Below are 57,671 nucleotides of genomic sequence, written 5' to 3'. Positions count from 1 at the left end.
TCCCAGCTGGATCTTGATATTTCTTATAAAGGGCATCTGATAAAACCTATATTAATGCATAAGAAGAGCGATATCATGGCAGAAAATGAAGTGATTATTGAACATGCTTCGAATGCTTCTGCTTACAGAGAACAAGATACGTCAATCATACAGTTGAGCTTTGATTATTAAAATTTAGACTTAGGCATGGGGTGTGCGCTGGATCTGTTTTTTGGGTGCTGAGAAATTTCAACTATACATAAACCGAGACTGAGTGAAATTAGGTTCCGCTTTACGTTCTATCTCTTCTGCAACGCCCAAAAATCTCCCATTCTCGCAATTAGTTACATACAAAATGAAAGTTTTTTGTAATCAATGAATGTCTCAATAGGTAAAACTACCATTTTTTACTGAGAATATTCTTCAAAAATAAAAAATCTTTTTCTCCTAATCGTTCTCTTACCTCATCATCTATTTTTCGTAAGGCGCTTTTAGCCGTTTCTTTAAGTAAAACACCTTGTTCGGTAAAAAATATCAATTTATCACGCTCATTTTTCGGCATGGGTTTTAACTCCAGGATTTGCTCCTTAACCAATTGGCTGATAATTTTATGAGCAGCTTGTCTACTTATCCCCAAACGGCGGCCTAATTCCGATATGGATAGATTTTCGCCTCGAAGGGTAGCTAATACACGGGATTGAGCTTCAGTTAGATGCTTATAGGGCGATTTTGCTCTCTCCAGCGCAAGTTTTTCTTCAAGTTCCCACAGTTTTTCTTGGAGTAGACCTTTTAAGTTCGTTAATAGAATATTATTGTCATCTATGGTTGACATTGTTCATGCCTCCAGTCTATATTGTCACCCTAGGTTGACATTATAGACTGGAGTTTAAATATGAGCAAAACAAATTTTCATTCGGGCGCTAATCCAGATAAAAATAACATTCCCTTTGAGTTAGCTGTTCGTTTAGAAGGGTTTATTAATTTAGGTATTCCAAGGCACCAGTTAATGCATGTTATAAATCAGGCATCCGCAAAAGGAAAACCTGGTTCAGAGGAGTGGTCAAGGTCAATTCGTAGCCATGCAGATGAGTTTGCTAAAATGGCAGGAGATTGTGAAGAAGATTGGTTAGAGGCCTCTTTTTGGTATTTTTTAGCGCGTTTTCCACATTATTTTAATGATGAAATGAAAAGTGCTTATGAACGACATAAAGAGTGTTATTTAAAATCGTGTTCCTTTTCACTCTATCCCATGGAGAAAATCGCCGTGGAATTTAAAGGTCAAACGATCGACACCTATTTACATCTACCCAAAGTTAATAATGATTCGCCATTACCCCTGGCAATCATTTGGGGGGGCATCGATATTTGGAAAAGTGATATTCAAATCCATCAAATTGGTAGATTGCTTTTAGAAAAAGGTATTGCAGTGTTAGCCATCGATTCCCCTGGAACAGGTGATTGCTCTATACCTATATCAAGTTCTGCCGAAAATTGGTTCTTTGCTGTACTCCATGAGATTAGGAAAAGACCTAATATGAATTACAATAAAATTGCCTGTTATGGTTTATCATTTGGAGGCTATTGGGCAACTAAGTTGGCCATTCAATTACCTTGGTTAGCAGGATCAATTAATATCGGAGGACCCGTGCATGCCACTTTTGATGCCGAACACCTTAAACAGTTACCTCATTTAACCCGTGATGCCTTAGCGTATTCTTGCAGAATTGAACCAAATGAACAGAGATTTTTAAGCCTCTGTTCCGATTTGTCATTGATTAATCAAGGACTTTTACCTGCTTTATCGAATGCACCTTTACTATTAATAAATGGCGCTAAGGACAATTTGGTAAAAATTACTGAAATTGATTGTGTAAACGCTCACTGTACTAATACAGATACTTTAATTTTTTCTCAAGACAGGCATGCAGCCAGCCAAAATTGGCATTTGCATTCGCAATTTTCGACTGATTGGCTGGAGAAAAAATTAAATGTTTAAAGAAAAGATTATAAATGGCTTCATCGTCTTTTTATTAATATTACCGATGAGTTTTTTGTTTCCTTGGCTCTATCATTGGATTTTTAATTCAATTGCCAGCAACAACAGGGTCTTGGAACACATTTTATCAGTCTCAACTATGGTTTTCTTTATGACTGTACTGCTTCCTTCTGCAATGACACTTAAAAGGATTTTAGAAATAAAAACAAAGAAGGGCAAAATTGGAAGTAATTCGAAATCCACAGGATAGCAAAATTGGGTCATTCTGATCCAACAAGCCCCATCTCAGTCATACACCAAAATGACTTGTAATCGATGCGGGCTTCCAGGTAAATCTCCTGATTTAATCTATTGATGAATATTTTGGGTAAGGCCACGATGCCCAATTCGTTTTTGATATTTTTATTTGAATGAATCAGATGCATTACCTACGGGCCAAATGGGCGACCCTGTAGAAGGGGTTATTTATTTGCAATAGTCATAATATGTGATATATTTCTCACATAAAGTTATAAATACATCACATTATGAACATTCATTTTGAAACCAAAATCAAAGAATATAGAGCGAAGCTTAATTTAACCCAGGAATCATTGGCGCAACGAGTTGGCGTTAGTCGTGAAACGATTAATTATTTAGAAAAGGGTAAATACAACCCATCCTTAAAATTGGCATTTTCTGTAGCACATGCGCTGCAAACGACCATTAATGAGTTATTTTTATTTAAATTTGAGGAGTTGTAATGTTAGCTAATCCAAAATGGTTTAGACGTCGTAAGTACACAGGTTGGGGGTATACCCCAAATACCTGGCAAGGTTGGCTTTATGTGATCGCATGGGTGAGTACCTTATTACTTTGTGCCTTAATAACGCGATGGCTAGGGTTTTCTACCCAGTCGCAACTCATTGCGATAGTGATTTTACTGGCCATAATGATTGCTGATGCGTTAGATATGGCACGGAGAATGCCAAAAGATGAAAGGGAACGTATTCATGAAGCTTATGCTGAACGAAATGCTTGTTGGGTTATGATTGCTGCTCTCTTGATTGGGCTTGTCTATCAATTGGTTGTAGGCTTAATCAATCATAACACTATTGCAATTGATCCCTTCATTCTTATAGCTTTACTAGGTGGCACAATTGCCAAGGCAATCACGAATTGGTACTTGATAGATAAATAAGCCATTGATGCATGTTTGAGAGCATCATAATCCAAAACAAGTCATTTGAATCACAAGTGCCCGTATTAGACGAAGTCGTAATACGGGAATAACTTCAGCAACATCTCAAATTTATATTAAAAATCTAAGAATCAAATTAATTGGTGTAACCTATTAAAATAGAAGCCTTAACTTTCATAATTCCTATCTATAGCTCATAATTGGCTATAACTCAGTTCGTGTTGGATAGATTACATGCAAGCTAAAAAACAGATGCAATGGGCCGTTGTAGGTGCAGGCCCAGCCGGTATAGCTGCAGTAGGCAAATTGCTGGATAATGGTATTGCTCCTGAGAACCTGTTATGGATTGATCCTCATTTTCACGTCGGTGATTTGGGTGGTCTTTGGAAGAACGTGTCCAGTAACACAACAGTTGCACTTTTTACCAACTTTTTGCGCAGCACTAATTCTTTTTCTTATCACGAAGCGCCAAATCAATTTCCAATCAATCATCTACCTTTGGACGAGACTTGCCTATTGAATGAAGTGGTGCAACCTTTGCAATGGATTTCCGATAAGCTTCGTCAACAAGTCGTCAGTGTGGAAGGCCGAGTTAACCGCATGGATCTGGTCGAGCGAGTCTGGAATTTGTCTACTGACACGCACAGCTTTAAAGCGCAAAACGTGATTTTGGCCACTGGCTCTGTTCCGTCCACTCTGAGTTATCCTGGTGTTGACGTCATTCCCTTTGAAACAGCCATAGACAAGGAGCGATTGTCACACATCATCAACAACAACGGCACCTACGCCGTATTCGGCTCTTCTCATTCGGCCATCATCATTGTGCGGCATCTGGTCGAATTGGGAGTTAAAAAAGTCATTAACTTTTACCGCTCCCCCTGTCGCTATGCAATCAATATGGGGGACTGGATTTTGTTTGACAATACTGGCCTAAAAGGTCAAACCGCTGCCTGGGCACGAGAACATATTGATGGCCGCTTGCCAGCCAATTTGCTTCGCTACAATACCCACGAAGATCATATAACCCGCTATCTTCCTGAATGCGACAAAGTCATTTACGCGGTGGGATTTCAACGTCGCAACACACTGATCATCGGTGATTACGAACACGCTGATTATAACCCCCATGTCGGTATCATAGGCCCAGGACTATTCGGTTTTGGCATTGCCTACCCAGAATTGAAAACCGATCCCGCGGGTAATGAAGAGTTACAAGTGGGGTTGTGGAAATTCATGGTCTATCTGAACAGAGTATTGCCTATTTGGTTAAAGTACAGTACTTAAACGGCCCTAGTATTTTCCTTGCTGGAACAATTATACTGAGGCAGGTGAGCCTCGAAGCGGTTAATTTCAGTACATAATAAAAATTGAGTCGTCCGTATCTTTGAATCACTAATTGGCCTATTTTGCAAGTACAGATCAATCCCTGTGATCCACAGTCTCTGAATTATTGGTCATCAAAACTGGTGGACTCGCCGCTCTCGCTCCGTAGTCCACCCTATTGTAGCTCTCTGTTCGTGAAGTGAAAAATGAGCCTAACTATGGGAAAAGATGTGGCTAGTCCAGCTTTTTTTCGGATCAAATCCACTAAATCTGAATTCAATCCAAATACCCACCCGAAGAGTAAAGGGTGACAAGGCACGAACAGAGCCGTAAATGCAACTAATCCAAGCACTTATCAGGCATACATTTTATATGCTAATGTAACAAATACTTCATTAGCAGTAATTGAGCCTTTCCAGGGTGTTGCAAAAGCTGGGGGAGCATCAAAAGTATTGTTATCACTTTTATAATCACCGCCATCAAAGTAGCGATAGCCTACAGCTAAATCAAAGTTGTGTGGCAGGGCAACTTCTATTCCAGCAGAGGCTTGCCAGGCAAAGGATGCATTAGTTTTTTCAAATGCTGTGGCAACAGCTTGATCATCAATTGCTCGAATGGAATAAAAACGACTAATTTTATTATAACTGACGCCAAGCCCAGCACCAATAAAGGGTTGAAGGGTTACATTATTCCCCGCATGCATTACAAAACTGGGAGATACTCCTTGACCGTGAAGGTACATGTTCGCTAAGAAGGTATTAGTCTGTAAGTCAAAATAACGTGTTTTCGTACCATTAAAATTGATTGTGCCTGCTGCGGATGATGTTTGAAATTTAGAATAGGTAAAAGAAGGTCTATAAGTATAATCAACATCGACACTAACTAACGGTGAAAAATTATATCCAAAGGCTAATGAAAAAAGTGCGCTATCACCTAATGTAGAATTATATCCTTGCGGCGACTCATCCCAATAAAGTGGATCGATTTCAAGATGAGAGGTGTTAGAAAAACTTCCACCGCTTCCTACTTTAATATAAGCACTTCCCTTAAAAGGTTCTTCAATTGGACCCATAGTACCTGCAATTGCAATACTACTCGTTAATGCAATAATACCTGTTGCAATTTTTTTTAAAGCCATGACAGAAATATCTCCTTTTATTTCAAATTTATATTTGGTGATCTTTCCGGAACAGTGGTTAACCTCAAGATTTCACCAGATTGAATTCGCCGCTTGAACAAGATGTTTGGGCAATTCTAATTAGAGTGAGACAGTCACAATAGTTGATTTCATGTTTTTGGAAAACGTGAAAGCAGGAATGGAGACTGCAGCGCGAGACAGTATACTCAATTAGCAGTAACTGATCGACGTCGTTTATATACATTTTTGACCTGGAATTATCTGTATGTGAGATGTGACGTGCAATGCCTTGATAATGATACGATGTCTAATTAAAAGAAATGGGTAGGGTGGCTGTTTCAAAGTCAATAAAGTGGCGAGGATATTACCTGGAGTCAATTTCGGTTTTATTACTTGAAGTTAAGATTATACTCCTTCATAGTAGACTTTTTTACTATTTAAGGTATATGAATTTTGGCACGATATTTAATTATTGCAGCAAGTAGCGCCATTGGTCAGTCAGTGGTTGAACTTTTAAAAAAGCAGGGAGCAGAGGTTCTGACTACTGCGCAAAGCAAGGACAAAATCATTCCGGATTTTATACTGGATGCATCTGACTTTGATGCAGTTGATAGAGTATTTGAGCAAGCAGGCCCCCTTGATGGAGTGGTTAATTGCGCGGGCTCTTTATTACTTAAGAGTGCTCACGCGACAAATTTTGAGGAGTTTCAAAGGACAATCAATGCCTCGTTGACCACGTCATTTGCGGTTGTGCGTGCTGCCGGAAAGAGAATGACGAAAGGCGGCACGGTGGTGCTTATTGCCTCGGCAGCAGCCTTAACCGGACTGGCTAATCATGAGGCTATTGCCGCGGCCAAAGCGGGTGTTATTGGCTTAGCGCAATCAGCAGCCGCGAGCTATGCATCGTTTAATTTACGAATCAATGTAGTTGCGCCTGGGATGGTTAAATCGTCTTTGACTGATTCATTACTCAAGAATGAATTGGTTGCTAAAGCATCTACTGCAATGCATGCTTTGGGGCGAATTGGTGAGCCATCTGATGTAGCACAGGCCATCGTGTTTTTTCTTAACCCAGAGAACAGTTGGATAACCGGACAGGTGCTTGCAGTGGATGGAGGCCTAAGCTGTATACGCCCTAAGCTTAAAATTTAAATTTTTTCTTTTAGGACGTGTGATGACGAAATTGTGTTTTCTTTTGGGCGACCAGCTGAGTGAGTCAATTTCCTCACTCTCTGCAATCGACAAACATGGTGATCTGGTTTTTCTTTGCGAAGTGATGGAAGAGGCCACTTATGTGGCACATCATCCTAAAAAAATTGCTTTTTTATTTTCAGCGATGCGTCATTTTGCAAAACGATTAAAAGAGCTTGGCTATCGAGTACGCTACACTAAATACGATGAGGCCTGTAATACTGGTTGCTTTGAGGAGGAACTGTGTCGGGTACTAGATGAAGAAAAAATTTCGGAGGTACATGTAACTCACCCCGGCGAGTGGCGTGTTCTGCAAAAAATGGAAACATTAAAAAAACACGTGTCGATCCCCCTCATCATTCATGAAGATACTCGATTTTTATGTTCTATAGACGAGTTTAACTATTGGGCACAAGATAAAAAGCAATTACGCATGGAGTTCTTTTACCGAATGATGCGTCAAAAGCATCATCTTCTCATGGATAACCGAGGGAAGCCTGTAGGCGGGGCTTGGAACTATGATGAACAAAATCGAAAAAATGCCAATCACATTGAAACATTTCCTAATCGTTTTGTACATCCCGTAGATGAACTGACTTCAGAAGTTTTAAGCTTGGTAGAAAAAGAGTTTTTCAATCATTTTGGCCAATTGCAGCCGTTTAATTTTGCGGTGACTCGGGAGCAGGCTCTTTGTGAAGCCAGCTATTTTATAGAGCATTGTTTAGTGTATTTTGGTGATTACCAAGACGCCATGCGCTCCAATGAGGTTAATTTATATCACTCCAAATTATCTTTTTATCTGAATGCAGGGCTTTTATTGCCTTTAGAGTTATGCCGGATGGCTGAGGACGCTTTTGAGCAGAAACTGGCACCTTTGAATGCTGTCGAAGGATTTATTCGTCAAATTTTAGGATGGCGAGAGTATGTGCGTGGTATCTATTGGCTTTTGATGCCTGCATACAGAGACAGAAACTATTTAAATGCTTCCAGACCTTTGCCTTCACTATTTTGGGGAAAAGAAACGCAGATGTTTTGTATGAAAGAAGTCGTTCGACAGACGCAAGTTGAAGCTTACTCCCATCATATTCAGCGTTTGATGATTACCGGTAATTTTGCGCTCTTGGCAGGCATTAATCCTAAAGAAGTATGTGAGTGGTATTTGGCTGTCTATGCCGATGCCTACGAATGGGTCGAATTGCCAAATACATTAGGGATGGCGCTGTATGCTGATGGTGGCGTTATGGCAAGTAAGCCCTATGCTGCAAGTGGGAAATACATTCAAAAAATGAGCAATTTTTGTAAATCATGTACTTATAATCCCGGAGAACTGTTGGGTGAACAAGCATGTCCATTTAATTCCCTTTACTGGAATTTTATAGGTCAACACCAAGAGTTACTTAAAAATAATCCGCGTCTTCATTATGCTTATCTCAATTGGGATAAAATGGACCAGGAAAAGAAAAAGGCTATTTTCGTTAAAGCAACTGAAGTGTTGACCTCATTAGATGCAGGGCAATTATAAAGTCATGTCTGCAACTTAAATGAAAATAAACCTGAGCAGCGATTATTAATGCATAAAATGTTATTTTGTCTTCGGTCATATAAAAATAACATGTGATTTTCAGCCTGTTCAAAGACATCCTTAAAACTAACTATGCTACAATTATATTGATTCATTCATACGATTGAGGCCCTTTATGCTTGTAGAAATTCTGTCTCGCGTTCAATTTGGTTTTAGTATTGGTTTTCATATTTTGTTTCCCACTTTAAATCTTGGTCTTGCGGTATTTCTTGTGATTATGGAAGCAACCTGGTTGAAAACAAAAAATCCAATTTATCTCGAGATATGCAAGCTTTGGACTAAAATTTTCGCTTTGACTTTTGGAATGGGGGTAGTGTCTGGAATTGTTTTAGCCTATCAAATTGGCACTAATTTTGGACCCTTCATCACTCAGTTTGGCAACGTCCTGGGAGCTTTATTTGCTTACGAAACCTTGACCGCTTTTTTTCTCGAAGCCGGTTTTTTAGGCGTGATGCTCTTTGGTTGGAAAAGAGTTCCACCGACGCTTCATTTTATTGCCACTCTTTTGGTAACTATAGGTACCACCATCTCCGCATTTTGGATCATGTCAGCTAATTCTTGGATGCAAACTCCGAGTGGTTATCAGTTGATTGATGGAAAATATATTGTTGATAGCTGGTGGGCCGTCGTATTTAATCCGAGTTTCATTCCGCGTTTTATTCACATGCTATTAGCCTCTTATGTGACGACTTGTTTTGTCATCATGGCTGTTTCTGGATATTATTTGTTAAGAGAGAAGTTTTACGCGATTGCCCAAAAATGCTTATCGTTTAGTTTATGGGCAGCGTTGATTTTAGTTCCCTTGCAAATAGGTGTTGGTGATGTAGTGGGTGTCAATGTGCATCACTATCAACCTTTAAAAACGGCGGCAATGGAAGGAGTTTGGCAGACCCAAAAAGGGGCGCCCCTTGTATTATTTGCTATTCCATCGCAAGAAAAGCAAAAAAACTTTTATGAAATTGCAGTGCCAAAACTTGCAAGCCTGATTAATACTCATGAATGGGATGGTGAACTTATCGGCTTGAGTTCAGTTAACCCTGTTGATCAACCGCGCATGCTCCCCGTATTTTTTTCATTCCGCATTATGGTAGGTATTGGACTTTTGATGTTATTTACGGCCATAGTAGGGGTTTCTCTGTATTTAAAAGGCACTCTTTTTAAACATCGCTGGTTTCATCGTTGGTGCCTTGCGATGGCGCCATTAGGATTTATTGCCAGTATTGCGGGATGGTTAACTGCTGAAATTGGCCGACAACCTTGGGTGGTCTATAATCTTTTGAAAACAAAGGATGCGGTATCTTCGGTAGGCTATGAAGAGGTGTTGATTTCCTTTACTTTGCTTATTCTCGCTTATGGGGTTGTTTTTGGGTTTTATCTCTATTATTTACTCAAGCTCATTGCTCATGGACCAGAGACATTAACAGAAGATGAAATCGAGCATCATGCATTCCAGTACATGACTGACAATCCTAAGGAGAAAAAATAATGTTGCCCTTTATTTTTGCGGTACTTCTTGGGTTTATTATTTTAATGTATGTTATTCTGGATGGTTTTGATTTAGGCATTGGCATTCTCTTTCCTTTTACTTCCAATGAAAAGGAACGTGATACCATGATGAATTCCATAGCGCCAGTTTGGGATGGCAATGAAACCTGGCTCGTTTTTGGTGGTGCGATGCTTTATGGCGCATTCCCTAAAGTGTATGGAGTTCTATTGCCCATTCTTTATATGCCCATCATGCTGATGTTGATTGCGTTAATATTTCGCGGTGTAAGCTTTGAGTTTCGCTTCAAGGCAAAGAAATCAAAACCCATCTGGAATTGGTCCTTTTCAATCAGCTCGGTTGCTGCAACATTCTTTCAAGGTGTTATTCTAGGAGCGTTTGTGCAGGGTTTTTCTATCGATGAATCGTCAATGACCATTAATAATCCCGATTGGTTAACTCCTTTTAGTCTTTCTACAGGGATTGCTTTGGTCTGTGGATATGCACTTTTAGGGGCGACTTGGATGATTATCAAAAGCTCTGGAAGGCTTCAACGTACAATGATTCATCACGCACGAGGGTTGTTAGTATTAGTCAGTTTATTTTTGATTTTTGTGAGCATTTGGACCCCGTTACATAGTGATGAAATTTTTCATCGTTGGTATAGTTTCCCTAACGTGTTTTTATTAAGTCCGCTACCTTTGCTTGCGGCAGTTGCTGTTTATCAAATTTGGAACAGCTTAAATGCAGCAAGTGAATACAAGCCATTCATTTACAGTATCGTTTTATTTTTGTGTGCTTATATAGGAATAGGGATTAGCGTTTATCCTTATTTAATTCCGCATCAGGTGACTATTTGGGAAGCTGCAGCCCCTGATTCAACGCTGATTTTTATTCTGGTTGGTGTAGTCATTATGCTTCCTATACTTATAGCTTATACGCTTTATGCCTATCATCTATTTCGAGGAAAATCGTCAGGTCACTATCATTAGACATACTCATTTGAGGTGATTGATTAATACAGTACCAATAAATTTAAATGCTCCTGTAATGAGAGCATTTATGATTTAGTTCATTAATTCATTAATGCAATGACCACGTTGAGATATGAAGCAAAGACCAGCCAAAGTAGGTAAGGAGTTAATAACCAGGCAATGGTTTTGTGCGTTTTTTTAGCCTCGATGATTAAGATCAAATTCAAACACGTTAAGCTAACAAGCCAAAGAGCGCTTAGCATAAACCAGTGTAGCCCAAAAAAAAGTGGCGTCCAGACCCAATTCATCAGCATTTGTAATGCGAAGAGAACTGTAATTTTTTTAGAAGACTCTTGATTTTGGTTTGTTAAAATCCAGGCAATGAGTGCAAGAAGCACATATAATAAGGTCCAAACGACCGAAAAAACAAACCCGGGAGGAGTTAAGGACGATTTGTTAAGATGTTCGTACCAGGGATAAATATTCGCCTGAGTGAGTAAACCCAGTAAAAAACCTATGCTTTCAAAAAGCACAATCCAGAATACTAATTTCATTAACTTATGTAAGCGCATAATCATTCCTCCAAATTGGGGTTCGAGTGGAAGCGAAATCAATAAAATTGATGTCTAAATCATTTTGTTCTTGCACACCAGGAGTGCAAGAGGTTTCAATCACCCTAATTCCCTGAGCTATCCGTTTGGGGGCGCACGTCTTGTCAGGGAAACTAAAGCCAAAAATCAAAGTATAAGGACTCATGGGGTATTACTTTTCTTTAATTGACTGTAATATTCCAGGGCCTTAGAACGTGATTCGCTGTGATTAATGATGGGTTTGGGATAATTGATTCTACTATAAATTCCTGCTGCATTAGAGGATTCCCATGGCGCATGAATTATATCATTATTTAATGCAAGGAGCTCAGGGATCCAACGGCGTATATAAACACCATTGGGGTCAAATTTTTGGCTTTGAAGCACTGGATTAAAAATACGAAAATAAGGTGCCGCATCAGCCCCACAACCTGCTACCCATTGCCAACTGGCACTATTATTTGCTAAATCAGCATCAACTAAAGTATCTAAAAACCAATCAGCCCCCAATCGCCAATCAATGAATAAGCCTTTGGTGAGAAAGGAGGCGACTATCATTCTTACTCTATTGTGCATGTATCCGGTGGCCCATAGCTCCCTCATGCCTGCATCGACGATTGGGTAGCCCGTCATTCCTTTCTGCCAGCATTTTAATAATGACTCATCATTATGCCAAGGAAAGGCATCAAACTCTTTTTTAAAGTTATCATAGGGCAAGGAGGGTACATGGTAGAGTAAATAATATGAAAATTCGCGCCAGCCAAGTTCTGATAAAAAGTGTTCCGCTCCTGCTAAATCACAGTGTGGGTTGAGCTTGGCGTATTCAACGGCTCTTAAAATAGTCCATGGACTGATTTCGCCAAAGTGTAAATGCGGGGATAGATGTGACGTGGCTTGCTTTTCGGGAATATCCCTATTTATTTTATAACCATTAAGATGGTGCGTAATGAATTCGTGCAGCCGTCGTTGAGCCCCTTGTTCTCCCGGTGTCCAAAAATCAGGAAATTGTGATGCCCAATCGAGGCGTGGTAGAAGTCTCCACTCGTCAATTTCATCACTCCTTACATCAACGGAACCAATAGTATGATTATGGGAAATTAATTGTTCTGGTTGAGGAGTAAGTGCTTGTCGACAGGTTTTCCAATAAGGAGTAAAGACTTTAAAAAAATCACCGGTTTTATTACTTATGGTCCAGGGCTCATTCAATAAGCTTCCATTAAAACTAAAGACATCAATCCCATGTTCTTGAAATGTTGCTTTGATTTTTTTATCACGCTCAATACTCTTTGGTTCATAGCATCGATTCCAATATATACTGTTAATACCTACAGTGTTGACCAGGTCTGAAATGATCTCTAATGGGGTTCCCTTGCGTAGAATAAGATTTATTCCATGCTGAGTGACCAGAGCATTATTTAACGTTTTAAGGCTGTGATGAAGCCACCAGGCTTGTGCTTCACCAAGGACACTGCTTTTTTCATCTAAAATATAGATTGGAATCACTGTTTCGTTGTTTGTGCAGGCTTCAAAAAATGCAGGATTATCAGCCAATCGTAAATCCTGTCTAAACCAAACTAGTGCGGTACTCATGTCATCCTTATTTACTTTGTTTTGTATAGTGATTTATTCTGTGCGTTGAAGCGAAAAAGCGAGCCCTAGCCTTTAATTCCTCCAATTGGACTTGAGCATGCAAGGTGTTAAGTTGTACTTGGGTGGTCATTTGTTCGCGTTGATTGACTAAAAATAAAGTACTGTCTCCTTGATGAAACTTTTTTGATTCCCCTTGTTGCACCTTTTGCGCCAAACTTAATTCTTTTTTTAATAGGCTGACTTGTCGCCTACTTCTCTTTATGCCAATTAGCATATTGGAAAATTCATTGTTGAGTTGTTCGTACAAAAATCTCTTTTCAACTCGAACTTGGCGTAACTCGCTTTCTGCTTGAATGAGGTTTCCTTTAGCTTGTCTTTGCAACAATGGAAATTTAAACGATACACCAACCATTGCCGCTTGTGGAATCAGTAATGGGTAGCCTCCTGTTCCATTTTGTTTAAAGGTGTAGGCGGTAGCATCTAATTGAGGTAGTAGCTCGTTACGTGCCTGATTTCGTTTGAGCTTCATCATATTGACATAATGGTTAAGCTTTTTAATCGCTGGATGTTCACTGAGTGATGCCTGGGTTCCTGCGATGGTCTTTGAGGTACTGGTCAAGACCGGTAAAGACCGTGCATCAGGAATTAGCGGTTTACCTTTGGAGTCTCGAAAATAAAGAGATAAATTAACACCTGCTTGTTCAAATATCATTTCACCTTGATTGAGTAGTTGTTCTCGTTGAATGATTTGTTGTAAATTTTCACTGATGGCAAGCTTTGCCAAATCCCCTTGATTCGCCTGTTGTTCAATAGCGTGTTGACGTTTTTGCGCTAAGTGCAGGAATTGTTTAAATGTGTTTAATTGAAGGCCAGCTTCAACCCATTGCCAATAGGCTTTAATCGCTTCTTGGTAAATTTTTAATTTAACCGCTTCAGTATCTTGCTTTTTCATGAGCATCAATTGAGCAGAGGACAGTAATCCGGTTCGCTCTTTATCAATTAATCGGTCGCGGAGTAAGGGAAGAGATAATCCGGCTCTATATTCCCCACCGGAGTTTGTTAAATAGTTTTGATAGTAAATTGGCCAGTTGCCTTCCCCATTGCGATAGCCTGCAAAAAGCTTCACGCCATTATAGAGCGTGGGGATGGTTAGTTGTGTATCGCCATAATTATTAATATAACCCCCTGCAGGTTGCGAGCGAGTACTAGCCTCCAATGCAGGGTCAAATTGTCCTTTTGCATTAATCAACGCACCACTGGCTTTTGCTACTTCAAGACGTGCGATTTTTACCTGAGGATAATGAGAGTCGATACTTTGCAGTACCTGCATTAAACTTAATTCTGGTGTTTTTGGAGAGGCATAGGATGCTGAATACCCCAATAGGGCGCTTACTCCGATAGGTATAATGAATAGCCCTCGTAACACGCTTTTCATGAGCTCGCCTTTTGTGCCAAGCTTTCAGGAGGAAAGCCGTTAAACTGACGCCATAGCTCATACCACAAGGGTACCTCTCCTAATTGCACCCAGCCATGTACGCGTACTCCTTGCCTTAAAAATGTCGGATCCGGCCAGGGTTCATCAGGGACAATCACGGCGCGAAATAACCCCATGCCATTATCTGTAGGATCGATAAAGGCTACTTTCCCACCAAAGGTACCTACAGCGATTTGTGGCCAACCCCTAAATTGAATTGCAGGCCATCCTTCAAATTGAAGGCGTGCTTTTTGATTCAAATGAACGAATGGAATGTCATTGCCATCAATCCAAAGCGCTACAGCTCTTGATTCGGTTACAGGTATAATCTCCGCTAATATTTCTCCTTCTTTAACTACTACGCTTTGTTGTCCCGTTAGGCGTTTAAAAATCACTCCTGGAACATGGGCTTTGATCAGTTGGGTTTGCTGTCTGGCAATGCGAACATCGATACTGATTTTATCAATATTGGCTTGGGCTAGTTCGTTTTGGTATTTGGCGTATTCAATTTGAGCTAATTCGTATTGACGTTTTGAGTTGATGCCTTGTTGGTATAAGTTCTTTTGGCGTTCCACATTGGCTTTTCCTGCAATTAATGATTGCTGTGCGGCTTCGATGCGAAGCAAAATGGCCTTTTGTTCCAGCTCCAATCGTTTGAGTAACTCTGGGTCATTGTCGGTAATCTCTACAATCGGGTCGCCCGCTTTAACCCGGACGCCTTCGTCAACGTACCATTTTTTAATTCTGCCATAAATAGGTGAATTAACGGTATGCAGTCGCTCAGTGGGTGAAAAAGCAATGACTTTGCCACTTCCAAGGGCAAATTGTTGCCAAGGGGTAAAGCTCAAAAATACAATTAAAATCAGGAGTACTAAAAAAATAATCTTAGCAATTTTGCGTGGATTGGGTAATTTGCCAATCATCTGATAGGCGTGTAGCTTCATGAGAGCACCAAGCGGTTAGATAGTGGAATAAGATTTGGGTATTGAGTGATTGTAATTAAAAGCGTCTTATTGAGCGTTGCTAAATGGAGAAGCAGTAACTCAATGTCTTTTGTGGACAGTCTATCAAAGATGCGATCAATTATAATAAGCTGCGGTTTTGCAAGTATCGCACGAATCACCATGAGTTGTATGAGCTCGAGCTCAGTGAACACTTGCTCCCAATCATAAATCATGCTTTTTAGACCATTAGGTTGGCTCATGATTTTATCCATCAGCCCGAAAGATTTGAACAGCTCTTTTAATTGCTGTATGGAAAAGGCGGGTTGATTGAGGCGTAGATTGTCATAAATGCTGCCAGAAAACCATTCTATATCTCTAAGTAACAGGGTGTGGTCACGAAGAGAACGCCTGTATTCTTCATTACACAGGGTCTCATTGATATATACTGTGAGGTCAGTACTGTTTTTAAAACCCAAAATAAAATCGGTACATGAATCTTGTTTTTGTGTTTCATTCACGCAAATAACCAAAGGAGTTTCTGGGGTGCTCGATGCTTTTTCTTGATTTTGAGTCACTAGCGTGATGTTTTTTATGGGAAGAATCAGTTCACTTAACTCTGTGTTGATGGATTCAGTTGGGAGATTTAATACCATGTCAATTTTGTGCTCTGAGGCAACTAAGTCGTAATAATTCTCCAAAAGAACACTAAAGCGTTTAAAAGCGTAGATTAACGCGCCAAGCACAATCTCTGCTGCAACCAGCTGACCTAAACTCAATTGGTTATTAATCACGAGATAGCCTCCCAAACCGAGTAAGAGACTACTGGCGATTGCCGAGAGGAGATAAAAACCAATCTGATGTTTAATGAGTTGTTTAAAATGCATATTGCGTGCTTTTAAAAATGAAATTAATCGCTTATCCGTTTGTTGGGTCGCATAGTGATGATAACGATTAAAGCGAAATAAAAAACGATTGGTAAGCAATTCCTCTAGCCACGCGCCTATTTGATGCTTTTCAGTGCATTCTTTTTCAGCGCTTGCTAGTCCTTTACGATAAGGTAAAAATACAATCAAAATAATACTTAATATAATGAATCCATCAAATACGAGAAAGAGTGGATGATAAAAAAGAAGCAAGATTAAGCCAAAAAACAGTTGCAAACTTAAATTCACTCCATAAAGTAAAAGACTTGCTAAAGCCTTGTTTACAGTGACCACTTCGAAAAAACGATTAACAAGCTCTGGCCCATGATGTGAAGAAAAATTATCTAATGATAAATGAGTAAATTGTCGAGTTAGGCTAAGACTTATTTTAACCATTAATTTCTGTTGAATGACTTCGATGATAATACTTTGCCATATATTTAAAGCTCCAAGCGCAATCATTAATACAAGGACCATGATACTTAGAGTTACCACCGGTTGAAGTAATTTACCAAAGGCAATCAGATTAACTAATGTTTGAGCTGCAATAGGAATACTTAAGGTAAGTAGACTCACAATTACGCTTATCATGACTATTGATGCAATGGTGGCTTTATCTAATACCTCAACAATCGAATTCATTTCTTGTTTCATCAGAGTCCTCGAATCCTTTACTTAATGTTTTAATTTATCCATGATAAAAAACTCCAGAGAGTCAATTGCTTTATTCGCCACCTCCTTTTTAATTAACGACACATGGATGTCTTTTAAAGAGGGGAGGAAATAATCATCCAGTTTATCCAGATAATTAGGAATCATACTGCGTTGTATGGCTGTAATTCCCAAGCCTGCTCGAACTGCAGCCATTTTACCCGCGTAACTTGGGCTACTAAATGCCAATCGCCATTTTAAGTGATGTTTATTGAGAGACTCGATAACGTTGCCGCGATAAACGCAAGGAGTAGGGGAAAGAATCAGTGGAATGGTGGATTTTTCATTAAGAATGGGGAGCAATTCTTTTTTCCCCACCCATTCCACGGGTTCATTCCATACATTAACTCCTTCAGTTATTTGCTTTTTTTCAGTGGTTTTTATCAGGATTAAATCAAATTCGTCTTGATGAAATCGCTCAATTAAATTCAGGGTTAAATCACACTCTACATTGAGCATGATTCGGGGGTGAAGTCTTGAAAACTCAACCAAGACCTCGGAAAGCATCATGGAGGCAAAGTCTTCTGGCAAACCAAAACGAAGTTCGCCTTGAAGCTCTGGCGTTTTAAAACGGTCAAGGGATTCTCGATGCAGCTCATAAATTCGTTTAGCATAACCTAAAAAAAGCTCCCCATCTGGGGTTAAGGACAATTCTCGTCCACGAGTAATTAACTGTTTTTCAATCAAATTTTCAAGTTTAGCAATTTGCTGACTTATTGCTGATTGAGTTCGGCCCACTCGCGCGGCTGCTTTAGTGAAGCTTTGAGTTTCCGCCACCGCTAAAAAGCATTGTAAGGTTACTGTATCTAGTGACATTAGAATTCCTAATAGAAAACATAATTATTTTTAATTTCACTTATATCAGCATATCTAATATATTTCCATTGTAGCAAAACAATTTCTAATGGGGAATGATGTGAATACAATAGTCCTGATTTTTTTATTTATGATGTTAGCCTGCCCGATTATAGCGCTTGTCTTTAACTGCTTTTTAATATCCAGACCAATTATAGCAGCGCGCTGTGCGGGATATTGTATCGGAATTGGGTTTTTGATGGGGGTAGGGCTACTTTCTTATTTATCTTTAGCACAAAATCCTACAGTGTACTTATTAATCAGTCTTAATACCCTGAGCCTTTTATTATGCAGTTTAGTGTTACTGGTCAGTTTTGTTGTGCATCGATTTTCACTAAGGTACATGCAGGGAGATAGACTCTACAGACGGTTTTTTCTACTTTTGTCGCTACTGACATTAGCCGCGTTACTCATGGTTCTTGCTGATAATTTATTTTTATTTTGGGGGGCTTGGTCGTTCTCAAATGTATTCCTAGTACTCTTGATGGTGCATAAGAAAGAATGGATAGCCTCCAAAAACTCCGGGCTGTTGGCCTTTTATACGTTTGCATCGGGAAGTGCCTGCTTATTAGTAGCCTTTATTCTTTTAAGTTTAGGTTACTCAATGAACTCTATTGAGGTGTTGACAAAGCTATCCCACCCGGTCCACGGGTCATTACTTACTTTATCTATGGGTCTTATCTTGGTTGCAGCATTAACTCAGTCTGGTATAGTCCCTTTTCATCGTTGGCTTATCAGTTCGTTGAACTCCCCAACCCCAGTCTCTGCTTTAATGCACGCAGGTCTTGTTAACGGTGGAGGAATTCTCCTCGTTAAATTTGCACCACTGATGATGCTTTATCCAGGTTTGCTCACTGTACTGTTTCTAGTCGGTTCTATATCCGCCTTACTGGGTACTGTTTGGAAGTTGATGCAGCATGATATAAAAAAAATGTTAGCTTGCTCTACTATGGCGCAAATGGGTTTTATGATGATGCAATGTGGTGTGGGTTTATTTGCTGCGGCCATCGCTCATCTTTGTTGGCATGGATTATTCAAAGCCTATCTCTTTTTAAGTTCAGGCTCTGCGGTGAAACAAAAAAAATCAATGGTTAATGCTTCGCAAACCACCCCAATGATGCTCATCATCTCTCTTGTTGGTGGCATGGTCGCGATGACTTCCTTTGCTTTTGCCACTAATAAGATGATTTCCTTGTATGAGGCCAGTGCCTTTGTCTTGTTCTTTGCCTTCATAGGTGGATCGCAACTCATGCTCACTTGGGTTCGTAGTCACCAAAGCGCTTTTAGTTTGGTATCAGGGCTAGTACTCGCGTTGTTTTCTGGTTTGATGTATGGCGCAAGCATTCAACTGATTCAGTGGTTGATTCCGAATATATCGATACTACAGGCACCCCAATTATCGTTAATCCATTGGACCGTAATGATTTTATTTGGTGCCTTATGGGCAGTATTTAATCTTGGAATACATCAAAGAATCGGCCAATCAAAACTAGGCTTTTGGCTTTACATGACCTTATTTAATTCAAGCCAGCCTTCCAAAACAACGGTTACTGCTTTACGAAACGATTACAACTACTAAACGTATGAAGGGGTATTTATGACTACTGCAAAAATATTATCGAAACAAGATAGAGATAATAACGCAATTAAAAAATCAGAAATGGTCTATTATCCGGCAAAAAATAAAGACCTTGAACTACAGGCTTTGGTGCACAATGCCGCCAAATGTATCGCGCCAGTCTGGCCGCTTGAAACTTTTATCGCTTGCAATCCATTACAAGGGTTTGAAGCACAATCGTTTGAAGAGGCATTAGCTCAAGGTGCTTTTAGGCGCCAAAGAGCCGAGCGTAACCTGCAACTCGAAGAGGTTAATCTGCAAATGATTAAATGGTGCGGCGGCTTTTTTGATGCAGGACAAGGCAGCATTTATATGCCCAATCGTGAGAAAGGTTTTTATTTTGGATTCTTAAAATTAGCTTATTTTGATAAGCAATTACACCACAATAAAAAACAAGCAAAAGAATTTCTGCAACAATTACCTGAATCGGCAGAAGAGGCACTTAAAATGTGTCTGCAAATACTTCATGTCCCTCAAGGTCAAGAAGAAGCCTTTCTTTCCCAAACACTTCGCTATTTACCGGGCTGGGCAGGGTTTGTTAAATGGAAGACGGATTGGCAGAATTCAAAGAAACCAGAAGAAACGCAAGTCACTCTCACAGATTTTCTGGCAGTGCGCTTGGTGTTAACTTGCATCCTTTGGCCTGATGCGGCGAAGGAAAAAAAAAGCATCGACGATGGCTCTTTGGTTAAAAAAGTGCTGACGAAATTAAAAAGTAATGAGGATTCCTATCGGCAAAAGTTATTAAGTCTGCTTTTGCCAGAGGTAAAGAAAGGAGAAGATCATCTTCCGCGCAGAAATGCTCAGTTGGTTTTTTGTATTGATGTGCGTTCCGAGCCATTTCGCCGTGCTATAGAGTCTTTAGGATCTTATGAAACCTTTGGTTTTGCCGGATTTTTTGGACTTCCTGTGCGTATCGATGAATTTGATACCAATAAAAATAAAGAGTGTTGTCCGGTCTTGTTAAAACCAAAATATGCGATTAAAGAAATGTCGGCTGCTGCAAATAATGACGATTTTGAACGTTATCAGCGAGGAAAGGCATTCATTAATCGTTGTAAAAGCCTTTATACGCAACTCAAGAACAATGTGTCGACCCCTTTTGCCTTAGTGGAGTCTTTAGGGCTTTGGTGTGGTTTGAATATGATTTTAAAATCGTTATCACCGGAATTAAGTCATCATTCAGTATCAGCCATCACGGGTTGGCTGAAACCTGCGATTCCGACCAAAGTAGCTTATGAATTAAGTGAAACGGATGCGGAGCAAGGTTTATCATTACACGAGCAGATTAGTTATGCTGAAACGGTATTGCGCCTTATGGGGCTGACTTCAGGTTTTGCAAAACTCATTATTCTCTGTGGTCATGGAAGTACTACCGAAAACAATCCTTATGCTTCAGCTCTGGATTGCGGCGCCTGCGGTGGGAATCATGGAGGTATAAATGCGCGATTATTGGCGTCCATTCTTAATAAACCTGAAGTTCGACGAGGCCTGGAAGACTGTGGCATGCACATCCCCTTGGATACGGTATTTTACGGAGCACAACATAATACAACTACGGATTCAGTCGAACTTTACACACAAGATGTAGCCAAACCTATCTACCCTGAGCTTATAAGCCAACTGCAAAACGATTTAAAGGAAGCAAGGCTTATAACCAACCAAGAGCGGAGAGTACAATTGCAGAGTTGCTCTTCTCATAAAGACATCACAAGAAGAAGCATGGACTGGTCTGAAACACGACCTGAATGGGGCTTGGCACGCAATGCTGCCTTTATTGTTGCTCCTCGGCACCTAACAAAAAATATCTCTCTTGATGGTCGCTGTTTTTTGCATTCTTATCGGTATGAGCAAGACAGTGAAGGCACATTTCTCGAGACCATTCTGACAGCGCCCATGGTGGTGGCTGAATGGATAAATACCCAATATTTATTTTCTACTTTAGATAATGTTGCCTTTGGAAGTGGAAGCAAAATTACCCACAATGTGGTTGGAACCATTGGCGTGATGCAGGGGAATGGAAGTGATCTCATGCATGGTCTTCCTCTGCAATCGGTCATGAGTTCTGATATGGAACCCTATCATGAGCCACAGCGTTTATTGACCCTTGTTTATGCCCCTAAAGAGATGGTTTCTCAAGTGATTGAAAAACACTCCATCTTAAAAACCTTATTTTTTAACCAATGGGTGCACTTGATAGTTATCGACCCGAAGAATCAAGGAGTTTATCAACTCACCCAATCGGGTGAGTGGATTTTAGTTGAATAATAGTGAGGAGAAAAAAATGAGTGTGATTAAAGTTCAAGAACGAAAAGATATTGGGATTAACCTGCATCCAATGAAAAAAATTGAGATTATTGTTGCTGGAGAACATGAGCACCTGATAACGTCTATGATGGACGAGGCATCAGTGACAGGGTATACATTGATACGAAATGTTTCTGGAAAAGGGCATCATGGTTTTCATGAAGGAAAAATGATGTTTAATGACAAATCCTCATTAGTCATGTTTATCGCCGTTGCACCTGAAGAAGTGATCGTAACCTTGGCTTTAGGCATGAAAACCTTGTTTCAGAACGAGTCTGGGGTGATGTTTGTTTCCGATGTTTCGGTTGCAAGGCTTGATTATTTTCACATTATGAATACTTAATCATGTACTATAAAAATCAACATGTTTTATTAGCATCCAAGCATGAAAAGGAACAAGCAATAGCTGAACCTTTTATGAAAAGGCTGTCGTGCACTTTAAATGTGCACGATTTTGATACCGATCAGTTTGGAACGTTTACGGGAGAGATTGCACGGACTCTGAGTCCCTATGAAACCTGTCTCTTAAAGGCTAAAACAGCGGCAAAACGTTATAACTATAGGCTTGCTGTAGCCTCTGAGGGAAGTTTTGGGCCTCATCCCGCATTTCCGTTTGTACCAAGCGATCATGAGTTGATGGTGTTTATTGATAGAGAGCATGACTGGATTATTGCAGAGCAACTAGTAAGTCAAAAAACAAATTATGCGATGTTAACGGTTAACAAGAATACAGATATTGATGCTTTTCTTAAACAAGTTCATTTTCCGACTCACGCACTCATTGTACAAACAAGTTCTGATAATCGTGTTGTGGCTAAGGGCATTAATAATTTAGAACACTTGACCCACCATCTCGCTCTTGGTTTTAAAAATGAGAAAGAACTTCTTCTAGCAACGGATATGCGAGCTATGATGAATCCTACTCGAATGACAGTGATTGGTGAGTTGGCTGATAAACTAACGCAACGAATTGCTAACCTTTGTGTTCGATGTGAGTGTCCAGGTTTTGGATTCAAGTCAACTAAAGGCACTTTACCTTGCTCGCTTTGTGGTTCCCCAACTTCATTATATGAGGAAGAAGTGTGGGGTTGTATTGCCTGTCAACATCAAGAGTACAAAATGAGAAAAGATGGTTTGTTAAAAGCCGATCCAGCTTATTGTGATTATTGTAACCCTTAATGAGCGCCTTTCCTTAAAGCTCTGCTGTTAAGCGAACTGAACTCTAATTTCTTGTTTAAATACTAATAAATTTGGGGTAGAGGTCGGTGCTCAATTAGTTAAATCTTAAATTAAAACAGAAACACAGCTTATACTGTATCTTAAATAAAAAAGCCTGATAAAGAGGCCTTTTATATTATTCTTCTACACTGATTTCAATTTTTTCTCAGTTGCAGCCTCTCTTTTGGGAATTCTGATTTCAAGAACTCCATGAGCGTACCGTGCAGTGATTTTTGCATCATCCGCAGTTTGAGGAAGACTAAAGCGACGATAAAATTGCCCAAAGGGTACGATTCCAACATCAATAGATGTAAAGACAAAGAATTCCAATCTAATTATTACCTTTAAATAACAGGCTGTATCCACTGTTTTAAAGATCTGAAGTTATGACTTCTGAATTGACATCGATGCAAGCAAATTGGTGCATCGATGTCATTAATATAGCCTGTATCTCTTGTTAATCTAAACGACTTCCTCTCATCAGGATAACGATTTTGATTGGGGATGAGCTGATGATGCGATATAAGCCTTCAGGAATCGATTCAGTCGGATTTAACCTAAAGCCCTTTTCAAGGCAGTATCTTCGCTTGATAAGATTTTCCATAAACGTCAATGCCCCTTGCAAAGGGGCAACACAATTTATTGGTTCTTAGGGTCTTGGAAGTGTATTTCTATTGGTGTAATTATGCTTCCTTAGGGGGAATTGTTGCTTCACTTCATGCATGGTGTCTTCTCTAATATTTAGACACATCCATAGCTTGACGTTGCTTGAGTTGTCAACTCATCTAATCTTGAGGGAAATAGATGAAACATTGAACCCTGAGCAGCCATACAAGATAAGTGATAATTATGTGCTTCACTTACATCAACTATGTTGAAGTATTTTATATAACGCTCTTCGCAATCCACATCTGGAAAAAAAATAGCCGATAATTTATCTTCTAGATGACGAAACTGACAATTTGATTCAGAAGTATCATATTCTTCAGCCGAACTTCCTTTATAAAGTAAGTATAAATATTGTTTGATAACTACATCGCGGATTTCCTTGGGTAGGAATTCATTGTAATCGATAAGTAACTGACCATAACCGCGCAAAAAGGAGAACTTTTCTGAGTCTGCCTCTAATTTATAATTATTTTTTTCAGATTCAAGCATAATGTAGGTTGATTGGAGCAACCCTTCACCAAGTATTCGTTGAATAATATAATTAAATAATGAGGTTTCAGCCTGAGTCAAATTTTTTAGGTCAAGTTTAGGGTTTGATTCTATATTCGCTATAACCTGGAATAAAGGCTTCTGCAAATCAATCAATGAATCTTCATTTTGTGTTTGTGATTTAATGGACCTGCTCGTACTAAATAAATTCTTTAGTTTATTTTTATATTCTGAACTATTTGTATTAAATCCTAGCCTTAATCCTACTTGGATTATTAAGTCCCAAAGAGAATTATGGGTACTCTTGCTAGAGCCCATTTTATTATCGAATAACTTAAACATATACTATCTCCTTAAATACTTTATAATAAATGAAATTATATTTGCACCAAGATAATCCATATAAATCACTAGCTGAATCATCTTTTCATAAAGCTTCTGATCAACTAAAAACTTAAACTCATACTTGAAGATCTCTTTAAATCATCCTCGTTATCCAAGACATTCTCCTTCTCATTTTCCCTTAGCTCAAACATCATTTTTCTATAATTTTTAATTTCCGCGTGCTTTGATTTCTCCAGATTTTGTTTCATTTCCATGTGTTCTGCATCTGGTTTTGTTGGTTGCCATATTACCCCGTTTTCCTTTAATTGATCAGTTGCTATTCGATCCATATTTATTTCTTCTTGAGTTTGATCGATAAGAAATTCTTCACCCCAACGGCCACGAAGATCTTCTAATTGCATTTGCTTCAAACTTTGAAACTCAATACCTGTATGCCCCACGCGTTCTATCCCCAATGGATCCAATGTGGTTTCATTAATTGTTCGAAAGCGTATATTTAGGAACTCTTCTAATTGATGATAATGCATTAATTGTCTAGGTAATGGTGCCTGATTATCGAAAAAATCACCTCGAAGTATTGCAGCAGCATGTCCTAATTCATGGAGGAATGTGACATAGGTTTCAACAAGATAACTTTGAGCCTTCCCGTCTTTATCTACTGTATATCCAAATGGCACACTACCTTCTTGAGCGTAGGCAAGGGTAATATTTCCCAATGCTTCCGGAGATCCTGGTTTCATTTGCTTCTGAAGTTGAACAAAAAATTCATCGACTGATAAATTTGCCCAATCATCAAAATCATTATAACTCCAACCGGTTTGCGCACTTAAATCGGAAATGTTAAAGCCGTCTTTTGGAGTTGGTTCAACTTGAATTGCGTTTCCATGTTTCACTTTAAAATCTACTCCATGTCGTTCGATACCTGTTAGGAGCTCGGCCATTAAGACTTGACCTTGATCATCATGAAACGCTAAAAAAAAGTCTGCATCTAATGTTTCGAATCGTTCATCTTCTGGGGACTGGAGTAATTTGTGCATTTTATCAAATAATTCTAAAGTTTGAGTAACATCCTTATAACCAGTTACTCTCTTCCAGTAGCTTTCTTTTTCAGCATCACTGAATGAAAGATAGCTTTGATACAATTCATATACCTGCTGTTTTGTTTGTTGATAACGAAGAATATCTTGATTGAGTTTTGTAAATAATTGCGCTGACTTTGCAGACTTGGGGTTTTCAATAATGGAGGATCTCAATATATTTACAGTACTGTTAATTTGTGTCCTTTCTTGTTGCATTTTTTTATGGAGGTAAAAAAATTCTTTAGCTTTGTAGTCGGAGCTATTCGGTTTAGTGAATAAACTTGGTGCCATTTCATAAGCACCATTTCGAAGTGATTCAAAAAAACCAAATGTATTGTGAGCTCTTATTTCTTCATGAGTTAACTGCTTTGTGGGTGAATAGGCCTTGGAAATTGAAGAGGCAAGGGGTGATGCTTTTGGTCTGCTTTTAGTCGTTTGTTGCTCACTCGCTACTTTATCTTGCATCATTTCCTGCGGAGGTAGGCTTGCTATATGAGCATCTGAACTATCTGTCTTTTCAAGTTTTGAGGCATTACTTTGGTTTTCACGTCTCTCTTTCATGACACGACTCCTAAAACCATTTTCTGATGTTTTAAATATTAAATTAGTGAAATTAGGGGGAAGTTACAGATGATGATCATATTGCGTTGAAGGTATACGCATTTTGTTTTTAGGCTTAAGGCCTTCAATGAACTATGGAGCTCATCTAGGCTTAGATGGGGTTCAACCGTTTTCTCTAATCTTCTTCTTTTGCGGGCATTGTATCTATGAGAGAAAACACAATATTGCTCTGCATTATCTTATGCAATATCATAATCCTCGAAACAGCAGTTATCATCTTCCACAAATGATTAATATGCTGAATTTAAAGAGTTTTTTATCGGATTAAATAAATTTTTCAAAGGGATAATTAATGAAAAAAAATATATATTTACTGAGTTTAATGGCATCGAGTACTGTTTTTTCTGGAACAATGGGGCCAATTTCTACAGTCGTTAGTCCTAAGGAAAACGTGTATTTGGGGGTTGGGGTTGGCGCAACGTTTAATACCGATAAATTATTGGTAACTAATATCGTTACTCTTCGAAATTCTACAGCGTCATCAACTAATAATCGTGCTCAAGGCAATCTATTTATAGGTGCAGGCCACACATTTGCGAATAATTTATTTTTAGGCGTTGAAGCCAATACTTATTTCCCCCATCGTGTGGTTTACTATAATTATCCAGGCGTTACTTTTACAACCCAACGCTTTGACGTCAATTTTTTAAGTCAGGACTATTTAGGCTTGGATGTACTTCCGGGTTATCGATTTAATCCCAGTTTATTAGTTTATGGCCGAGCTGGTCTTGCTTTTAGAGATACCGCTTTAAATCGTGATGCAACAAATACCGTAAGTCCATACTATCATGCACGTGATCAAGTGGGTGGTCGATTTGGAGCTGGCTTAGCTTATGCGCTGATATCACATCTTTCAGCAGCATTGGACTACAATTATACCTATTACCCGACACTTTCTAGTCTAAATAGTCAATATAATGGACAATATGACATTAAAAGTCATGGAAACTATGTTGGTGTATCTTTAGTTTATACAAGTTAAATTTAGTTAGATAGAGCCTGGTTTACACGTTGAGTCGTCCAGGCCACAATATTAATTTCGGGCTATCTAATGTAGCCCGGATATAATCCGGGAATCCATGAGCGTAGCGAATTCCTTAAATCAAATTTTGACACAATTATTCGATGCACGCTGTTCCAGTGTCTAGAGATTGTTTAATTAGGGCTGTTACTGTTTGCTTTATGTTCAGGAGAAAATCTGTTTTTTAAATCCAATACAACATCCTTAAATGAGGGTTTATTCTCTTTAAATAACCCATGATTCGATTTTATAGCCTGTTTGGACTCATCAAAAATATATTGCCCCAGAAGATTTGTTTTTTTTGCAATTGAACGAATGATGTCATCTCGTTGTTCTGAATTTTCCAGATTATCCAAATGCTTGAATAATTCAGAGGTAATTAACTCGTATTTAATCTGTTGCTGCTTCATCATTGTCGCACTCGCGGAAGTATGTAACATCATCACCATAACCAAATCCCATCGTTTATCCTTTATAGCAATCGAAAGAGGTGAGTTCGCTTGATGAGAGGGGCAGGTAAAATCTACATCATATGCAGTCAGGCGAAGGAGAATATCAGGACTTATGCCTCTTCTGATAAGTAAATGAACTGGAGTTTCGCCTTGAGCATTAGTTCTGCGTAAAAAGTCTTTATTGAGATCTGCAAGGGTAAATAACGAGTCATATTTTAAATTTATGGCTGCAGTAAATACGAGAGATTCTATATCGGCATGAGAGTCGCGCAATAAATCTGGATGCTTTTGAAGCATAGCAAGCACATTAGTATGCTGCATATGAGATGCAATACTGAGTGCGGACATACCAAGATCTGTAACTCGGACCAGTTCTGAATTTTTTACAGATGCAAGATAATCAACTACCTCGATATAGCCATATTGAGCAGCATATATCATTGGTGTATAGCCATCATTATCCGCTCGAAATAAGGATTTTTTATCAAGTTTGGTAATTTTTTTTAAAGTGTCGACATCCCCATTCATCGCCGCAATATGCGCAATGGTGGTGCCACCAGAGCGGTAATCGTTTTTAAGCGTGGCTGTTTTAACCGTTTCCTTTTTGAGTTCATTCGACTGTTTCAATTGATTGAATTGAGATTTGACCTGCTCCAGGTAAGGGTTTTTTCCTGCGGTATAAATCTGTGCTTCAAAAGCAGTTATCTGGTTGTCATGAAAGGCTTTGATAATTTCCTGAACCAACTGTTCAAGTGATATTTTTCTGGCGGGTAAGGTGTTAGGGTCAGTAATGGTCCAACATTGCTCTGCTGGAATATACTTGATACTAATTCGATGCAAGGGACTATATAGACTGAATGATAATTTGGTATATTCCATACCCTGAGTATTTTTTTCACATTGTGTAAAAATAGCGCTTAATTGTGTCAGGTATTTTTTAAGTTTCTTTTCATTACCAATAAATGGATCTGCAAAAACCTCTTGAATCCCTCCTCTGGCGACTAGCTTTTCAGGACGAATTACTTCGGCCAGTCTGACAATATCTGCTTTAGCAATAAATCCATTAAAAAATTCTTTAAAGTTATCGGTAAAATGAGCGATTGTTATAGATGAAAAAAAAGCATCCAAATCCATTATATTTTTTTCAAATGGGGTCAATTTCTCCTTTTTTTTTATTTTTTCACGAATAATAGGAAGCATTTTTGTACTATCGGTTAAGCCATTATAGGTGATTTTCTCGGCATTCAGATTAAGAATTAAATCGATACGACGATCAAATTTGGCCTCTTCCTCACAAATTTCGGCAAAAGCCACCAGACAGATTAATCCTGCGCAAACCCCTTTTTGCGGTACTTTGTACCCAAATTTATTCATTAGGGAAATTAAAGGAACCTGAGTAGAGACCATAACCTTACTCCATGCATCTATATGTTGAGTATAAACTAAATACAGAAGGGGGGCTTTTAGAATAAAGCTTCTGATCGAAGCAGCAGTGTTCGAACGTTTTTATCTATGGGGAACCCAACAATTTCCTCGTATTCTTAATAGTGTTCAAAAAAATTAAGTTCCTTCGGATGTCCCAGTAGTTCCACCCGCCAACAATAATATTATCCGTCTGGTCCTTATTAAATCGCTACCAATAAAGTGAGCATATGATCAGAAGATCGTTCGCGTTATTAAATACCTGATGTGTTTTAAACGATTCAAAATAATAAATATCATGTTGTAGTACAGGATAAGAAACACGTTCAAAGTTTAAGATTCCCTAGTCCTGAAGGACTATCCTCACCTCCTTTTCGAGATGCTTGTCGACCGGAGTGATACAACCGGGTAACACGTGGAAATAAGTTGCATCAAAAGGTGGTTGAGTTTACCCTAAGGCAAACTGAACTGGATGTACTTCAACTCCGTCTTGAATAGGTTTTGACTTTGAACAATGCAGTTTAGCATTACTTGTTTGATGCAGCGGAAAGTAATATAAACCATCCATGGTTGGCAGATGTTGATAGCCAAGAGTATGCCAAAGTGCTTTTCCCAATTTGGGCATAAAAGGATAAAGAAACAGGGAGAAAGCCTGTAACCACCCAAAATAGGATGTTGTCTGCTGCTTCCCAATAATCGTCTCCATATTCCATTGAACGTTCTAAACCCAGAGTTTCTATATGCATTCTATTACTATAAATATCGTATAACTCCTATAGGTAAAAAATATGCCAACTTGTCCAATGTTTGCTCTTCTTGATATCATGGTCTATACATATAATAATACGTCCATTATTTACTATTCGTTTTTTCACTTATTTAGAGGCTTATGATTTATGGGGTATGAAGCTAGAGGTTTGCCAAACAAGCTTCCTGGGTCTCAGAGTGAACACGGATGGCAGCTAAGAGTACATATTGATCCGAAGGCTGTAGATGAAAATAATCCCGATAATAAAATCAGCGTTATTCGACAGTGTGTCTCAGAAGCATTCAAGGATTGTGCGGTTGAAGGGAAAATATTTGTCATCCGTAACGACGAGGATGGATATGATGGTGCAATGAGTCAATCTGGAAAAGATAGAACTCAATTGGGCAAGGAAGTATGTATTTATTTGCCTGATTCTCATCAAAAACAAATAACTAGTGAGGAATACAAACAGAGATTATCAACGCTGTGGCAATTACTTCAAAAGAATGGTGTTCCTTTATTGCACTTGAATGTTCCTGGTGATCAAATGATCACGATAGGTGATACCAAAGTTCCTTCTCCTTTTTCATTTACCTCTCAGAACCCGGATCGACAAGAATGGAAGGACAAACATGGAATATTATTTAAACAATTTAAAGCGCATGGTGAACACCCTATCTTAAATGTCAGTTTTTCTCCCAAGGATCTGAGTTCTGCTGGTATTGTCCTGGAAAGCTCATTCGAACAAAGCAGCGCTTTTCTTAAAGAGCATCAAACAACAGCTCATAAGACAATAGAACACGAATTGGAATCAATTAACAGTCAGGATAGTTATCTAGCGTTTTTAAATGACGATACCAAGACTAAAGAGGTATTTAAATCTCTTATTAATGACTGTCAGGGAATGCGCAGCGATGAGATCGCTAAAAAACTACAAGGCAATGAGTTTTATCAGCGCTTTTTAGATTATCCCCAAAAGACTAATAGTAATTTTGATCAAAGTGAGATTATTGACGAACTGTATTATAAAATGAAAACCAAGCAATTAACTGAAGCTGATGTTGATTTGATGGTTGATAATTTAAGGAAGCAATATGCCTCTGCAGTTGAAGACATCGTTAACGATTTTAAAGAACATAATATAACTGTTGGTGAGTATGATATTGAGGAATTAGTCAATAAAAATCCCAAAGCCATGCAAATAGTTTTTCGGCAGCAAGCGCTGATAAACCAGGAACGCGATCAAAACTCCAGCTTTTTAAATGATGAGCCTAATACTAAAGAACTCGATCAATTAGTGAAGTCTGTTGATGCCTTAATCAAAGAACTTGATGCTCTCTCGGTTAAAACCAGTGATAAGCGTCTCATAGCAAAATCTCAAGAATTTGGTATGTCGCTGCAGGCCGTCCGAAATCAAATGGCATTAGATCAATTGGCACAAAATGAGCCTAACACAGATGAAGATCGTAAGACTGCACTGAAAGGTTATGCTGACGATATTGGAAATGCAGTAAAACAGCATGCTGATAATTTAATCAAGGCCCCCTCGGTGTCAAATTTTTTCCTATCTGTTTTAAATGCCTGTATCAGGGTAATCAACACGATCACTCCTTTAAATATTTCTGAATACGCTTATAAAGATAATGAGAAGGTTCCTTTAACTCTAAAAGAACGATTACAAGATCTAAAAGAAGATATCAAATTAAAGGATAAAGGGCCGAGCCAGGAACAGGAATACGAAGAAGAACAAGAACAAGAAACGGCCCCTACGCCACTTATTTCAAATCCATAATTGAGCGAATGACTTGAGCCGGATTTCCGCCGACAAGGGTATTGGGGGGAACATTCCTGGTGACTACTGAACCAGCAGCGACAACCGAGTTTTCACCTACAGTAACACCACCAACAATAATTGCACCAGTGGCTATCCAGACGTTTCTCTCAATCACGATGGGCTTTCCGATTGTGGTTGTCCTGCGTTTAGATGGTTCAAGAGCATGGCTGGCTGTGATGATGCTAACGTTGGGTCCAATCATCACATCATCCGCTATATGGAGCCCACCAAGATCATAGAACGTGCAGTTCTGGTTTATGAAGACATTTTGTCCGATGTGAATTTCATCGCCACCAGCGGTATAAAATGGGGGTATCAGTAAAAAACTTTCGTCTACTTGTTTACCTATAAGTTCACTAAACAATGCGCGAATTTCATTGGAATCATTAAATGTTAAGCAATTTAGCCTGGCAGTGATGGTCATCGCTTTCTTGGTGTTTGCCAACATGGCAGCTGATTCTGAAGTCTTGCTGTGGATTATTTTGATATTTTTTGTCATTCGACATTCGGAAATTCCTTACACTCCTAATTAAGACTTTTAATCTATAGCAACCAAAGGTGCCAAGTTAAAGGCAAAACTTCGATTAATTATCCTTTGGCGCGGAACAAGCTCCCTTCTCCCTGGTTTTAGGGAGAAGGGCTGGGGATGAGGGGCATTTTGCCAGCAAGCCTGGATTAAGTGAAGCGAAATCCTTGATGTTCGAAGCCTAATCTTCAGGTTTACTGCGTCACCTGCATACGGACTACGTCAGCTGATTAAACATTAACAATTCAAGGCTTTACTCTGGACCTAATGTTATGAGTAAAGATCGGCTTATTTAATAAGAACCATGGGAGGAGATATTGACATTTCTTGCCCATTTGTTAATGGAGGGACTTTATAACTGATGCAACGATTTACCTGCACACTCTGGTCAAAATTAAGATAGCAAGTAATCATATCACCAGCGGGGTTATAGATTATTAAATCCGACTCACCTGGGCAATCGCCCGAAATGCGTAGTTTATAGTGTAGTGGATTTGGAACATCCTTATTGAATACATCGGCTACACATTTCACCAATTGAATACCATTGGTCTTGGTTGGACCCTTATAGCAATTTTTTACAACATCCAGAACCAGATTCAACAGCTCGCGGGAATATTCAGTAGCCTGTTCTGGCGTGGCCTCTGTAACAACATAAGCCTGTGTATTAAAAGTAAAAAGGCACCCAATACTAAATAAAATAATTCTAAAGAGCATCATTATCTCTGAATGTCGAATTTATTTAATTATAGAATATATAAAATTGTTTGCTTGAAAATTAATCACGTAGCCTGTATTAGACGAAGTCGTAATACAGGACGGTTTCCCCCTTGCTATAAAACCAACAACCACTGGTGCTCAGGCTACAAGGTGGCGGGCAAGAGTAGATTCAAAAAAGAAAACGGCTTCTACAGAGGGCAGAACCCTATATGATTTCGTTCTATATGATTTACACTGGTGCTTTCAAAGGTAATTAATTTTTTATTTATTGGATTTACAAGGATGCAAACATGACTAAATCATCAGCTAAAGTAACGTATCTAAAAGATTATAAAGTTTCAGATTTTTTAATTGAACATGTTGATTTAACTTTCGAACTGGATAGTAGGGATACGCGAGTTAAAACGAAACTGAACATTTCCCCCAATCCTGCTTCTGATGCAAGTGAGAAGTTATTAGTCCTCCAGGGTGAGAAGATTGGACTGCACTCGGTTATGCTTAATGGTACAGTGCTAGAGTCTGTTGATTATCAGCTTAGTGATAATGAATTAATCATTAAGGGAATTAATGCTCCCTGTGTTCTCGAACTATGTAACTCGATAAATCCTGAGTTGAATACAGAGTTAAGCGGTTTATACATTTCTAAAAATAAATTCACAACTCATTGTGAGGCAGAGGGATTTCGGCGAATTACCTATTTTATCGACCGACCTGATGTGATGGCGACCTATACCACCACCATTATTGCAGATAAAAAGCAATGCCCTTTTATGTTATCTAATGGGAACCTGGTTGCAGAAGGGCAAACTCCAGACGGGCGAAATTTTATCACCTGGAATGATCCTTTTAAAAAACCAAGCTATTTGTTTGCTTTAGTTGCAGGAGACTTTGACTGTGTTGAAGATGTTTATCTCACTCAATCAGGTCGCACTATCAAGTTAATGTTTTATGTTGAAAGAGGCTTGGGCGAGCGATGCCATCATGCAATAGAATCCTTGAAAGAAGCGATGCTGTGGGATGAGGTGAATTATGGACGAGAATGTGATTTAGACGTCTATAAAGTTGTTGCTATTGATGATTTTAATATGGGTGCAATGGAGAATAAAGGCCTCAATATTTTCAATTCAAAAGCTATTTTAGCTCTTCCATCACGGGTAACCGATGATCGATTAGTGGGAATTAAAGGCACTGTAGCGCATGAATATTTTCACAACTGGACAGGGAACAGGGTAACGGTTCGCGATTGGTTTCAGTTAACCGTTAAAGAGGGTTTGACGACCTTTCGAAACCAAACTTTTATTACGGAACTCTGCAGCCGAGCGTTACGAGCCCTTTATGTAAACGATTTACGAAGCCGTCAATTCCCTGAAGATGCTGGGCCGTTGGCTCACCCCGTCCAACCAAAATCCTATATTGTCCCCGATAATTTTTATACTTCAACAATTTATAAAAAAGGGGCTGAATTGTTTCAGATGCTAGACACTTTATTAGGGACTGAGACCTTTCGCAAGGGAATGACTGTATATTTTAATCGCCATGATGGTGAAGCAGTTACAATTGAACAATTTCTTACTGCCATGCAAGATGTATCAAATAAGGATCTGTCCCAGTTCGCTCTCTGGTTTCATCAGGCGGGTACGCCCGAAATTGAAGTTGAAGAGCACTATATCCCGGAAGAACAGATTTACCTTTTGACCTTAAAACAATCTACCAAACCGACACCTAACCAGCCTGATAAAAATCCTATGGTAATTCCTGTTCGTATGGGATTGATCAGTGAAGAGGGTAAAGTGATTCCCTTATACCTCAAAAGCGAAGAGGCATGTTCTGAACAAATATTGCTGCTAACTCAGCCAGAGGAGCGTTTTGAATTCAGACAGGTTCCTTCTAAACCAATCTTGTCTTTATTCAGAAATTTCTCTGCACCAGTACAGATTAAACATTTAATTGCGGAAGAGCATTATGGAATCCTGGCCAAAAGTGATGTTGATCCTTTTAATCGATTGGAAGCCAGCCAACGATATATTCTTAATCAATTGGAGCAGGTCATTAAACAAGTGCAGGAGGGACGTGTTTTAAGTCTTTCTGAGCAGTTTATCAAAACACTGGATTCTATTATTAATTCTTCAGAGCCTGATTTATGGCTTCTCGCAGATATGCTGACTATTCCTTCTGCACACTATTTGGTCGACAAATTAGAACACATTGATATTGAGGCAATGTACCTGGCAAGAGAATTTTTGATTAGTGAAGTCGCGCATCAATTACAAAGCAGTTTAATGGCTCGATATCAAAGCATTAATTGCAGCAGTCAAAATCCACATTTTGATATTAAAGAGGCGGGAATGCGACGATTGAAAAATCAATGCCTGTCCTATTTGCTGCATCTAAAAAATCCTGAAGTAAGACAATTGGCAATGAAGCAATTTCAGGATGAGCTAGCGGTTAATATGACGAATACCATGGCTGTATTGAAAGGATTGAATCTATTGGAACAAAACGACCGTGAACTCTTTTTAAGCCAATCTCTGGATTTGTGGCAAGACGATTCATTAGCAATGGATAACTGGTTTTCTGTCCAATCAAGCTCGGCAACCACAATTGATGCCATTAAAACACTCATGGCGCACCCCAAATTTGACATAAAACAGCCCAATAAGGTGACCGCGGTTGTAGGTTCATTCTGTGAGAATATAAGTCTCTACCATGATGGGGCAGGTGCAGGATATCAGTTTTTAAAAGAGATTATCTTGCAACTCGATAAAATTAATCCAAAAGTGGCTTCCGATCAGGTTAAATATCTTGCAAACTGGCGTCGTTTTGATCCTAAGCGCCAGGAGAATATGAAAGAAGCTCTTCAAACCATTGTACAACACCCCATCTCCAAAAGGTTATTGGAAATGGTTGAAAAAAGCCTGGGAACTAATGAGCTTCCTAAAGAACAAAAAATAACAATAAGTGAATTACCCCAAAGCTTCTTCAGCCAAACAACACAAAATAATACCACTCAAGAACCGCATGTTTTAACCATTTCCCCTTAAAAATAAGGGTAGTTCAAATTAAAAAAGCAATCACTTAATCCCTTAAGTGATTGCTACATCGCCACAAATGAGAGACACGTATTGTATTTTGTTTTAAGGTAGTGAAAAGCAAAAGACACGATCTGGCCTTCAAGCAGACCCTCTAGTCGTACTCATCCCCAATCCTTTTGATATAGGGGGCTGACCCAATTATTTTTTAATGGGCTCTATTCAAAATAACGTAACCCAATCGCACTCCGAACCTCTTCAAGAGTTTTTTCAGCTATTTTTTTTGCTGCGGTAGTACCTGAAATTATGATATCCATTACTTCACCACGTTTAAAACTATTTCTTTTGTCTCTTATTGGTTCAAGCATAGTCTGTAAGGTAGTGTTTAAAATATTTTTAATTGTGGCGTCACCAAGCCCACCTTTTCTATAGTGATCTTTTAAATCTGCCACTTCTTGTGAATCTAAATGAAATGCATCAAGGTAATCAAACACAACATTTCCTTCAACTTTCCCGGGATCACTAATTTTTAAATGAGTTGGGTCAGTGAACATTAAAAATACTTTGCGTTTTATTTCTTCAGGTGTGTCAGAAAGAAAAATCGCATTACCTAAGGATTTACTTGCTTTAGATTGACCGTCGATTCCAACCAGGCGAGAGGTTTTACTTAAAATAGGTTTTGCTTCCTTTAAGCACTCGGTATTATAAATTCTGTTAAACCGTCTTACTATTTCATTGGTTTGTTCAATCATAGGAACTTGATCATCACCAACAGGAACTGCTTCTGCCTTGAATGCGGTAATATCTGCTGCTTGACTGACTGGATAACAAAAAAAACCTGCGGGTATAGATGAATCATATCCTTTTTGTTGAATTTCTGTTTTTACTGTAGGGTTTCGTTCGAGTCGCCCTAAAGTGACAAGGTTCAGATAATAAACAGTAAGTTCTGCAAGCTCAGGAATATGGGATTGTATAAAAATAGTGCTTTTTTGTGGGTCGATACCAACTGATAAATAATCTAATGCTACTTCATAAAGATTGTCGACTATTTTGCCTGGGTTCTCAAAATTATCAGTTAAGGCCTGAATATCAGCTATCATTATATACTGATCGTATTCAGCTTGAAGCTTAATTCGATTGGCTAGAGAACCGACGTAATGACCAAGATGTAATTTACCTGTGGGACGATCGCCTGTTAATATAATTTTTTTCATTGAAAACCTGAATGTAAAGCTTAATTATTGGAAACTATAACAGAAAACCAGCAACCACCAAGTAGAAATTTATTTACCAATAGTGTGAATATGGGGTCAGGATCTGCCCCTCTAGTACTTGTATGATTTTTCAAAGTGAGATGTCGTCGTTTTTTCTGAAATACTATTATCTGATGGCGCGAATGATTTATTTTTGGATCGCAATTGTGAAACAAATGTAGCCTGGTTGCTTGCAACCAGGATTTCCAGGAACGATGCTTCCTACATTTTTCTAAAAATGTTATGTTAACCCAAGCAAGAATCTATGGAAAAAACATCATGGTCAATTACAGGCGAGATAAAACGCAGGGTGGTACTTATTTCTTTACATTGACCTTAAAAGATAGAACATCAAATTTAATTACGTACCATATACCAGAGTTACGGCATTCCTTTCTACAAGCTCAAAAGAATAACCCATTTATTATACATGCTGTTGTGGTACTACCCGACCATGTACATTTGATAATGGAGTTACCAGAAAAGGATTCAGATTACTCAACCCGATTACGCCAAATAAAGACCTATTTTTCACAAGAAATAAAATCATCAGGAGAATCCATATTAAAAAACCTGCGCGGCGAATACAACTTATGGCAACGTCGATTTTGGGAGCATCGTATTAGAGATGAATCAGATTTTAACTCACATGTTAACTACATTCATTTTAACCCGGTGAAACATGGTTTGGTAAAAGAGGTTATAGAGTGGCCTTATTCAAGCTTCCATCGTTATGTTCGTGAGGGGAGATTGCCAAGAAGCTGGGGAGGAGTATATGAAGGGAAGTTTGGGGAGTAATGAATCCTGGTTGCAAGCAACCAGGCTACGTTTTCTACGCTTCCTGGGAATTCATGAGCTATCTTAAGAACAAAAGATAACAATAAGTGAATTATCTCAAAGCGTCTTCAGCCAATCAACACAAAATAATACCATTCAAGAACCGCACAAGAAACGCATGTTTTAACAATTCCCTTTAAAAATAAGGGTAGTTCATATTAAAAAAACACTCGCTGACTCCTTTATGATTTAAGGACTCCACCAATAGATGAGGCTTAACACACTCTGAACGGTTCAAAATCCACTTCGGCTTCAGTCGAATGTTCAAAATTAGGTAAAAATAAAGTATTGCACATGCGTTGTGCAAAATCCTTGCTGTCGATCACCACATTAGTTTCATGACAATTATGTAATCCCGCAAGATCTAGATTGGTGGAACCAACAATAGTTACTTGACCATCAATAATCATCAGTTTCATGTGGATTACATCTTTTATTGGATAATCTAATTTCTCTGATTGATTAAACCATTGCATAGTGAGATTCTTTTTCTTATCTTTATGAACACCTTCATAAAGTTGATTTACACTTTCTTGATTAGTCCCGCCATAGAAAAATTCGCGCAGGTCATTAAAGTTATAGCTCATTAATAGATCGACTTTACCATTTTTATTATTGATAAAATTGAGTAACGCTCGCAAAATTTCTGGAGAATTAACATTGGGCATAATAATCTGAATGTGACTCTGTGCCTGATTAATAGCAGTCATATAAGCATTATTGATAGGGTCTGGTGGCAAGGCGGCTTGGAAAAATCCTAAAGTAGCAGGCTTAACCCTGATTTGGCTGGTGATGTACAGCATGGGGCAAGCACCAGAACTAATCGGCGAAGGTTCATATATTTTAGGCTCTTCATCTCCTTTATATCCATCAGTTCTTGCTCTCCACATCACCAGAAAATCTAAAAGCGCAGGTCGTGCTGCTTTGGGAATAAATATTGCCGTATCATGAAAACCATGTTCCCCATAACTTGCGCTCTGAAAATTAGAGCTTGTTAAAATGACATCATCATCAATGCAGATTGTTTTTGCGTGATTACTTGCAGGAGAGCTATGTGTATACGTGCCTAAATGTACCGTGATGTGTTCAGGCAAATCATGCAATCCTAGATGTTCTGTTGTATTTCGATAGTTCGCAAAGATTTGCTTCAGATAGAACATTCTGGCGATCATACCTAATTCATCTAACAAAATATAAACTTGTAATGGTTTCTCCCGATCACAAAGTGCTTGATTAATTGCTTCAATAATTGGTGTGTCAGGTTCCCAAACAAAGATTTGAATCACCAGCTGTTCATTTGCATCACGGATCTTATTAACGATTAAGTCCGTGATCTCCTCTATACCCTGAGCTATTTCAATCTCTTCATGACGATGAGACATCAACATCTCATTTGCTGGGATTGTTCCAAGTTCTGCAACACTTTGAGAGCTGGCGATGATCGAAGACATCAGTGGAGAAGGTTTGATTTGTGATAAAGAAATTTGGTTAACAACCTTTTTTGAATCAATATGAATTTCTTTCATGATTTAAAGTATTTTGGATAATGTATAAAACTATATCATAATTGAACATTATTTTAGATAAAAAACAGGTATAAAGGAAAGCCGAACTCTCGTTCCACTAAGACGGAGTTATGCTCTGCCCCTTTTATGCTCGATTTCTCAGATGTCTATCTTGGTGAAAAAGATTTGTCGGGCTATTCGTAGCCCGACCTAAGCGGGCTATTCATCATCACTGTTATCTTCAGATGTATCAGTCGATTCCTCATCCGATTCGTCTGACGATTCATCACTTGCTTTATCATTGGATTTATCTACAGTGGATTCATCGCTAGTGGTTTCCTGTTGGATTAAATACGGTGACAGTAAACGATACCAGGCTCTTTGTTCTGATAAATACTGATATTTGCAATAATCTTTTCGTTCGATCAAAAAAGTAATTTCTTGTTTATTGTCTTCCCAAGTAGACACTTCCTCAATCATTTTTTTGGGGAACTTACCATAAGCTAAACAAAGGATGTTGTAATAGCGCTGCATATTTAAAGCATGTTCATCCCAATAGGCATCATGCTCCTCTTCTTCCTCATTATCTTTATCCTTTTTGGACAGATATTCCATCAGCACAAAGGCATCTGCGGCATTTATGGCGATTGAAAATCCATCTTTTACTAAATCTAAGGAAAGAATCGCGCTTAAATTATCTGCTGCCGTTTCATCATTACCCACTATAGGTAAATCAAAAACATCAATTATCGCATGGGCAATTTCATGATAAATAATAAAGCGTGCTAAACCAACCATATGATCGTTAATTAAGTCCTGATCGCTTTTTTCAGCGTCAGAAAATGATTTAACATCGTTTTCATCATCCTCAATGTACTCCTTAAAATATGTTTCCCCTGAGAAAATAATTGTATTGTAATCGATATAGATAGTTTTCTCGCTTGGATAATATGCTGAGGGACGTTTCGTCTGATAAATTATCTTAATGTCCTGTGGAAGTTTTAGCTCTTTATTCAATGAGTTGATTAAACTATCAAAATGTTCTGGCTTATTTAATAAAGACTTTATGGCTTCTTGCGCCTTATTTTCCGGCTTCTCATAAATGATGATAAATTTCCCATATTCCTTTGCATCTTCAGCATAGATTAGAGGCATGTATGAAAAAAATAAAAAGGACGAAGATATAATACCGTGAACAAAAGACTTGACTATCGCGGAGTAACGTTCCATACACACCTCATCGGTCAAAAATCCATTTTTTTGTTTTATTACTAGTACTAGTATAGACAAATAAAATATTTTTTAATCAGAACCGCGAATACGGGGTCGAATCTTGCCTTCTGCTTCTTAATGATAGAGTAGTTTTATAATTCTGTTAGCTCATGAATAGCAGATCCCTAAATTATTACCAATTTTATTCAAGCAAAAAGCAAGATCTGACCCTTTTATGCTTTATGTTGGCATTTACGTGTTTTAGGTGTTGATAGAGTTTAGGCGCTGGGTGCACCATTCATGGGTATTGCGAGATTTCCTTCAATAATAGCAACTGGGAGTTTATCCTGATCGCCAGCAAGGGATAGGCGGATTCCATCCTCACCAACTATCATAGGTCGTTGATGCATGGTTTGCAGGATTTCTAATACGCCCTTTTTTTGATAATTTTATAGTCTGGCTTTAGCTGATCTATGGATGTATTTTGAGTCAATATCATCACCGCTCCGGCACACTCACCACCGATAGCAGCCAATAAGGCAAAATCATTTTTTTCACTGATACCCAATTGCCGAGCAATAGCAGTACGCATATGGGCTTCGGGCAAGAGACCACTAAAAAACGGACGGCATTGCTGCATTGAATAAAGGTTTTTTTGAATGGGAAGGGAGTGTGACAACGGGAGATTTTTCTTGTTTTCCAGGTAGGCGTCATCATACACAAAAGACATATCGCCATGCGTATCAATACTTGATTGGCCTGCTAGTATTTGATTAAGATAGACGTCCAGTTTATGATTGTTGATTTTCGAAATCAGCATGAGATAAGTTGAGTTGAATCCCAAGTACATGTAGTTCTTGCAGCGTTGTTCCAATTTGGCAAGTTGACTTTCCATTTTCCAAATCAATAATAAAACGTAAACCAGTACCCGCAGTTAAAGCCAAATCTTTTTGGGTAACATTGAGTTCTTTACGAACTTTGCGAATATAACGTCCTATATTTTCTGGAGATTGAATCATCATTATTCATTTAATGTTCCCGTAGGGTAATTTTATACCCCATTGAAGAAAACCCCAGGAAATGTTACCGATCGGTAATAATATGATGTTTTTTGCATATTAAATAAAAATGTTACCGATCGGGAACATCCAATTCAATTGGAATTCAATTCAGTAATTGAATATTGAATTTGGCGAGATATAAAATATGCCTGCTACTTAGGGGGCCAGTGAGGCATCCACGCCGTTATAGGGCTAGAAAGGTCCCTGTCTTATTTTGTAACCTTGGTATAAACTTTTGGTCTGAACCCTAGGTCTCTAAATTCAACAACCAAGGACAAGCAATTTTGGTAATTGAAATAACTGATTGCTGTAATTTTAAACAGGAGTAAGTTATGAAACGTTTTCATATTCATATTGGCGTTGACAATCTTGCTGATAGTATTCGTTTCTATAATGCCCAGTTTTTTTCTGGAGAAAAAGTAGCAGAGGGTTCTTGTTCAATGCCTGATAAAATACCTCAACCGCTTGCTGTGATACAAAATCAAAACCAACTGGGTGTTGCGGATAATGAACACTAAACCCCTTAAGCTACTATTTCTGTGCACCGGTAACTCGTGTCGTTCTATAATGGCGGAGGCGATAACTAATCAATACTCTAATGGTCGCTATCTTGCTTTTAGCGCAGGTAGCGTTCCTACTGGAAGCGTGCATCCAAAAGCGATTGAAACTCTTGCACATCATGGAATCAAATGCAAAGCAGCACGCAGTAAATCCTGGAATGAATTTAAATCACAAGCCATTGATTTGGTCGTTACAGTGTGTGATCAGGCGAATAGTGAGAGCTGTCCTATTTTTCCAGGCCAACCCAGGAAATTTCATTGGAGCATCCCGGATCCTGCTAAATCAAAAGGAAACGAGATAGAAATCAAAGCTGCATTTGAGGCAGTTTTTAATCAACTTAAACTACGAATTGAGCAGGAATTGTTATGACCACTTGCAGGACAGGGCGTCTTTCATTTTTAGATAGATATTTAACCCTATGGATCTTCATGGCAATGGCTGCAGGTGTCGCTATTGGTTCATTTTTTTCCAGCGCCCCGCAATTCTTAAATTCCTTATCTTTTGGCTCGACGAATATTCCTATTGCTATGGGTCTTATTTTAATGATGTATCCTCCATTAGCCCGAGTAAAATATGAAGAATTACCCCTGATATTTAAAGACTGGGGAATTCTTCTGTTGTCATTGATTCAAAACTGGTTTATCGGTCCCTTCCTCATGTTTGGTCTTGCTGTTTTATTTTTACATGGATATCCCGAATATATGACTGGGCTTATTCTTATTGGGCTGGCACGCTGTATTGCCATGGTGATTGTCTGGAATCAGTTGGCAGAAGGGGATAATCAGTATGTTGCTGCCTTAGTGGCATTTAACAGTATTTTTCAACTGCTGTTTTTCAGTGTTTATGCCTGGTTTTTTCTAACAGTTTTGCCACCACTTGTTGGCATGAGTGGCCAAATAGTCCACATCAATTTTATGACGATTGCCGAAAGCGTTTTTATTTATTTGGGCATACCTTTTTTCGCAGGATTTCTGACTCGTTTTTTATTGATAAAGAGAAAAGGGGTAATTTGGTATGAAACCGTTTTTTTACCAAAGATTTCGCCCATTACATTGATTGCGTTACTTTTTACGATTCTCGCGATGTTTTCACTTAAGGGTGCTATGGTATTGCAACTTCCTATAGACGTCATTCGTATTGCCATACCTCTGGCTATTTATTTTGTGGTGATGTTTTTTGTCAGTTTTGCGATGGGGAAGCTTATTGGTGCCAATTATGAAAAGACAACGGCCGCATCATTTACTGCAGCCAGTAATAATTTCGAATTGGCGATTGCTGTTGCAATTGCCACCTTTGGACTTAATTCTGCCATAGCTTTTACAACGGTAATTGGTCCTCTTGTTGAAGTGCCGGTTCTTATTTTACTTGTGAATGCAGCATTTTGGTTACGAAATCGATGGTTTTTAGGAGCAACTATTAAGTAGGAGCTAGAATCTAATATTGAAATCACTCAAACGCTACTCCAATAGTGGTTATTGAAACAGGGATGCAAAAAGATGAAATTTCTACAACAACCCCCGCGCTTTCTATTTTTTACTGGTAAAGGTGGAGTAGGCAAAACATCAATAGCCTGCGCCACTGCAGTTCAACTGGCTGAAACAAATAAGCGTATATTGCTGGTCAGTACTGATCCAGCCTCCAATGTGGGGCAAGTATTTGATGTAAGTATTGGTAACCAAATTACCGCAATCCCAGCCGTAGCAAGTCTCTATGCGCTGGAAATTAATCCAGAAGCGGCAGCGCAAGCCTATCGTGATAAAATTATTAATCCGGTTCGTGGTGTTCTCTCTGATACACTAGTCAAGGATATGGAAGAGCAACTGTCTGGTGCCTGTACTACGGAAATTGCAGCTTTTGACGAATTTACCGAACTGCTCACTGACACCACACTGACAGCTGAGTTCGAGCATATTATTTTTGATACCGCACCCACCGGACATACCATTCGGTTGTTGCAGTTACCCGGTGCCTGGAATAGTTTTCTTGAAAATGGCCAAGGAGATGCATCTTGCCTCGGGCCTTTAGCTGGACTGGAAAAACAACGTGAACAATATAAAATGGCTGTTGAAGCCTTATCTGATCCATTGCGCACACGATTAGTGCTAGTGGCAAGGGCACAGCTTGGGACTTTGCGAGAAGTTGCTAGAACCCATGAAGAGCTGGCAGCTATTGGCATGAGGCAACAATTTCTGGTTATCAATGGCATTCTACCAGCTAGCGAAGCGGTGCATGATGCATTAGCAGCAGCCATTTATTCTCGTGAACAGGCTGCTTTAAGAGCTATTCCTTCTGTACTTAATGAGTTGCCCTGTGACACAGTGGAACTTAAATCATTTAATTTAGTGGGTTTAGAATCCTTACATCAATTACTAACCCATTCTGTGCAACGATGGTCTCCTCAGGGCGAGCATATTGTCCCTCACGATTATCCTCGCATAACAACCCTGATAGATGGTATTGCAGATGATGGACATGGTCTTGTAATGGTCATGGGAAAAGGTGGGGTCGGTAAAACTACACTTGCTGCTGCTGTAGCAGTTGAGTTGGCAAATCGAGGGTTTTCTGTGCATCTTACCACTTCTGATCCAGCGGGACATTTGAGCGAAACTTTGATTGATGCTCTGGACAACTTAACTATAAGCAGGATTGACCCACATGTTGAAACGGAGCGCTACAGACAACATGTGCTAGAGACAAAAGGTGCACAACTCAATGCTCAAGATCGCGCTCTTTTGGAAGAAGATTTGCGTTCACCATGCACTGAAGAAATCGCTGTCTTTCAAGCATTTTCAAGAATTATTCGTGAGGCGGGTAAAAAGTTCGTAGTGATGGATACAGCACCCACCGGGCATACTTTATTATTACTTGACTCTACAGGTTCCTATCACCGAGAAATTCAGCGTCAGATGAGTGGTAAGAAGATCTATTTTACCACGCCCATGATGCAATTGCAGGATCCTAAACAGACTAAAGTGCTGCTCGTCACGTTAGCGGAAACGACTCCAGTACTTGAGGCTGCTAACTTACAAGAAGACTTGCGTCGTGCAGGTATTGAACCTTGGGCGTGGATTATCAATACTAGCATAGCAGCTGCACAGACAAATTCGGTGCTATTACGCCAAAGAGCACAAAATGAACTGATTGAAATTGATAAAGTGGTTAACCGGTATGCTACACGGTATGCAGTTGTTCCCGTACTCAAGGAAGAACCCATTGGTATCGAACACCTGTTGGCTCTGTTTAATCAGTAAATTACTCCAGACTAGTTCACTAAAAGGAGGCACCTCATGAATGGTTCACCTCGATAATTTCATTTGAGTATTCGCGAATCTGATCTTGAAGAAAGCACGGTATTTTATTCTGTGTTTTTCGGAACACAACCCAAAGACCGCATCCCTCACTAAATGACATTTATCGTGCCAAACCTAATTACGATTACATCAATATTGATCAGTGTGATCGTTGTTGATACAATGATGGCTTGTTTATCAAATGGTATTTAACAATGAGTGCTTCTCATTCTGAGCTAAAAGACAAACTCACTGAAGATAAAATTCTGGAAATAATCAGATCAGGTTGTAGAGATTATTTAATTTTTGAGATGACCTCAAATCCTCCTGTCGATACTGACCAATGGTTTATACGAAAAAGCAGCATGCATGGCCATGTTACTTTGGGTATCCAGCGGCATGGACAGCCTATCTGGATGAGGATCACTGATAACGACCTGGAAAGGGTATTAAGTGGTGACTCGATGTGGTTAGAGGCCGATGGGGGAAAACTTGAAGTAACTAAACTTCTCCTACCTGAAAAGGCAAAGAATTTTATGTTCTTTACAGATAAAACGAAACCTGTCTCGGCTAAGCATCCTCGTGATAAAACCTATACAATTGATAAAGAAGGCATAGACAAAGTTATTAAAATGGATTGCACCAGTTTTCTCATATTTGCATGCGATGCAAATCCTATGATTGACTCGGATCAATGGTTTTTGCGCAAGAGCAAACATCAGGAACGTATTACTTTAGGTTTGCAAACGCAAGGAGAGATCAAAACGATTGAACTTACAACGACACAACTGGATGAGCTTTTGTCTGGCGCTATAGTACCAGAGGTTGGTTGCCAACTGGAGTTGTCCAAAATGGCTGTTCCTCAAGAGGCATTAGATTGTTTATATCAATTGCAAAGACCTTTTTCACGCATTTTTAAATTTGTAGACACTGATGACAACAAACACCCAGCATTGCAAAGTCTTGTGATGAGATAATAATACTGACGAGGCGACTTAAATTTTTATCCTCGATTTAAGTCACTTTTTTGTAGAATTAAAGGGAGTAGTTCAGGCTGGCTGGTTGCACGCAACCAGGTAACATGTGCTACATTCCTATAGTAAAGCTGAATGATGAACTGGCTGTATGTTGTTGCGATGCCTGTTTAAAATTTTGGTCAGACCCTGTATAGCCCTCGTAATGTTTTATTTCTGAAAAGTCACGTTAAGTTATGGTCTTTTTGTGAGCTTTCTGTGTTATAATTTGCTATTTTTGTTTCCTGGTATTGGCATGACTCAACTCAAAAGTGAATTAAAAATTAGTACTTCTTATCTTAAAAACCGGTTTTTTGTACCTGAAAAAAAATCCAGTGAATCAATATTTGTAATTATTGATATGCAACCCAAATTTATTGAGGGTTCAATTAAACCGATTCTTCTCCAGGCGTTTAAAAAAGCTTTAGCTAAAGCAATGGAAGAGGGACAATATATTCTTATTGTAAACTTTGAGTCGGGACCGATAGAGTATAAAATTAGTCCTTCAGGAGAGCGAGTTCTTGTATCTGTGGGTCAAAGAAAAGAGTGTTCTCAGCTACTTCCTGAATTGCAGCATCTAATCAAAGATTATCCAAACAAAGCTACAGTTTGGAAGATGGAAGATAGTGGTGCAACAGTGATACTTGATCATCTCCGATCTGAAGATATATCTTTTTCAAGAATGTATGTGACAGGTCTGAATAGTTGTGCTTGTGTCCACGCCACAGTGCGTGAATTATCTCAAAATAATCCTGATGATTTTTTAATTGAATTAAGTACGACCTGTTGTACCTGTTTACTCCCATGTGCTTTTCGGCATTATTATTCCTATCCCATTGATGAGATTTGTACAAAAGTTATTATTCCTAATCTACAGTATTACAAAAATGTCATTACCGATAATGAAGATAATCCTTTAAAAACGGCTATAATGAACAACAGTTTTTCGCTTGTTAATGAGATTTTATCGTCTTATGAGCAAAACATAGCTCTTTGTAGGCAAGATAGTCAGGCTCAACCATGGGAAAATATTTTAAACATTAAAAGAGATATACTCCTAACTTTATATATTCATAATAGATACTTTGATTATCCAAGTGATTTGCTTCAAAAATTAAGACAGCTTTTAAACGACACTCAAGAATTTATAGATGAATTTGGACCAATATCATTCATCCCAAATGCAGTAAATGAAGCGGTAGCAGTAACAAAATTAAACGAAAAAGAAGGACTACAGATAGCAGATGATTTGGATTTAATAGTTCCCAATGTACCAGAAATACGACAATCAAATAATCCCTTTAGCTTGTTTAATGTTGCTACGCTGGGTGCAGTTATGATGGCAGCAGCAGGTGCTGTAATGCTTGCTTATTCACAATGAAAAAAATCTCACTCACTTACGCTTGCTGATACCTTCGCCCCTACATAAGAATTTTCAGAGGTCATTTACCAGGAGATCCATTACCCCATCGATTGACTCAATCGATTTCTTTGATGACTCATTGTGAAATATAAGTGTTGTATAGCTGGATGTACTCTGGAGAATTTTCAATAATTTTGATTTGTTGATTTAGTTTTTGAATTAATTTTTTTTGGGATGGTAAGGCCATAATTCCAATACCGTCAGCTACTTTGAACGGTTTAACAAGCTCTAGAAACTGTCCTTGCATATTTTGACTCCAATAATTGGATTGGTTCTCGTCCATGAATGCAGCGGAAATTTTTCCTGTACCTAAAGCCGCTATCAGGGACTCAACGTCTGCAAACAAAACAAGATTATATTTAGGACTGTAATGTGTCATAAAATAGTCATAAAAAATTCCTTGATCTGGTTGTTTATTTTCCTGAACTGTTCCTATCTTTGCGCCTTGGGGCAATGTTGAAAGATCTTTAATACCACTATTTTTTAACACTAAAAATTGACCTTGACTTAGTAAATAAGGATAGGAATATATGTAGTTACCATTTAATTGGTTGGGGGTAATGTAAAAATCAATACCGTCTACGGCGATATCAATTTTTTTGTTATTTAATGCAGTGAATAGTTCATAATAATTCATTGGTAAAAAGGTGCATTGCTCTTTAATCTTGCTACACAAGAGTTTAATGAATTCTATCTCAAAACCCTGACTTGTTGATATGACATAAGGAGGATCATAGACAACTGTTCCTACATTGATATTTGCATAGCTTTTTGAAATAAATATAGAAAAAAAAACAATCATCATGAGTGTTATTTTTTTAATTGATTCCATATTTCGTTTCCTTTCGCTAAAACTGGCCTTTAGTTTCAAGTATATACTACAGCATTATTATCGGTAAAGGTAAGGTAGGATCAATGGCGTTGGAGATCACTGGAAGGTTGCAGAATAGCACCATTGTGCAGCATACCTTTGAGTTTGCGTTGAAACTCTTCATCAAGATGCCTAATACCTTTAGCGATTGATCTTCTAACTCAAACATCTCCTTAAACTCTTAGAGTGTAAAATTGTTTGCTGCCAAAAGCATCTAATTTCAAGCACGTCTTGTGAATGATATTTTGTTCAATCCTATATGCGAACTGCTACGCTTGCTGCTTCTTGTTTAAATTCTTTTGTAAAATATGCATAAGGCTTTCGCTTGGTCGTCATAATGGTCACTCTTCTATAGGGTGATATTGTCGCCGATTAAAAGTATCCGTTAAAGTGGGGGAGCTTCACAGTGACCCCATTATTTCAAGGTATGATATTTTCAATAGGATCGTCAATTAATTAAGCTATATGATCGAATCTATATTATCATGTTAGACTAATTAAAAATTGAGCAAAAAAAGAGTTAATACAGGGAGTAACTTTCATGATAAAAATAAAATATATTGGTGGACTCATCTTTACTGTAACTTTTTTATTAGGGCAGGCTATAGCTCAAAGTCAGCCATCAAATCAATCCCCACGAAAATATAAAATGACGACTACAATCCCGGCTGGCATTGAGATTCCTAATACAGTTAAGACAAGTTTAGGTTCATTCGAATTTTTCGATGGTGTTCCCAATCAAGCTAGCACACAAAAACTTTATGATATTCTTGATTTGCAGCGTGCAGTCCAAGCTTATCTTCTTGCACTTCCGGTGGTTAATCAGGCAAGTAACAGAAATAATATTCTGAAACTTGGACCCGCAAATTTAACAGTTCCAATTTGGGAAAATCTCGTCGATTCAACAACTATAGAATTGACCGCGAATGATAATACCCCATACACTTGGTTTTGGGTGGATCTGAGTAATGGCCCTGTTGTGATTGAGGTCCCGCCTAAAGTACTCGGGCTTGTGAATGATATTTGGTACCATTGGAATGGTGATATTGGTATAACTGGTCCAGATAAAGGTAAAGGAGGGAAATACATCTTATTGCCTCCAGGATATAATAAAACTCCTAGTGGCTATTTTGTTATTCGACCTGGTTCAAAAAGTGTATGGGCAGCTTGGCGTAGCTTTTTAGTTAATGGAAATCCTAAACCTGGTGTGGATGAAACTAAAAAATACATGAAAATTTATCCATTATCACAAGCAGGTAACCCACCTAAATTAAAATTTATCAATATGTCAGGTAGACCATTTAACATGGTGGCTCCAACAAATTATCAATTCTGGGAATTACTCAATCAGGTTGTTCAAACAGAGCCAACGAATACAGTAGATGCTACTACTCTAGGATTTTGGGCTTCAGTGGGTATTTTAAAGGGAAAACCATTTACACCTGATGCTAGAATGAAGAAGCTTCTTATTGACGCTACAAAAATAGGTGATGCTATATCTCGAGTTAACGCTTATCGCATGCGGCAAACATCGGCTTATTTTTTCAAAGATAGGCGATGGATGCGTCCATTTATCGGCAGTTACAAATTCCAATGGCAGCCTGGAGTCGCTAATTTAGATGCTGCTGCAATGTTTTTTACTGTAGCCACCGGTGTCACGCCAGCGATGGATACTCAAAGTGTTGGTGAAGGTTCAACTTATCCTTGGACAGCAGTAGATGAAAACAATCTCCCACTCGATGGAGGTAAAAACTATCACTTACACTTACCACCTAATATCCCTGTTAAGACGTTTTGGTCTGTAATTGTATATGATACTCAGACACGGTCTATGTTACAAACCGATCAGCAGTACCCAAGTGTAAGTAGTCAAAACAAAGACTTACAAATCAATCCGGATGGTTCAGTTGATGTATATTTTGGCCCTACACTACCACCCGGAAAAAAAGGGAACTGGATACAAACCATACCAGGAAAAGGCTGGTTTACTATTTTACGATTATATGGTCCTTTGCAGCCATGGTTTGACAAAACTTGGCGTCCTGATGATATTAAATTAGTTAAATAAAAAAAAATTGTAAGGTGAGTGATTTTCCATTTTGTGTGATGAGCACAAATGCAAAATGCTCACCTGATATTACTTTAAATAAGGATGCTTAAGCGTTCAATCTGGAAGATTCATTGTTCTAATATAATACTTAGCATCCAGAGGATAGTTAAGTCTATAATGTGTCTTATACCAATATCGACAAAGTGTAAATTGATTTCCTCCTCTTGATTGCCCTGCGTGGTTCGAACTCTAATTTTGATGACGATAAATTAATACAAGCAACGGACTAATAGTCCGTTTGTTCTTAAAATTTAATTCATTTAAATCATAAGGTTATATAAGGTAGATATTGTTTTTGTGTAATTTTGTGGGTCATAAATCCCACAAAATCTTCGCAATGAAATTTAGAAAATTAAGCGAAATAATTTGTAATTTACTGAATTTAAAGGACTTTAATTGGTGGGCCCACTAGGACTTGAACCTAGGACCAATGGATTATGAGCCCGTCAATTTAAAAGTAAGTAATTGATTTTATTTTAATTTTAATCGCAGGAATCCACTACAAATGTCCTACGATGTATAACAATGTCGTACTCAAATACGCAAATTTCCCACAATGGATTTTACGGGGTTATTTTTAATATTAAAACCCATTTAGTGTTTCTGGGTTTTAATATTAAAATTATAAGTACGAAACTAAATAGATATTATCTGCTAGCAAATATTTGTATTGCTTTTTCGCCAAGCAAATATTTAGCCATAGTTTCACTTCTTGTGTCCATAGTAAACCAATAATGGGATTGTCATCTTCCTGTTAATGAGCGATAGTGGAGCCAATTTAGATTAAAGTTTAATGATAATTCATTTAAGATTTACCACGCACTGCGTGGTGAATTTGAGAGTTAAAATAAACAAGATATCCTGCCCTAGTTTTTTTTCTTGTTCTGATAAAATGAAGCGTAATTTTGATACAAATATTCGTTATTTATTTGTAAGTAACGAAATTATGTATCAAAATTTAAATATGAAGACAAAGGATAGCTATAAACAAATAGTACTCCAAATGGCTAGAAAAACGGGTGTAATCAAAATGTCCGATCTAACCAAACAGGGGATAACTAGAGCGACCGTTTCAAGACTTGTTAACGAAAACAAACTTGAAAAACTTGCTCCCGGACTATATTGCCTACCCGAGACTAAGTTTTCTGAAAAGGAAAGCCTGATTATTATAGCAAGCCGAGTACCTCAAGCAGTGTTTTGTCTGCTAACTGCTTTGCAGATCCATGATCTAACAACACAACTACCTCGAAAAGTATGGATCGCTATGCCAAAGGGAAGTCATGTGCCAAAAATGGATTATCCGCCGCTAAAAATGGTGCAATATTCAGATGAAGCCTTTAGCGAAGGAATTGAAATTATAGAATCAGATAATATTAAGCTAAGGGTGTATAACCGTGCCAAGACAATTGCAGATTGTTTCAAACATCGCAATAAAATTGGCCTTGATGTGGCGATTGAAGCGCTCAAAGAGGCTTATACAAAAAATAAAGTAACAGTTGATGAACTGTGGCATTATGCGAAAATTTGTCGCGTTGCAAACGTAATGCGTCCTTATATTGAGGCATTTCAATGACAAAAAATATTGGTGAGTCTGTACGCTCACGTTTAAAGAATATAGCTGTTAAAAAAGGTTCTGATTTTAATGCGGTATTGACTCGTTATGGTCTGGAACGTTTGTTATATCGAATTGGAGAATCAGAATATTCTAAACAGTTTTTGTTGAAAGGTGCCTTACTATTTAACTTATGGTATGACATGCCTCATCGCCCAACTAAAGATATTGATTTATTGGGGTTTGGTGATAATGATCTAGCGTATATTAAACAAACGTTCAGTAAAATTTGCAGAATCTCTGCAGATGATGGAATAAGTTTCCTGTCTGAATCAGTGACGGTTGACACTATCAAAAAAGATGGAGGTTATACTGGAGCATGAGTTGAGTTATTTGGGGAATTGGCGAAAGCAAAGATTAAAATACAAATTGATATAGGTTATGGTGATGCAGTTACCCCTGGGCCAATAGATGCTCATTATCCCGTACTTCTTAGTGATCTTCCTGCCCCTAAAATCCGTACTTATCCAATTTATACGGTAATTGCAGAAAAGCTGCACGCAATTGCATTATTGGGCATGGCGAATAGTCGATTAAAAGACTACTTGGATCTTTATGTATTATTAAATAATGAGCAGATAGATAATCAAATATTAGCCAGCGTAGGTTGTGCTACGTATAGCCCGACAGATCTTGTTCACCAAGATAAACATTTGAGAAATTATTTGCGTATATCCAATCCAAAGATATTTTACTCAAACGAATTTATTTAGGAGCATTAGAAATGTCGGGCAATAAGTTGCCCGACCTACGCTTGCTTAAAATTCACTTAAGCCTACTTTAGTGAGTAAAGATTCTGTTTTCCTGCGATTATCAGACTGAGCCTCGGATGGTAATGTAGATAAAATGGCCTTAATAATAGTCATCTTTTCCAGGGCTTCAGGAAACTCTTGTTCAACAAAAGAACATTTAAGATTATTTGCATGGGCTACCTGGCCATTTTGAGCATTAAGACGCATTGAAAGAATATTTAATAGAGTAGATTTTCCACAACCATTATGCCCGATAAGACCTACTTTTTCTCCTTCACAAAGTACCAAAGAAAGTTGTTCAAATAAGTAGTTATGTACACTATGATAACAAATATTTTCAGCAGAAATTAGCGTAGAGCCTTTTCTATTTATTGTTTGTGGGTTCGATAACATGTTCTTTTACCATTAAAATAATCACAATTGCACATAAAGCTATTATTGCTTGGAAGTTATACATTTTTTGGATATCAAGAAGTTCCGTACGGAATGTAATGAGCAAGTATATTGCAAGAACTCCTAGCCCTGAAATACTATTAAAAGTCGATTGCAAACGTCCTTGAAATGTCTTATCGGCAAGAAGTTGAGCTTGGGTTAGAGACAAGGCCCAGCTTGATAAACCAAAACCAATAATAAAATAGAATATATAACTGATTATTATATTCTCATTAATTGAGAATATATGCAGACCTATTGCTATACCAATCATGAGTAGTAACAAGGTTCGTTTTATTTTAATTAATCTGCATAATATAGGTGATATCAGACAACCAATAAAAACCCCCATAGAGAAAAGGGCTTCTAAAATTGAAAACTTATCTGCGCCTACTTTCAGCACTTCTTTTGTGTATGGAAGTAGAAGGATGGGGATTGTCATTAAAAGTATCATGATGCACGTTTGGATTGAGTAAATTCCAAGAAGGCGCGGATTGTCTCTTAGATAGTGTAAGGAGCTTACATAGTCATCTACAAAACTAGTTTTTTCTTTATTAGGTGTTCCATAGCAGTGTTCTGGTTTGCATTGCATGATCCAATTAAATATCCCAGCCAATAAAAATAATAACCCACCCAGAGCAAGAGTGTTCATCAGTCCCAAATATAAAACCAAAAAGCCGCTCACTCCCATGCCAATGATTGTTCCTAGCTCATATAGCATATCTACAGTTGCATTAGCATTCATTAAATCATTTTCTGGAACAATACTACTTATCATGGGTACTGCCGCTGGCATATAAAATGAGACAAAAATACCCAGACATGTGGCCAGGACAAAAATATTTGTTGATAAGCCCAAGTAATAAAGTATCACAAAAACAATAACAGCCAGCCCACGAACCATATTGGACATAATCATTAAATTTTTACGGTTATATTTATCTGCGCATACACCAAAAAGGGGACCAAATAGTATTGTGGGTAACCAAATACAAAACATCATTAAGGCTATGCCACTAATAGAATGCATTTTTTCATATGCAAGCCAGGATACTGTGATATAAATCAATCCATTCCCTAAAGTTGCTAAAATGCCACTTAAGGCAAAATAGAGATAAGGCTGAATAGAAAAAAGTCTAAAGCGTGTCTTTAATTCATCTATAATCATAATAAAAATTCTCTATAGAGTAATGAGTGCTCATTCATTTCTTCCAAAAGCATCTTTGCTACATTCGTAAGAAATTGTGCATTTTTTAGTGTGTCCAATGCAGCTTTAAGGTTCTGGTAATTATTTGATAATCGAACACGAGTTAATTCTGTTTCATATTGATCATTTAAAAGAGCTGACAATAATTGTACAACTCTGGATAATACAGATGCAGCATGAAATACACCGATAGTTGGTCTTTTGCTTTTTCTGAGCGGACTGTCTAATAGTACATTTTTTTCCACAATAGGATCAATCAGTTGCCGAATAAAGAGATCTATATGTGACATTTCATGAATTAAGTTTTCCACATAGTCAGCCAAACACCATGTCGTTTTCGGTGCAATTACTATTGTTCCCATGAATTTAAATGAAGAGCAAGCGACTAAATCTTCACAATCAACAACAATGATATTTTTAATAAAACTTTGCGCGAATACGGTCAGATCTTGTCTTTTGCTTCTTGAGAATAGAGTGGTTTTATAATTCTGTTAATTCATAAATAGCTGATCCCCAAATTTTTACCAATTTTATTCAAGCAAAAGGCAAGATCTGCCCCCTTTATGCTTGTTTTATGCTGTTTGCTGGAATGGAAGGATGATGATGAAATAACACATCAGTGAGCGATGCCATTGGTTTTGTTGCAAGGTGATGCCTCCGATGTAAGGTGAGATCTGGAAAGCCAGCGTAGCAACTGTCTTGAATGAAAATTCAAGACAGTTGCTACGCTGGCTATATTTTGGAAATACACTAAAGAGGCGCTAGAAGCAGGAGAAACGCAATGTATCTAAGGGAACAATTTGTTGTAATTTTAAGTTGTATATTCATAAGCTCTATTGGATTGGCCATGCCCCCAGTAGAATTTTTACAATCATGTAAAAACAGTAAGCCAGCCAATGATTCTATAACCATGACCTAACTTGATGGGTTTGGCACCACTAATGATAATGAACCAGGTTGTAGAAATCATTTCGATTCTGAAATTAATGGTCAGATCTATGGAGCAGTAGTGTGTGATGACCAACCTTATTTAATAATTGCAAATAAAAAATAAGTACAGCAACAGCTAAAAACTATTCGATGAATCCAAGTGTTAAACCAGATATCCCAATTCTTCGTTTTTCTGATTGGTGGAGAATAAATAAAGGCGATAAATCCTATCTATGTATACAAACATCTCTCTCAGATACGGGATCAGCAGCTAATTCCTGGCAATATTATCTAGTAGAAGACGCTTTTGATGTGAACAAAAAAAATTACAATATTAGTTATTATTTTTTCGACAAAAATGTCTATAAGCGTTTTTAAGCTTATCACCCAGAGATGAGAGCATCACGTGTCGACTGCTGGGCCAGTATTCCACCTACCAGTAAAAAATATTTGGGACGAAGGGGACAAGAGGGGCATCCGCATCATTTCTGAGCTAGAAACGTCCCTGCATCATTTTGCAATTGTGGGACGTATGGGACAAAGTACATTTCTTCACATAAATAATAATACCAAAAACGATTATTGATTTGCAGTTCGCGATTCGCGAATTGCGAATTTATGCTATACTCTGTTTATAGAGGTCACATTGGAACGATACATGTTAAAGCCACAAGACATCGTAATATTGTTAAAAATATTAGCTAGTGAACAACCAGAGCAATTACTTCAAAAAGATTTGGCAACCTATCTTTGCATGAGTGCGTCTGAAGTGCATGAAGGGATGAAGCGATTGGAATTATCTGGATTGATTGCACCTGTATATCGTAAATCTGAAGAATCTAATTCAAGTAAAACTATTCGGATGCCCATACAAGCCGCTTGTGAGGAATGCTTGATTTACGGTGTAAAATACTTCTTTCCGGTGCAACTAGGAGTGTATACACGGGGTATCCCTACAAGCTATGCAGCTCCTCTATTTAAAAAACATATCGTGTTAGGAGATGATCCCATACCTGTATGGCCTTATGCTGAGGGCGATCAGCGAGGGTTAGCTTTGGAACCATTGTATCGATCGGTGCCGGAGGCGTTAGCAAAACACCCGGATCAATCTTTTTACGAGCTACTAGTTCTCATTGACGCGATTCGTTCAGGGCGAGCAAGAGAGCGTAAGATAGCAATAGAGTTATTAAGGGAGTTTTATGCATCAAAGAAACGAAAGAGCGACATCCAATTTAAGAATGCTGGAGTTGGTTGCGAGGAAACTCGGGGAATTGAACGATGAAGTGGTCTATCTTGGTGGCTGCACCACGGCTTTGTTTATCAATGATCCATTATCATTAGATGTTCGCACAACATTGGATGTTGATTGCATTATCGATGTTTTATCTTTAGGCCAGTACTATAAATTTGAGGAAAAACTAAAAGAGAAAGGCTTTTATCGTTCGATGCAAGATGAGATCACCTGTCGTTGGCATCTTGATGACATCATATTGGATGTAATGCCTACAGATGAAAAAATTTTGGGTTGGGGTAATGAATGGTATAAAGAATCAATCAAACATGCTGTTGAT

General features: G+C 38.4%; 53 protein-coding genes and 1 pseudogene (2 of these 54 cut by a window edge). 28 read left to right on the top strand and 26 right to left on the bottom strand.

Features of this window, described 5'->3' with window-relative positions; translation table 11 throughout:
* On the top strand, nucleotides 1-171 hold the end of the coding sequence (locus tag IZU94_RS10495; protein ID WP_203110425.1) for a uracil-xanthine permease family protein. It extends 1,521 nt beyond the left edge of the window; the window shows 171 of its 1,692 coding nt (coding positions 1,522-1,692); the start codon falls outside the window, past its left edge; its stop codon occupies nucleotides 169-171.
* Nucleotides 172-376: 205 nt separating this feature from the next.
* Here the strand turns inward: IZU94_RS10495 and IZU94_RS10490 are convergent, their stop codons facing one another.
* Nucleotides 377-811, bottom strand: a complete 435-nt coding sequence (locus IZU94_RS10490; RefSeq protein WP_203110423.1) for a MarR family winged helix-turn-helix transcriptional regulator — start codon at nucleotides 809-811, stop codon at nucleotides 377-379.
* A 60-nt stretch (nucleotides 812-871) separates the two neighbouring features.
* Between IZU94_RS10490 and IZU94_RS10485 the strand changes: the two genes are divergently transcribed.
* Nucleotides 872-1,975: an alpha/beta hydrolase gene (locus IZU94_RS10485; RefSeq protein WP_203110421.1), complete on the top strand. Its 1,104-nt coding sequence runs from the start codon at nucleotides 872-874 to the stop codon at nucleotides 1,973-1,975.
* 72 nt (nucleotides 1,976-2,047) lie between these two features.
* On the opposite strand, the gene IZU94_RS10480 is transcribed toward IZU94_RS10485, so the two are convergent.
* Nucleotides 2,048-2,239: a hypothetical protein gene (locus IZU94_RS10480; protein WP_203110419.1), complete on the bottom strand. Its 192-nt coding sequence runs from the start codon at nucleotides 2,237-2,239 to the stop codon at nucleotides 2,048-2,050.
* Between the two features lie 263 nt (nucleotides 2,240-2,502).
* On the opposite strand from IZU94_RS10480, the gene IZU94_RS10475 reads away from it, so the two are divergent.
* The 3 genes from IZU94_RS10475 (at nucleotide 2,503) to IZU94_RS10465 (ending at nucleotide 4,439) form a co-directional block, all read left to right on the top strand.
* Nucleotides 2,503-2,718 carry a helix-turn-helix transcriptional regulator gene (locus tag IZU94_RS10475; protein WP_203110417.1) on the top strand — a complete coding sequence of 72 codons (216 nt, stop codon included), beginning with the start codon at nucleotides 2,503-2,505 and terminating at the stop codon, nucleotides 2,716-2,718.
* Nucleotides 2,718-3,155 (top strand): hypothetical protein, encoded by a 438-nt coding sequence (locus IZU94_RS10470; protein ID WP_203110415.1) that lies wholly within the window; start codon nucleotides 2,718-2,720, stop codon nucleotides 3,153-3,155. Before IZU94_RS10475 ends, IZU94_RS10470 begins: the two co-directional genes overlap by 1 nt.
* A gap of 234 nt (nucleotides 3,156-3,389) precedes the next feature.
* The gene (locus tag IZU94_RS10465) at nucleotides 3,390-4,439 is read left to right on the top strand and encodes an FAD-dependent oxidoreductase (protein ID WP_203110413.1); all 1,050 of its coding nucleotides are present in this window, start codon (nucleotides 3,390-3,392) and stop codon (nucleotides 4,437-4,439) included.
* 394 nt (nucleotides 4,440-4,833) lie between these two features.
* On the opposite strand, the gene IZU94_RS10460 is transcribed toward IZU94_RS10465, so the two are convergent.
* Nucleotides 4,834-5,616 (bottom strand): outer membrane protein, encoded by a 783-nt coding sequence (locus tag IZU94_RS10460; RefSeq protein ID WP_203110411.1) that lies wholly within the window; start codon nucleotides 5,614-5,616, stop codon nucleotides 4,834-4,836.
* Between the two features lie 453 nt (nucleotides 5,617-6,069).
* Here IZU94_RS10460 and IZU94_RS10455 point away from each other — a divergent pair, with 453 nt between their 5' ends.
* From IZU94_RS10455 to cydB, 4 genes are all read left to right on the top strand, one after another.
* Nucleotides 6,070-6,768 carry an SDR family NAD(P)-dependent oxidoreductase gene (locus IZU94_RS10455; protein WP_203110409.1) on the top strand — a complete coding sequence of 233 codons (699 nt, stop codon included), beginning with the start codon at nucleotides 6,070-6,072 and terminating at the stop codon, nucleotides 6,766-6,768.
* Between the two features lie 22 nt (nucleotides 6,769-6,790).
* A complete protein-coding gene (locus IZU94_RS10450) occupies nucleotides 6,791-8,329 on the top strand; it encodes a cryptochrome/photolyase family protein (RefSeq protein WP_203110407.1) in 1,539 nt (512 codons plus the stop codon).
* Between the two features lie 175 nt (nucleotides 8,330-8,504).
* Nucleotides 8,505-9,875, top strand: coding sequence for a cytochrome ubiquinol oxidase subunit I (locus IZU94_RS10445; protein ID WP_203110405.1), 1,371 nt, complete (start codon nucleotides 8,505-8,507; stop codon nucleotides 9,873-9,875).
* Nucleotides 9,875-10,864, top strand: a complete 990-nt coding sequence (gene cydB, locus IZU94_RS10440) for a cytochrome d ubiquinol oxidase subunit II (protein WP_203110403.1) — start codon at nucleotides 9,875-9,877, stop codon at nucleotides 10,862-10,864. The genes IZU94_RS10445 and cydB overlap by 1 nt, the downstream gene beginning before the upstream one ends.
* A gap of 83 nt (nucleotides 10,865-10,947) precedes the next feature.
* On the opposite strand, the gene IZU94_RS10435 is transcribed toward cydB, so the two are convergent.
* The 6 genes from IZU94_RS10435 to IZU94_RS10410 form a co-directional block, all read right to left on the bottom strand.
* Complete coding sequence (locus IZU94_RS10435; RefSeq protein WP_203110401.1) at nucleotides 10,948-11,418, bottom strand: TspO/MBR family protein; 471 nt, start codon at nucleotides 11,416-11,418, stop codon at nucleotides 10,948-10,950.
* A 180-nt stretch (nucleotides 11,419-11,598) separates the two neighbouring features.
* Entirely contained in the window at nucleotides 11,599-13,026 is a 1,428-nt protein-coding gene (locus IZU94_RS10430) for a cryptochrome/photolyase family protein (RefSeq protein ID WP_203110400.1), read from the bottom strand.
* 7 nt (nucleotides 13,027-13,033) lie between these two features.
* Nucleotides 13,034-14,461 carry a TolC family protein gene (locus tag IZU94_RS10425; RefSeq protein ID WP_203110399.1) on the bottom strand — a complete coding sequence of 476 codons (1,428 nt, stop codon included), beginning with the start codon at nucleotides 14,459-14,461 and terminating at the stop codon, nucleotides 13,034-13,036.
* Nucleotides 14,458-15,444: an HlyD family secretion protein gene (locus IZU94_RS10420; RefSeq protein WP_203110398.1), complete on the bottom strand. Its 987-nt coding sequence runs from the start codon at nucleotides 15,442-15,444 to the stop codon at nucleotides 14,458-14,460. The genes IZU94_RS10425 and IZU94_RS10420 overlap by 4 nt, the downstream gene beginning before the upstream one ends.
* A complete protein-coding gene (locus IZU94_RS10415) occupies nucleotides 15,441-17,024 on the bottom strand; it encodes an ABC transporter transmembrane domain-containing protein (protein ID WP_203110496.1) in 1,584 nt (527 codons plus the stop codon). The genes IZU94_RS10420 and IZU94_RS10415 overlap by 4 nt, the downstream gene beginning before the upstream one ends.
* Before the next feature lie 18 nt (nucleotides 17,025-17,042).
* Nucleotides 17,043-17,894, bottom strand: a complete 852-nt coding sequence (locus tag IZU94_RS10410) for a LysR substrate-binding domain-containing protein (protein WP_203110397.1) — start codon at nucleotides 17,892-17,894, stop codon at nucleotides 17,043-17,045.
* A 100-nt stretch (nucleotides 17,895-17,994) separates the two neighbouring features.
* Between IZU94_RS10410 and IZU94_RS10405 the strand changes: the two genes are divergently transcribed.
* The 4 genes from IZU94_RS10405 to IZU94_RS10390 are packed head-to-tail and all read left to right on the top strand — an operon-like array spanning nucleotide 17,995 to nucleotide 23,037.
* On the top strand, nucleotides 17,995-19,512 hold the full coding sequence (locus IZU94_RS10405) for a proton-conducting transporter transmembrane domain-containing protein (RefSeq protein ID WP_369410918.1): 1,518 nt from the start codon (nucleotides 17,995-17,997) through the stop codon (nucleotides 19,510-19,512).
* An 18-nt stretch (nucleotides 19,513-19,530) separates the two neighbouring features.
* Entirely contained in the window at nucleotides 19,531-21,819 is a 2,289-nt protein-coding gene (locus tag IZU94_RS10400) for a DUF2309 domain-containing protein (protein ID WP_203110395.1), read from the top strand.
* Between the two features lie 16 nt (nucleotides 21,820-21,835).
* Nucleotides 21,836-22,201, top strand: a complete 366-nt coding sequence (locus IZU94_RS10395) for a P-II family nitrogen regulator (RefSeq protein ID WP_203110394.1) — start codon at nucleotides 21,836-21,838, stop codon at nucleotides 22,199-22,201.
* A 2-nt stretch (nucleotides 22,202-22,203) separates the two neighbouring features.
* A complete protein-coding gene (locus IZU94_RS10390) occupies nucleotides 22,204-23,037 on the top strand; it encodes a DUF6671 family protein (protein ID WP_203110392.1) in 834 nt (277 codons plus the stop codon).
* A gap of 183 nt (nucleotides 23,038-23,220) precedes the next feature.
* Here the strand turns inward: IZU94_RS10390 and IZU94_RS10385 are convergent, their stop codons facing one another.
* The 3 genes from IZU94_RS10385 to IZU94_RS10375 all read right to left on the bottom strand — a co-directional run bounded on the left by IZU94_RS10385 (nucleotide 23,221) and on the right by IZU94_RS10375 (nucleotide 26,219).
* The gene (locus IZU94_RS10385; RefSeq protein ID WP_238400419.1) at nucleotides 23,221-23,406 is read right to left on the bottom strand and encodes an Hsp20/alpha crystallin family protein; all 186 of its coding nucleotides are present in this window, start codon (nucleotides 23,404-23,406) and stop codon (nucleotides 23,221-23,223) included.
* 411 nt (nucleotides 23,407-23,817) lie between these two features.
* Nucleotides 23,818-24,576: a hypothetical protein gene (locus IZU94_RS10380; RefSeq protein ID WP_203110391.1), complete on the bottom strand. Its 759-nt coding sequence runs from the start codon at nucleotides 24,574-24,576 to the stop codon at nucleotides 23,818-23,820.
* A gap of 104 nt (nucleotides 24,577-24,680) precedes the next feature.
* Complete coding sequence (locus IZU94_RS10375) at nucleotides 24,681-26,219, bottom strand: hypothetical protein (RefSeq protein WP_203110390.1); 1,539 nt, start codon at nucleotides 26,217-26,219, stop codon at nucleotides 24,681-24,683.
* Between the two features lie 352 nt (nucleotides 26,220-26,571).
* Between IZU94_RS10375 and IZU94_RS10370 the strand changes: the two genes are divergently transcribed.
* On the top strand, nucleotides 26,572-27,261 hold the full coding sequence (locus tag IZU94_RS10370; RefSeq protein ID WP_203110389.1) for an outer membrane protein: 690 nt from the start codon (nucleotides 26,572-26,574) through the stop codon (nucleotides 27,259-27,261).
* Between the two features lie 173 nt (nucleotides 27,262-27,434).
* On the opposite strand, the gene IZU94_RS10365 is transcribed toward IZU94_RS10370, so the two are convergent.
* Nucleotides 27,435-29,159, bottom strand: coding sequence for an ankyrin repeat domain-containing protein (locus tag IZU94_RS10365; protein WP_203110388.1), 1,725 nt, complete (start codon nucleotides 29,157-29,159; stop codon nucleotides 27,435-27,437).
* 463 nt (nucleotides 29,160-29,622) lie between these two features.
* On the bottom strand, nucleotides 29,623-29,880 hold the full coding sequence (locus IZU94_RS10360) for a hypothetical protein (protein ID WP_203110387.1): 258 nt from the start codon (nucleotides 29,878-29,880) through the stop codon (nucleotides 29,623-29,625).
* A gap of 190 nt (nucleotides 29,881-30,070) precedes the next feature.
* On the opposite strand from IZU94_RS10360, the gene IZU94_RS10355 reads away from it, so the two are divergent.
* A complete protein-coding gene (locus tag IZU94_RS10355; protein WP_203110386.1) occupies nucleotides 30,071-31,714 on the top strand; it encodes a hypothetical protein in 1,644 nt (547 codons plus the stop codon).
* Here the strand turns inward: IZU94_RS10355 and IZU94_RS10350 are convergent.
* Nucleotides 31,698-32,255, bottom strand: a complete 558-nt coding sequence (locus IZU94_RS10350; protein WP_203110384.1) for a sugar O-acetyltransferase — start codon at nucleotides 32,253-32,255, stop codon at nucleotides 31,698-31,700. The genes IZU94_RS10355 and IZU94_RS10350 overlap by 17 nt on opposite strands.
* A 315-nt stretch (nucleotides 32,256-32,570) precedes the next feature.
* Nucleotides 32,571-33,002, bottom strand: coding sequence for a hypothetical protein (locus IZU94_RS10345; RefSeq protein WP_203110383.1), 432 nt, complete (start codon nucleotides 33,000-33,002; stop codon nucleotides 32,571-32,573).
* Nucleotides 33,003-33,292: 290 nt separating this feature from the next.
* On the opposite strand from IZU94_RS10345, the gene pepN reads away from it, so the two are divergent.
* Entirely contained in the window at nucleotides 33,293-36,043 is a 2,751-nt protein-coding gene (pepN, locus tag IZU94_RS10340; protein WP_203110382.1) for an aminopeptidase N, read from the top strand.
* A 206-nt stretch (nucleotides 36,044-36,249) separates the two neighbouring features.
* Here the strand turns inward: pepN and trpS are convergent, their stop codons facing one another.
* Nucleotides 36,250-37,245, bottom strand: coding sequence for a tryptophan--tRNA ligase (gene trpS, locus IZU94_RS10335; RefSeq protein WP_203110381.1), 996 nt, complete (start codon nucleotides 37,243-37,245; stop codon nucleotides 36,250-36,252).
* A 282-nt stretch (nucleotides 37,246-37,527) separates the two neighbouring features.
* Here trpS and IZU94_RS10330 point away from each other — a divergent pair, with 282 nt between their 5' ends.
* A complete protein-coding gene (locus IZU94_RS10330) occupies nucleotides 37,528-38,082 on the top strand; it encodes an REP-associated tyrosine transposase (RefSeq protein WP_369410914.1) in 555 nt (184 codons plus the stop codon).
* 254 nt (nucleotides 38,083-38,336) lie between these two features.
* On the opposite strand, the gene IZU94_RS10325 is transcribed toward IZU94_RS10330, so the two are convergent.
* The 5 genes from IZU94_RS10325 to IZU94_RS10310 all read right to left on the bottom strand — a co-directional run bounded on the left by IZU94_RS10325 (nucleotide 38,337) and on the right by IZU94_RS10310 (nucleotide 41,860).
* A complete protein-coding gene (locus IZU94_RS10325; protein WP_203110380.1) occupies nucleotides 38,337-39,647 on the bottom strand; it encodes a phospholipase D-like domain-containing protein in 1,311 nt (436 codons plus the stop codon).
* Between the two features lie 198 nt (nucleotides 39,648-39,845).
* Nucleotides 39,846-40,856, bottom strand: coding sequence for a DUF4344 domain-containing metallopeptidase (locus tag IZU94_RS10320; protein ID WP_203110379.1), 1,011 nt, complete (start codon nucleotides 40,854-40,856; stop codon nucleotides 39,846-39,848).
* 260 nt (nucleotides 40,857-41,116) lie between these two features.
* Nucleotides 41,117-41,248, bottom strand: a complete 132-nt coding sequence (locus IZU94_RS18315) for a hypothetical protein (RefSeq protein WP_255541657.1) — start codon at nucleotides 41,246-41,248, stop codon at nucleotides 41,117-41,119.
* 14 nt (nucleotides 41,249-41,262) lie between these two features.
* Complete coding sequence (locus tag IZU94_RS10315; protein ID WP_238400420.1) at nucleotides 41,263-41,658, bottom strand: HipA N-terminal domain-containing protein; 396 nt, start codon at nucleotides 41,656-41,658, stop codon at nucleotides 41,263-41,265.
* Entirely contained in the window at nucleotides 41,630-41,860 is a 231-nt protein-coding gene (locus IZU94_RS10310) for a helix-turn-helix domain-containing protein (protein WP_238400421.1), read from the bottom strand. Before IZU94_RS10310 ends, IZU94_RS10315 begins: the two co-directional genes overlap by 29 nt.
* Before the next feature lie 371 nt (nucleotides 41,861-42,231).
* On the opposite strand from IZU94_RS10310, the gene IZU94_RS10305 reads away from it, so the two are divergent.
* The 6 genes from IZU94_RS10305 (at nucleotide 42,232) to IZU94_RS10280 (ending at nucleotide 48,144) form a co-directional block, all read left to right on the top strand.
* Nucleotides 42,232-42,417 (top strand): hypothetical protein, encoded by a 186-nt coding sequence (locus IZU94_RS10305; RefSeq protein WP_203110502.1) that lies wholly within the window; start codon nucleotides 42,232-42,234, stop codon nucleotides 42,415-42,417.
* Nucleotides 42,407-42,829 carry an arsenate reductase ArsC gene (locus IZU94_RS10300; RefSeq protein ID WP_203110377.1) on the top strand — a complete coding sequence of 141 codons (423 nt, stop codon included), beginning with the start codon at nucleotides 42,407-42,409 and terminating at the stop codon, nucleotides 42,827-42,829. The genes IZU94_RS10305 and IZU94_RS10300 overlap by 11 nt, the downstream gene beginning before the upstream one ends.
* A complete protein-coding gene (gene arsB, locus IZU94_RS10295) occupies nucleotides 42,826-43,884 on the top strand; it encodes an ACR3 family arsenite efflux transporter (protein ID WP_203110375.1) in 1,059 nt (352 codons plus the stop codon). The genes IZU94_RS10300 and arsB overlap by 4 nt, the downstream gene beginning before the upstream one ends.
* Before the next feature lie 72 nt (nucleotides 43,885-43,956).
* Entirely contained in the window at nucleotides 43,957-45,711 is a 1,755-nt protein-coding gene (gene arsA, locus IZU94_RS10290) for an arsenical pump-driving ATPase (protein ID WP_203110373.1), read from the top strand.
* A 254-nt stretch (nucleotides 45,712-45,965) separates the two neighbouring features.
* Nucleotides 45,966-46,727, top strand: a complete 762-nt coding sequence (locus IZU94_RS10285) for a hypothetical protein (protein ID WP_203110371.1) — start codon at nucleotides 45,966-45,968, stop codon at nucleotides 46,725-46,727.
* A gap of 292 nt (nucleotides 46,728-47,019) precedes the next feature.
* Complete coding sequence (locus tag IZU94_RS10280; protein WP_203110369.1) at nucleotides 47,020-48,144, top strand: isochorismatase family protein; 1,125 nt, start codon at nucleotides 47,020-47,022, stop codon at nucleotides 48,142-48,144.
* A 118-nt stretch (nucleotides 48,145-48,262) separates the two neighbouring features.
* On the opposite strand, the gene IZU94_RS10275 is transcribed toward IZU94_RS10280, so the two are convergent.
* Nucleotides 48,263-49,018, bottom strand: coding sequence for a transporter substrate-binding domain-containing protein (locus tag IZU94_RS10275; protein ID WP_203110367.1), 756 nt, complete (start codon nucleotides 49,016-49,018; stop codon nucleotides 48,263-48,265).
* A 580-nt stretch (nucleotides 49,019-49,598) separates the two neighbouring features.
* Between IZU94_RS10275 and IZU94_RS10270 the strand changes: the two genes are divergently transcribed.
* The 3 genes and pseudogenes from IZU94_RS10270 (at nucleotide 49,599) to IZU94_RS10260 (ending at nucleotide 53,492) form a co-directional block, all read left to right on the top strand.
* Nucleotides 49,599-51,125: a DUF1254 domain-containing protein gene (locus tag IZU94_RS10270; RefSeq protein WP_203110365.1), complete on the top strand. Its 1,527-nt coding sequence runs from the start codon at nucleotides 49,599-49,601 to the stop codon at nucleotides 51,123-51,125.
* A 934-nt stretch (nucleotides 51,126-52,059) separates the two neighbouring features.
* Complete coding sequence (locus IZU94_RS10265; RefSeq protein WP_238400422.1) at nucleotides 52,060-52,740, top strand: type IV toxin-antitoxin system AbiEi family antitoxin domain-containing protein; 681 nt, start codon at nucleotides 52,060-52,062, stop codon at nucleotides 52,738-52,740.
* Nucleotides 52,737-53,492: pseudogene (locus IZU94_RS10260) on the top strand (nucleotidyl transferase AbiEii/AbiGii toxin family protein). Before IZU94_RS10265 ends, IZU94_RS10260 begins: the two are co-directional and overlap by 4 nt.
* 45 nt (nucleotides 53,493-53,537) lie before the next feature.
* On the opposite strand, the gene IZU94_RS10255 reads toward IZU94_RS10260, so the two are convergent.
* The 3 genes from IZU94_RS10255 to IZU94_RS10245 are packed head-to-tail and all read right to left on the bottom strand — an operon-like array spanning nucleotide 53,538 to nucleotide 55,580.
* Nucleotides 53,538-53,924: an ATP-binding cassette domain-containing protein gene (locus tag IZU94_RS10255; RefSeq protein WP_203110363.1), complete on the bottom strand. Its 387-nt coding sequence runs from the start codon at nucleotides 53,922-53,924 to the stop codon at nucleotides 53,538-53,540.
* Nucleotides 53,896-55,131, bottom strand: coding sequence for an MFS transporter (locus IZU94_RS10250; protein WP_203110361.1), 1,236 nt, complete (start codon nucleotides 55,129-55,131; stop codon nucleotides 53,896-53,898). The genes IZU94_RS10255 and IZU94_RS10250 overlap by 29 nt, the downstream gene beginning before the upstream one ends.
* Nucleotides 55,128-55,580: an aKG-HExxH-type peptide beta-hydroxylase gene (locus IZU94_RS10245; RefSeq protein ID WP_369410920.1), complete on the bottom strand. Its 453-nt coding sequence runs from the start codon at nucleotides 55,578-55,580 to the stop codon at nucleotides 55,128-55,130. The genes IZU94_RS10250 and IZU94_RS10245 overlap by 4 nt, the downstream gene beginning before the upstream one ends.
* A gap of 1,178 nt (nucleotides 55,581-56,758) precedes the next feature.
* On the opposite strand from IZU94_RS10245, the gene IZU94_RS10240 reads away from it, so the two are divergent.
* Both IZU94_RS10240 and IZU94_RS10235 read left to right on the top strand, forming a co-directional pair.
* On the top strand, nucleotides 56,759-57,382 hold the full coding sequence (locus tag IZU94_RS10240; RefSeq protein ID WP_203110358.1) for a hypothetical protein: 624 nt from the start codon (nucleotides 56,759-56,761) through the stop codon (nucleotides 57,380-57,382).
* A protein-coding gene (locus IZU94_RS10235; protein WP_238400423.1) for a hypothetical protein crosses the window boundary here: on the top strand, nucleotides 57,300-57,671 show its 5' portion. Its footprint extends 339 nt past the window's final position; the window shows 372 of its 711 coding nt (coding positions 1-372); its start codon is at nucleotides 57,300-57,302; its stop codon lies beyond the right edge, outside the window. The genes IZU94_RS10240 and IZU94_RS10235 overlap by 83 nt, the downstream gene beginning before the upstream one ends.

The sequence above is a fragment of the Legionella bononiensis genome, from assembly GCF_016786215.1.
GTDB lineage: Bacteria > Pseudomonadota > Gammaproteobacteria > Legionellales > Legionellaceae > Legionella > Legionella bononiensis.
The sequence above is the reverse complement of the archived record's forward strand: the minus strand, read 5'-3'. Positions and strand labels throughout refer to the sequence as shown.

Excerpts from the sequence above, each read along its gene's own strand:
- IZU94_RS10490 (WP_203110423.1), bottom strand. The coding sequence starts at position 811 with ATGTCAACCATAGATGACAATAATATTCTATTAACGAACTTAAAAGGT.
- IZU94_RS10485 (WP_203110421.1), top strand. The coding sequence starts at position 872 with ATGAGCAAAACAAATTTTCATTCGGGCGCTAATCCAGATAAAAATAAC.
- IZU94_RS10480 (WP_203110419.1), bottom strand. The coding sequence starts at position 2,239 with ATGACCCAATTTTGCTATCCTGTGGATTTCGAATTACTTCCAATTTTG.
- IZU94_RS10475 (WP_203110417.1), top strand. The coding sequence starts at position 2,503 with ATGAACATTCATTTTGAAACCAAAATCAAAGAATATAGAGCGAAGCTT.
- IZU94_RS10470 (WP_203110415.1), top strand. The coding sequence starts at position 2,718 with ATGTTAGCTAATCCAAAATGGTTTAGACGTCGTAAGTACACAGGTTGG.
- IZU94_RS10465 (WP_203110413.1), top strand. The coding sequence starts at position 3,390 with ATGCAAGCTAAAAAACAGATGCAATGGGCCGTTGTAGGTGCAGGCCCA.
- IZU94_RS10460 (WP_203110411.1), bottom strand. The coding sequence starts at position 5,616 with ATGGCTTTAAAAAAAATTGCAACAGGTATTATTGCATTAACGAGTAGT.
- IZU94_RS10450 (WP_203110407.1), top strand. The coding sequence starts at position 6,791 with ATGACGAAATTGTGTTTTCTTTTGGGCGACCAGCTGAGTGAGTCAATT.
- IZU94_RS10445 (WP_203110405.1), top strand. The coding sequence starts at position 8,505 with ATGCTTGTAGAAATTCTGTCTCGCGTTCAATTTGGTTTTAGTATTGGT.
- cydB (WP_203110403.1), top strand. The coding sequence starts at position 9,875 with ATGTTGCCCTTTATTTTTGCGGTACTTCTTGGGTTTATTATTTTAATG.
- IZU94_RS10435 (WP_203110401.1), bottom strand. The coding sequence starts at position 11,418 with ATGCGCTTACATAAGTTAATGAAATTAGTATTCTGGATTGTGCTTTTT.
- IZU94_RS10430 (WP_203110400.1), bottom strand. The coding sequence starts at position 13,026 with ATGAGTACCGCACTAGTTTGGTTTAGACAGGATTTACGATTGGCTGAT.
- IZU94_RS10425 (WP_203110399.1), bottom strand. The coding sequence starts at position 14,461 with ATGAAAAGCGTGTTACGAGGGCTATTCATTATACCTATCGGAGTAAGC.
- IZU94_RS10420 (WP_203110398.1), bottom strand. The coding sequence starts at position 15,444 with ATGAAGCTACACGCCTATCAGATGATTGGCAAATTACCCAATCCACGC.
- IZU94_RS10410 (WP_203110397.1), bottom strand. The coding sequence starts at position 17,894 with ATGTCACTAGATACAGTAACCTTACAATGCTTTTTAGCGGTGGCGGAA.
- IZU94_RS10400 (WP_203110395.1), top strand. The coding sequence starts at position 19,531 with ATGACTACTGCAAAAATATTATCGAAACAAGATAGAGATAATAACGCA.
- IZU94_RS10395 (WP_203110394.1), top strand. The coding sequence starts at position 21,836 with ATGAGTGTGATTAAAGTTCAAGAACGAAAAGATATTGGGATTAACCTG.
- IZU94_RS10390 (WP_203110392.1), top strand. The coding sequence starts at position 22,204 with ATGTACTATAAAAATCAACATGTTTTATTAGCATCCAAGCATGAAAAG.
- IZU94_RS10380 (WP_203110391.1), bottom strand. The coding sequence starts at position 24,576 with ATGTTTAAGTTATTCGATAATAAAATGGGCTCTAGCAAGAGTACCCAT.
- IZU94_RS10375 (WP_203110390.1), bottom strand. The coding sequence starts at position 26,219 with ATGAAAGAGAGACGTGAAAACCAAAGTAATGCCTCAAAACTTGAAAAG.
- IZU94_RS10370 (WP_203110389.1), top strand. The coding sequence starts at position 26,572 with ATGAAAAAAAATATATATTTACTGAGTTTAATGGCATCGAGTACTGTT.
- IZU94_RS10365 (WP_203110388.1), bottom strand. The coding sequence starts at position 29,159 with ATGGTCTCTACTCAGGTTCCTTTAATTTCCCTAATGAATAAATTTGGG.
- IZU94_RS10360 (WP_203110387.1), bottom strand. The coding sequence starts at position 29,880 with ATGGAGACGATTATTGGGAAGCAGCAGACAACATCCTATTTTGGGTGG.
- IZU94_RS10355 (WP_203110386.1), top strand. The coding sequence starts at position 30,071 with ATGGGGTATGAAGCTAGAGGTTTGCCAAACAAGCTTCCTGGGTCTCAG.
- IZU94_RS10350 (WP_203110384.1), bottom strand. The coding sequence starts at position 32,255 with ATGACAAAAAATATCAAAATAATCCACAGCAAGACTTCAGAATCAGCT.
- IZU94_RS10345 (WP_203110383.1), bottom strand. The coding sequence starts at position 33,002 with ATGATGCTCTTTAGAATTATTTTATTTAGTATTGGGTGCCTTTTTACT.
- pepN (WP_203110382.1), top strand. The coding sequence starts at position 33,293 with ATGACTAAATCATCAGCTAAAGTAACGTATCTAAAAGATTATAAAGTT.
- trpS (WP_203110381.1), bottom strand. The coding sequence starts at position 37,245 with ATGAAAAAAATTATATTAACAGGCGATCGTCCCACAGGTAAATTACAT.
- IZU94_RS10330 (WP_369410914.1), top strand. The coding sequence starts at position 37,528 with ATGTTAACCCAAGCAAGAATCTATGGAAAAAACATCATGGTCAATTAC.
- IZU94_RS10325 (WP_203110380.1), bottom strand. The coding sequence starts at position 39,647 with ATGAAAGAAATTCATATTGATTCAAAAAAGGTTGTTAACCAAATTTCT.
- IZU94_RS10320 (WP_203110379.1), bottom strand. The coding sequence starts at position 40,856 with ATGGAACGTTACTCCGCGATAGTCAAGTCTTTTGTTCACGGTATTATA.
- IZU94_RS18315 (WP_255541657.1), bottom strand. The coding sequence starts at position 41,248 with ATGCATCAACGACCTATGATAGTTGGTGAGGATGGAATCCGCCTATCC.
- IZU94_RS10315 (WP_238400420.1), bottom strand. The coding sequence starts at position 41,658 with ATGCTGATTTCGAAAATCAACAATCATAAACTGGACGTCTATCTTAAT.
- IZU94_RS10310 (WP_238400421.1), bottom strand. The coding sequence starts at position 41,860 with ATGATGATTCAATCTCCAGAAAATATAGGACGTTATATTCGCAAAGTT.
- IZU94_RS10305 (WP_203110502.1), top strand. The coding sequence starts at position 42,232 with ATGAAACGTTTTCATATTCATATTGGCGTTGACAATCTTGCTGATAGT.
- IZU94_RS10300 (WP_203110377.1), top strand. The coding sequence starts at position 42,407 with ATGAACACTAAACCCCTTAAGCTACTATTTCTGTGCACCGGTAACTCG.
- arsB (WP_203110375.1), top strand. The coding sequence starts at position 42,826 with ATGACCACTTGCAGGACAGGGCGTCTTTCATTTTTAGATAGATATTTA.
- arsA (WP_203110373.1), top strand. The coding sequence starts at position 43,957 with ATGAAATTTCTACAACAACCCCCGCGCTTTCTATTTTTTACTGGTAAA.
- IZU94_RS10285 (WP_203110371.1), top strand. The coding sequence starts at position 45,966 with ATGAGTGCTTCTCATTCTGAGCTAAAAGACAAACTCACTGAAGATAAA.
- IZU94_RS10280 (WP_203110369.1), top strand. The coding sequence starts at position 47,020 with ATGACTCAACTCAAAAGTGAATTAAAAATTAGTACTTCTTATCTTAAA.
- IZU94_RS10275 (WP_203110367.1), bottom strand. The coding sequence starts at position 49,018 with ATGGAATCAATTAAAAAAATAACACTCATGATGATTGTTTTTTTTTCT.
- IZU94_RS10270 (WP_203110365.1), top strand. The coding sequence starts at position 49,599 with ATGATAAAAATAAAATATATTGGTGGACTCATCTTTACTGTAACTTTT.
- IZU94_RS10265 (WP_238400422.1), top strand. The coding sequence starts at position 52,060 with ATGAAGCGTAATTTTGATACAAATATTCGTTATTTATTTGTAAGTAAC.
- IZU94_RS10255 (WP_203110363.1), bottom strand. The coding sequence starts at position 53,924 with ATGTTATCGAACCCACAAACAATAAATAGAAAAGGCTCTACGCTAATT.
- IZU94_RS10250 (WP_203110361.1), bottom strand. The coding sequence starts at position 55,131 with ATGATTATAGATGAATTAAAGACACGCTTTAGACTTTTTTCTATTCAG.
- IZU94_RS10240 (WP_203110358.1), top strand. The coding sequence starts at position 56,759 with ATGTTAAAGCCACAAGACATCGTAATATTGTTAAAAATATTAGCTAGT.